Annotated in this window: 60 protein-coding genes and 1 other RNA gene (2 of these 61 running past the window's edge); 21 read left to right on the forward strand and 40 right to left on the reverse strand. The window is 63.6% G+C overall.

The genetic code is table 11. From position 1 onward, the window contains the following. From N5C91_RS17465 to rsmI, 6 genes are all read right to left on the reverse strand, one after another. A protein-coding gene (locus N5C91_RS17465) for a penicillin-binding protein 2 (protein WP_236174438.1) crosses the window boundary here: on the reverse strand, positions 1-352 show its beginning. It extends 1400 nt beyond the left edge of the window; 352 of the gene's 1752 nt are visible here — the first part of the coding sequence; it begins with the start codon at positions 350-352; its stop codon lies beyond the left edge, outside the window. Further along, positions 349-642: a cell division protein FtsL gene (ftsL, locus tag N5C91_RS17470; RefSeq protein WP_236174437.1), complete on the reverse strand. Its 294-nt coding sequence runs from the start codon at positions 640-642 to the stop codon at positions 349-351. Before ftsL ends, N5C91_RS17465 begins: the two co-directional genes overlap by 4 nt. Beyond that, positions 639-1580, reverse strand: a complete 942-nt coding sequence (gene rsmH, locus N5C91_RS17475) for a 16S rRNA (cytosine(1402)-N(4))-methyltransferase RsmH (RefSeq protein ID WP_236200808.1) — start codon at positions 1578-1580, stop codon at positions 639-641. Before rsmH ends, ftsL begins: the two co-directional genes overlap by 4 nt. Positions 1581-1588: 8 nt before the next feature. Continuing rightward, positions 1589-2044 carry a division/cell wall cluster transcriptional repressor MraZ gene (mraZ, locus tag N5C91_RS17480; protein WP_024764056.1) on the reverse strand — a complete coding sequence of 152 codons (456 nt, stop codon included), beginning with the start codon at positions 2042-2044 and terminating at the stop codon, positions 1589-1591. A gap of 307 nt (positions 2045-2351) precedes the next feature. After that, positions 2352-2708: RNase P RNA component class A (gene rnpB, locus N5C91_RS17485), an RNA gene on the reverse strand. 40 nt (positions 2709-2748) lie between these two features. After that, the gene (rsmI, locus tag N5C91_RS17490; RefSeq protein ID WP_279830859.1) at positions 2749-3597 is read right to left on the reverse strand and encodes a 16S rRNA (cytidine(1402)-2'-O)-methyltransferase; all 849 of its coding nucleotides are present in this window, start codon (positions 3595-3597) and stop codon (positions 2749-2751) included. 126 nt (positions 3598-3723) lie between these two features. Here rsmI and N5C91_RS17495 point away from each other — a divergent pair, with 126 nt between their 5' ends. Genes N5C91_RS17495 through N5C91_RS17510 form a run of 4 tightly spaced genes read left to right on the forward strand, consistent with a single transcriptional unit; the run spans position 3724 to position 7109 of the window. Further along, complete coding sequence (locus N5C91_RS17495) at positions 3724-5538, forward strand: penicillin-binding protein activator (RefSeq protein ID WP_236174433.1); 1815 nt, start codon at positions 3724-3726, stop codon at positions 5536-5538. Then, the gene (locus N5C91_RS17500) at positions 5535-5912 is read left to right on the forward strand and encodes a YraN family protein (protein ID WP_236174432.1); all 378 of its coding nucleotides are present in this window, start codon (positions 5535-5537) and stop codon (positions 5910-5912) included. Before N5C91_RS17495 ends, N5C91_RS17500 begins: the two co-directional genes overlap by 4 nt. 28 nt (positions 5913-5940) lie before the next feature. Then, positions 5941-6534 (forward strand): phosphoheptose isomerase, encoded by a 594-nt coding sequence (locus tag N5C91_RS17505; RefSeq protein ID WP_017518113.1) that lies wholly within the window; start codon positions 5941-5943, stop codon positions 6532-6534. Beyond that, entirely contained in the window at positions 6531-7109 is a 579-nt protein-coding gene (locus tag N5C91_RS17510; RefSeq protein WP_024764053.1) for a BON domain-containing protein, read from the forward strand. Before N5C91_RS17505 ends, N5C91_RS17510 begins: the two co-directional genes overlap by 4 nt. 53 nt (positions 7110-7162) lie before the next feature. On the opposite strand, the gene N5C91_RS17515 is transcribed toward N5C91_RS17510, so the two are convergent. From N5C91_RS17515 to rplM, 7 genes are all read right to left on the reverse strand, one after another. Then, entirely contained in the window at positions 7163-7567 is a 405-nt protein-coding gene (locus tag N5C91_RS17515) for a ClpXP protease specificity-enhancing factor (RefSeq protein WP_236174431.1), read from the reverse strand. Positions 7568-7578: 11 nt separating this feature from the next. Then, complete coding sequence (locus tag N5C91_RS17520) at positions 7579-8196, reverse strand: glutathione S-transferase N-terminal domain-containing protein (RefSeq protein ID WP_138212304.1); 618 nt, start codon at positions 8194-8196, stop codon at positions 7579-7581. Positions 8197-8289: 93 nt separating this feature from the next. Beyond that, positions 8290-9072, reverse strand: a complete 783-nt coding sequence (locus tag N5C91_RS17525; RefSeq protein ID WP_236174430.1) for a cytochrome c1 — start codon at positions 9070-9072, stop codon at positions 8290-8292. Next, positions 9072-10283 carry a cytochrome bc complex cytochrome b subunit gene (locus N5C91_RS17530; protein WP_024764050.1) on the reverse strand — a complete coding sequence of 404 codons (1212 nt, stop codon included), beginning with the start codon at positions 10281-10283 and terminating at the stop codon, positions 9072-9074. Before N5C91_RS17530 ends, N5C91_RS17525 begins: the two co-directional genes overlap by 1 nt. Continuing rightward, positions 10283-10873, reverse strand: a complete 591-nt coding sequence (petA, locus tag N5C91_RS17535) for a ubiquinol-cytochrome c reductase iron-sulfur subunit (protein ID WP_236174429.1) — start codon at positions 10871-10873, stop codon at positions 10283-10285. The genes N5C91_RS17530 and petA overlap by 1 nt, the downstream gene beginning before the upstream one ends. 249 nt (positions 10874-11122) lie before the next feature. Then, on the reverse strand, positions 11123-11515 hold the full coding sequence (gene rpsI / locus N5C91_RS17540) for a 30S ribosomal protein S9 (RefSeq protein ID WP_015475858.1): 393 nt from the start codon (positions 11513-11515) through the stop codon (positions 11123-11125). Positions 11516-11529: 14 nt separating this feature from the next. Continuing rightward, entirely contained in the window at positions 11530-11958 is a 429-nt protein-coding gene (gene rplM, locus N5C91_RS17545; protein ID WP_015475857.1) for a 50S ribosomal protein L13, read from the reverse strand. A gap of 246 nt (positions 11959-12204) precedes the next feature. On the opposite strand from rplM, the gene N5C91_RS17550 reads away from it, so the two are divergent. After that, entirely contained in the window at positions 12205-13242 is a 1038-nt protein-coding gene (locus N5C91_RS17550) for an NADP(H)-dependent aldo-keto reductase (RefSeq protein ID WP_279830871.1), read from the forward strand. A gap of 92 nt (positions 13243-13334) precedes the next feature. On the opposite strand, the gene N5C91_RS17555 is transcribed toward N5C91_RS17550, so the two are convergent. Continuing rightward, positions 13335-14480, reverse strand: coding sequence for an acyl-CoA dehydrogenase family protein (locus N5C91_RS17555; RefSeq protein WP_279830872.1), 1146 nt, complete (start codon positions 14478-14480; stop codon positions 13335-13337). 253 nt (positions 14481-14733) lie between these two features. Between N5C91_RS17555 and N5C91_RS17560 the strand changes: the two genes are divergently transcribed. Beyond that, the gene (locus N5C91_RS17560) at positions 14734-15633 is read left to right on the forward strand and encodes a GlxA family transcriptional regulator (RefSeq protein WP_236200846.1); all 900 of its coding nucleotides are present in this window, start codon (positions 14734-14736) and stop codon (positions 15631-15633) included. 91 nt (positions 15634-15724) lie between these two features. Next, a complete protein-coding gene (locus N5C91_RS17565) occupies positions 15725-16690 on the forward strand; it encodes a hypothetical protein (protein ID WP_279830874.1) in 966 nt (321 codons plus the stop codon). Between the two features lie 142 nt (positions 16691-16832). Here the strand turns inward: N5C91_RS17565 and zapE are convergent, their stop codons facing one another. From zapE to N5C91_RS17580, 3 genes are all read right to left on the reverse strand, one after another. After that, complete coding sequence (zapE, locus tag N5C91_RS17570) at positions 16833-17927, reverse strand: cell division protein ZapE (protein ID WP_138212299.1); 1095 nt, start codon at positions 17925-17927, stop codon at positions 16833-16835. A 94-nt stretch (positions 17928-18021) separates the two neighbouring features. After that, the gene (locus N5C91_RS17575; RefSeq protein WP_279830875.1) at positions 18022-19362 is read right to left on the reverse strand and encodes a tryptophan--tRNA ligase; all 1341 of its coding nucleotides are present in this window, start codon (positions 19360-19362) and stop codon (positions 18022-18024) included. A 60-nt stretch (positions 19363-19422) separates the two neighbouring features. Beyond that, entirely contained in the window at positions 19423-20049 is a 627-nt protein-coding gene (locus tag N5C91_RS17580) for an alpha/beta hydrolase (RefSeq protein ID WP_236200811.1), read from the reverse strand. A gap of 139 nt (positions 20050-20188) precedes the next feature. On the opposite strand from N5C91_RS17580, the gene N5C91_RS17585 reads away from it, so the two are divergent. Continuing rightward, positions 20189-20629 (forward strand): DUF1043 family protein, encoded by a 441-nt coding sequence (locus N5C91_RS17585; protein WP_236174423.1) that lies wholly within the window; start codon positions 20189-20191, stop codon positions 20627-20629. Positions 20630-20817: 188 nt separating this feature from the next. Here N5C91_RS17585 and cysN read toward each other — a convergent pair whose 3' ends face one another. The 3 genes from cysN to cysD form a co-directional block, all read right to left on the reverse strand. Then, positions 20818-22719 (reverse strand): sulfate adenylyltransferase subunit CysN, encoded by a 1902-nt coding sequence (gene cysN / locus N5C91_RS17590; RefSeq protein ID WP_236174422.1) that lies wholly within the window; start codon positions 22717-22719, stop codon positions 20818-20820. Between the two features lie 52 nt (positions 22720-22771). After that, on the reverse strand, positions 22772-23113 hold the full coding sequence (locus N5C91_RS17595) for a four helix bundle protein (protein WP_236174421.1): 342 nt from the start codon (positions 23111-23113) through the stop codon (positions 22772-22774). A gap of 61 nt (positions 23114-23174) precedes the next feature. After that, positions 23175-24092 (reverse strand): sulfate adenylyltransferase subunit CysD, encoded by a 918-nt coding sequence (gene cysD / locus N5C91_RS17600; RefSeq protein ID WP_236174420.1) that lies wholly within the window; start codon positions 24090-24092, stop codon positions 23175-23177. A 335-nt stretch (positions 24093-24427) separates the two neighbouring features. Between cysD and mltB the strand changes: the two genes are divergently transcribed. Next, positions 24428-25525 carry a lytic murein transglycosylase B gene (mltB, locus tag N5C91_RS17605; protein WP_236200813.1) on the forward strand — a complete coding sequence of 366 codons (1098 nt, stop codon included), beginning with the start codon at positions 24428-24430 and terminating at the stop codon, positions 25523-25525. Positions 25526-25744: 219 nt separating this feature from the next. On the opposite strand, the gene N5C91_RS17610 is transcribed toward mltB, so the two are convergent. Further along, positions 25745-26503 carry a Nif3-like dinuclear metal center hexameric protein gene (locus N5C91_RS17610; RefSeq protein ID WP_236200814.1) on the reverse strand — a complete coding sequence of 253 codons (759 nt, stop codon included), beginning with the start codon at positions 26501-26503 and terminating at the stop codon, positions 25745-25747. Positions 26504-26616: 113 nt separating this feature from the next. Between N5C91_RS17610 and algW the strand changes: the two genes are divergently transcribed. Continuing rightward, on the forward strand, positions 26617-27765 hold the full coding sequence (algW, locus tag N5C91_RS17615; RefSeq protein WP_138521262.1) for a Do family serine endopeptidase AlgW: 1149 nt from the start codon (positions 26617-26619) through the stop codon (positions 27763-27765). Between the two features lie 59 nt (positions 27766-27824). Here the strand turns inward: algW and hisC are convergent, their stop codons facing one another. The 10 genes from hisC to N5C91_RS17665 form a co-directional block, all read right to left on the reverse strand. Next, positions 27825-28880, reverse strand: a complete 1056-nt coding sequence (gene hisC / locus N5C91_RS17620; protein WP_236200815.1) for a histidinol-phosphate transaminase — start codon at positions 28878-28880, stop codon at positions 27825-27827. A 3-nt stretch (positions 28881-28883) separates the two neighbouring features. After that, on the reverse strand, positions 28884-30203 hold the full coding sequence (hisD, locus tag N5C91_RS17625; RefSeq protein WP_236200816.1) for a histidinol dehydrogenase: 1320 nt from the start codon (positions 30201-30203) through the stop codon (positions 28884-28886). A 124-nt stretch (positions 30204-30327) separates the two neighbouring features. Continuing rightward, entirely contained in the window at positions 30328-30963 is a 636-nt protein-coding gene (gene hisG, locus N5C91_RS17630) for an ATP phosphoribosyltransferase (RefSeq protein ID WP_279830887.1), read from the reverse strand. 14 nt (positions 30964-30977) lie between these two features. Then, positions 30978-32246: a UDP-N-acetylglucosamine 1-carboxyvinyltransferase gene (gene murA / locus N5C91_RS17635; RefSeq protein ID WP_236174415.1), complete on the reverse strand. Its 1269-nt coding sequence runs from the start codon at positions 32244-32246 to the stop codon at positions 30978-30980. A 19-nt stretch (positions 32247-32265) separates the two neighbouring features. Beyond that, on the reverse strand, positions 32266-32505 hold the full coding sequence (locus tag N5C91_RS17640; protein WP_017518139.1) for a BolA family protein: 240 nt from the start codon (positions 32503-32505) through the stop codon (positions 32266-32268). A 110-nt stretch (positions 32506-32615) separates the two neighbouring features. Then, the gene (locus tag N5C91_RS17645; protein ID WP_236200818.1) at positions 32616-32924 is read right to left on the reverse strand and encodes an STAS domain-containing protein; all 309 of its coding nucleotides are present in this window, start codon (positions 32922-32924) and stop codon (positions 32616-32618) included. After that, a complete protein-coding gene (locus N5C91_RS17650; protein WP_236174413.1) occupies positions 32921-33568 on the reverse strand; it encodes an ABC transporter substrate-binding protein in 648 nt (215 codons plus the stop codon). The genes N5C91_RS17645 and N5C91_RS17650 overlap by 4 nt, the downstream gene beginning before the upstream one ends. An 11-nt stretch (positions 33569-33579) precedes the next feature. Continuing rightward, complete coding sequence (mlaD, locus tag N5C91_RS17655; protein ID WP_045209590.1) at positions 33580-34053, reverse strand: outer membrane lipid asymmetry maintenance protein MlaD; 474 nt, start codon at positions 34051-34053, stop codon at positions 33580-33582. Further along, complete coding sequence (gene mlaE / locus N5C91_RS17660) at positions 34053-34850, reverse strand: lipid asymmetry maintenance ABC transporter permease subunit MlaE (RefSeq protein WP_024766539.1); 798 nt, start codon at positions 34848-34850, stop codon at positions 34053-34055. The genes mlaD and mlaE overlap by 1 nt, the downstream gene beginning before the upstream one ends. Next, entirely contained in the window at positions 34850-35659 is an 810-nt protein-coding gene (locus tag N5C91_RS17665; RefSeq protein WP_088421221.1) for an ATP-binding cassette domain-containing protein, read from the reverse strand. The genes mlaE and N5C91_RS17665 overlap by 1 nt, the downstream gene beginning before the upstream one ends. Before the next feature lie 238 nt (positions 35660-35897). On the opposite strand from N5C91_RS17665, the gene N5C91_RS17670 reads away from it, so the two are divergent. From N5C91_RS17670 to N5C91_RS17715, 10 genes are all read left to right on the forward strand, one after another. Continuing rightward, positions 35898-36872: a KpsF/GutQ family sugar-phosphate isomerase gene (locus N5C91_RS17670; RefSeq protein ID WP_236174412.1), complete on the forward strand. Its 975-nt coding sequence runs from the start codon at positions 35898-35900 to the stop codon at positions 36870-36872. After that, positions 36873-37397 carry an HAD family hydrolase gene (locus N5C91_RS17675; RefSeq protein WP_054906618.1) on the forward strand — a complete coding sequence of 175 codons (525 nt, stop codon included), beginning with the start codon at positions 36873-36875 and terminating at the stop codon, positions 37395-37397. A gap of 8 nt (positions 37398-37405) precedes the next feature. Continuing rightward, complete coding sequence (gene lptC, locus N5C91_RS17680; RefSeq protein ID WP_279830893.1) at positions 37406-37978, forward strand: LPS export ABC transporter periplasmic protein LptC; 573 nt, start codon at positions 37406-37408, stop codon at positions 37976-37978. Further along, on the forward strand, positions 37965-38501 hold the full coding sequence (lptA, locus tag N5C91_RS17685) for a lipopolysaccharide transport periplasmic protein LptA (RefSeq protein ID WP_017518148.1): 537 nt from the start codon (positions 37965-37967) through the stop codon (positions 38499-38501). Before lptC ends, lptA begins: the two co-directional genes overlap by 14 nt. After that, positions 38501-39226, forward strand: a complete 726-nt coding sequence (gene lptB, locus N5C91_RS17690) for an LPS export ABC transporter ATP-binding protein (RefSeq protein WP_236174410.1) — start codon at positions 38501-38503, stop codon at positions 39224-39226. The genes lptA and lptB overlap by 1 nt, the downstream gene beginning before the upstream one ends. A 255-nt stretch (positions 39227-39481) precedes the next feature. Next, entirely contained in the window at positions 39482-40984 is a 1503-nt protein-coding gene (locus N5C91_RS17695) for an RNA polymerase factor sigma-54 (RefSeq protein ID WP_236174409.1), read from the forward strand. Between the two features lie 78 nt (positions 40985-41062). Next, positions 41063-41371 (forward strand): ribosome-associated translation inhibitor RaiA, encoded by a 309-nt coding sequence (gene raiA, locus N5C91_RS17700; protein ID WP_017518151.1) that lies wholly within the window; start codon positions 41063-41065, stop codon positions 41369-41371. A gap of 9 nt (positions 41372-41380) precedes the next feature. After that, a complete protein-coding gene (ptsN, locus tag N5C91_RS17705) occupies positions 41381-41848 on the forward strand; it encodes a PTS IIA-like nitrogen regulatory protein PtsN (RefSeq protein ID WP_037009823.1) in 468 nt (155 codons plus the stop codon). A gap of 2 nt (positions 41849-41850) precedes the next feature. Next, complete coding sequence (rapZ, locus tag N5C91_RS17710; protein ID WP_279830899.1) at positions 41851-42708, forward strand: RNase adapter RapZ; 858 nt, start codon at positions 41851-41853, stop codon at positions 42706-42708. A gap of 34 nt (positions 42709-42742) precedes the next feature. Continuing rightward, the gene (locus N5C91_RS17715) at positions 42743-43015 is read left to right on the forward strand and encodes an HPr family phosphocarrier protein (RefSeq protein WP_184588989.1); all 273 of its coding nucleotides are present in this window, start codon (positions 42743-42745) and stop codon (positions 43013-43015) included. 16 nt (positions 43016-43031) lie between these two features. Here N5C91_RS17715 and N5C91_RS17720 read toward each other — a convergent pair whose 3' ends face one another. The 6 genes from N5C91_RS17720 to pmbA all read right to left on the reverse strand — a co-directional run bounded on the left by N5C91_RS17720 (position 43032) and on the right by pmbA (position 48351). Beyond that, positions 43032-43931 (reverse strand): ZIP family metal transporter, encoded by a 900-nt coding sequence (locus N5C91_RS17720; RefSeq protein ID WP_279830900.1) that lies wholly within the window; start codon positions 43929-43931, stop codon positions 43032-43034. Positions 43932-43947: 16 nt separating this feature from the next. Then, the gene (locus N5C91_RS17725; protein WP_279830901.1) at positions 43948-44574 is read right to left on the reverse strand and encodes a superoxide dismutase; all 627 of its coding nucleotides are present in this window, start codon (positions 44572-44574) and stop codon (positions 43948-43950) included. A 32-nt stretch (positions 44575-44606) separates the two neighbouring features. Continuing rightward, complete coding sequence (locus N5C91_RS17730; protein ID WP_236174405.1) at positions 44607-45056, reverse strand: DUF2753 domain-containing protein; 450 nt, start codon at positions 45054-45056, stop codon at positions 44607-44609. Between the two features lie 29 nt (positions 45057-45085). Next, the gene (gene fumC, locus N5C91_RS17735) at positions 45086-46477 is read right to left on the reverse strand and encodes a class II fumarate hydratase FumC (RefSeq protein ID WP_279830904.1); all 1392 of its coding nucleotides are present in this window, start codon (positions 46475-46477) and stop codon (positions 45086-45088) included. Continuing rightward, a complete protein-coding gene (locus N5C91_RS17740) occupies positions 46470-46853 on the reverse strand; it encodes a FagA protein (RefSeq protein WP_236174403.1) in 384 nt (127 codons plus the stop codon). Before N5C91_RS17740 ends, fumC begins: the two co-directional genes overlap by 8 nt. A gap of 148 nt (positions 46854-47001) precedes the next feature. Then, on the reverse strand, positions 47002-48351 hold the full coding sequence (pmbA, locus tag N5C91_RS17745; RefSeq protein WP_054906628.1) for a metalloprotease PmbA: 1350 nt from the start codon (positions 48349-48351) through the stop codon (positions 47002-47004). 116 nt (positions 48352-48467) lie between these two features. On the opposite strand from pmbA, the gene yjgA reads away from it, so the two are divergent. Beyond that, complete coding sequence (gene yjgA, locus N5C91_RS17750) at positions 48468-48992, forward strand: ribosome biogenesis factor YjgA (protein WP_024766553.1); 525 nt, start codon at positions 48468-48470, stop codon at positions 48990-48992. Positions 48993-49032: 40 nt separating this feature from the next. On the opposite strand, the gene tldD is transcribed toward yjgA, so the two are convergent. The 3 genes from tldD to N5C91_RS17765 form a co-directional block, all read right to left on the reverse strand. Further along, positions 49033-50475, reverse strand: a complete 1443-nt coding sequence (gene tldD / locus N5C91_RS17755; protein WP_236174402.1) for a metalloprotease TldD — start codon at positions 50473-50475, stop codon at positions 49033-49035. A gap of 2 nt (positions 50476-50477) precedes the next feature. After that, a complete protein-coding gene (locus N5C91_RS17760; RefSeq protein ID WP_279830906.1) occupies positions 50478-51326 on the reverse strand; it encodes a carbon-nitrogen hydrolase family protein in 849 nt (282 codons plus the stop codon). A 66-nt stretch (positions 51327-51392) separates the two neighbouring features. Then, positions 51393-54966, reverse strand: partial view of a YhdP family protein gene (locus tag N5C91_RS17765; RefSeq protein WP_279830908.1) — the 3' portion only. Its footprint extends 245 nt past the window's final position; only the last 3574 of its 3819 coding nucleotides appear in the window; its start codon lies beyond the right edge, outside the window — the gene reads right to left on this strand; its stop codon occupies positions 51393-51395.

Here is a 54966-nt window from a genome sequence, read left to right on the forward strand (position 1 = left end):
TGTCGGCGTTCGCCTCCAGACGCTCCGATAGTGTCGCCTTCGGCTGACCGAGGGCGTCGGCGAGGAAGCCCCACTTCTCGCGCTCGAGCACCAGTTCCTTGGGGTTGGCCCAGAGGGTGGCGACCGGCGTACTGACCGCCAGCGGCTCGCCGTTGCGGTCGGTGATCAGCCCACGGTGCGCGGGGATGGAGATGTGCCGCACGCTGCGCGCATCACCTTGCCCCTTGAGGAAGTCATGATCGATGACATGCAGGTCGACGATTCGCCAGGCGATCGCCGCCACCATCGCCAGCAGCAGGACGATGACGACGCGGAAGCGCCAGGGGTAGCGAGCGCCGGCCAGGTCTCTCATGGCGCCACCATGATGATTTCAGTCGGATCGGGGACGCGCATTTTCAACTGGTCGGTCGCCAGCCCTTCGATGCGGCTATGGGCCGTCCAGGTGCTTTGCTCGAGGATCAGGCGGCCATACTCGGCCTGCGCCTTGTCGCGCACGCTGAGCTCGGTGTACAGCGAGTTGAGCAACTGGCGGTTCCAGTAGGCGCTGTAGGAGACAGAGATGGCCGAGAGCAACACACCGATGAACAGCAACAGCATGAAGAAGCTGCCGGTGGGCAGGCGCTTGGAGAAGAGACGACTCATCTCAGCTTCTCCGCGATGCGCATGACCGCGCTGCGCGAGCGCGGGTTGGCCTTGAGCTCTGCCTCGGAGGCGTAGACCGGCTTGCCGATCAGCTTCATGCGCGGCTCGAAAGGCTTGACCTGGATCGGCAGGTTGCGCGGCAGGTTGTCCGCCTCGCCCTTCACCTGCTTGCGCATGAACTGCTTGACGATGCGGTCTTCCAGCGAGTGGAAGCTGATCACCACCAGACGACCACCCACGGCCAGGCCTTCCAGCGCAGCTTCAAGGCCGCGCTCCAGATCGCCCAGTTCGTTGTTGATAAAGATGCGCAGGCCCTGGAAGGCACGAGTTGCCGGATTCTTGCCCTTCTCCCAGGCCGGATTGGCCTCGGTGACCACGGCCGCCAGGTCGGCAGTGCGCTCGAACGGTTTTTCCGCACGGCGCTGCACGATGGCACGAGCCATGCGCTTGGCGAAGCGCTCTTCGCCGTAATCCTTGAACACGCGGGCAATCTCGTCTTCCGCAGCCGTCGCAATCCACTGCGCAGCGCTGACGCCCTGATCCGGGTTCATCCGCATATCCAGCGGGCCGTCGTTGAGGAAGCTGAAGCCCCGCTCCGGGTCATCGAGTTGCGGCGAGGAAACTCCCAGGTCCAGCAGAACACCGTTCACGCTGCCTTGCAGGCCGCGCGCAGAGAACTCCTCAGCCATCTCGGCGAAGGACCTTTGCACAATGACGAAGCGGCCGTCTTCGGCCGCCAGTGCTTTTCCCGTCGCGATCGCTTGGGGGTCCTTGTCGAACCCGAGCAGTTGGCCGCCCGGGCCGAGCTTGCCAAGCAAGGCCCGGCTGTGCCCTCCCCTGCCGAAGGTGCCGTCCACATAGCGGCCGCCCTCCAGGGGGGCCAGCGCTTCGACGGCCTCCTCGAGCAGAACGGTGATGTGTTGGAAGGTACTGGTCACAGGCAGGCTCACAGAATAAGGTCGCGCAATTCGTCCGGCAGACCGCCGGGTTCTTTGATGGCTGCGAGGTCGGCCTCGGCAACCGCATTCCACTTGTCTTCGTCCCACAGCTGGAACTTGTTCAGCTGGCCGACCAGCATGGCTTTCTTGTCCAGGCCGGCGTACTCGCGCAGGCGTGGTGGAACGAGGAAACGCCCGGCGCTATCGAGCTCCAGGTCAACGGCATTGCCAATCAGCAAACGCTGCAGGCGCCGCGTCTCTTCACGCAGCGAGGGCAGTTCGCGCAGCTTGGCTTCGATGAGTTCCCATTCAGGGAGGGGGTAGACGGTGAGGCAGGTGTCGACGGCATCGATGGTGACGATGAGCTGGCCATTGCAACGCGAAACGAGCTCGTCACGATACCGACTCGGCATCGCGAGGCGCCCTTTGGCGTCGAGACTGATGGCGTTAGCTCCGCGAAACACGTCAGCGCTTCCCCTGTGGTTGGCTATCCATGCCTGTTGATCCCACTTTTACCCACTTCATACCACTTCCGCACACTATAGAAATCCGCGCTCCCCACCGTCAAGGCAAGTCGGAGGGGAAAAATCCTTACAGGACCGAGATTTAGCGTACTTTTGCGAGGTTCGGGGAGGGAATTTGACGCGCCAGAAAAGAGAAAAGCCCAGTGTTTTCAAAACACTGGGCTTTCATACTTAAAGTGATTTCTTAAGTTTGTAACTTCTTCCAGCCAGCGACAAATGGTCATGTGGGAAGAAGTGGAGAAAAAGAGCTGAGAGTCGATCTGTAAGCCGGGTTCTGTCGAGGACAGCCATTCCTCTGGGACATACATCACTGCATGCCTCAAGCGATCTACCCGAACCCAACGCGGGCCGCGCCAATGGGTTCCTATTTGATCTTGCTCCGAGTGGGGTTTACCTAGCCACGAACTGTTGCCAGCCGTGCGGTGCGCTCTTACCGCACCTTTTCACCCTTACCGGCGCTTGCGCGCTTAGGCGGTTATTTTCTGTGGCACTTTCCGTAGGCTCGCGCCTCCCAGGCGTTACCTGGCACTCTGCCCTGTGGAGCCCGGACTTTCCTCCACCCCGTGGTGGAACACCACGGAACAGCGACTGTCCAATCGACTCTCAGTCCGCAAGGTTAGCGGCTGACGACGCTCAGGACAAGCTCAAGCCTTGCCCTGGCGCTCCAGTGCGAGCTGATAAAGCTGATTCTTGCGCGCTCCGGTGATCTCCGCCGCCAGCGCCGCTGCGCGCTTGACCGGCAGCTCTGCCAGCAGCAGATCGAGCACTCGCAGCGTCTGCGCATCCACTTGCTCATCGCTCTCCGGCGCCGGTTTGCCGGCCACCAGCAGCACGCACTCACCCCGTTGCTGATTGCTGTCGGCCGCCACGAACTCGCGCAGATCGCCCAGCGGCAGCCCCTTCAATGTCTCGAAAGTCTTGGTCAGCTCGCGCGCCAGCAGCGCCGGCCGTTCGTCGCCGAAGATTGCCGCCATGTCCTCGATACACTCCAGCACACGGTGCGGCGCCTCGTAGAAGATCAGAGTGCGCGGCTCATCCGCCAGCGCCTCCAGGCGACCACGGCGACCGACTACCTTGGCCGGCAGGAAACCCTCGAAGACGAAACGATCCGACGGCAAACCGGCAGCAGAGAGCGCGGCAATCAGGGCGCATGCACCCGGCACCGGTACCACCGGAACACCCGCCGCGCGAGCCTGGCGCACCAGGTGGTAGCCGGGGTCGGAGATCAGCGGGGTACCCGCGTCGGAAATCAGCGCAACGTCTTCGCCGGCCTGCAGCTTGGTGAGGAAACGCCCACCCTGCTCCCGCTCGTTGTGTTCATGACAAGCCGTCAGCGGCGTCTCGATGCCGAAATGCTGCAGCAGTCGCACGGAGTGACGGGTGTCCTCGGCCGCAATCAGCGCCACGTCGGCCAGCACCTTGAGCGCACGGGCGCTGATGTCGTCCAGGTTGCCGATAGGGGTGGCCACCACATAAAGAGTGCCAAGTGTCACGTGCTGACCTCGCCGGAAGTATCTGAAAAAGCCGCATTGTATCCCGATTCCGGCAGCCGCCATCGCGTGACCCTCCCCGCTTCGGTACAATCGGCAGCTCTTTGAATGCGTTACGAGAAGCCCGATATGATCGCTCGTCTGCGTCCGCTATCCGCTCTGTTCCTGGCCGGCATGCTCGCCGCCTGTGCGTCCTCCCCGTCGTCCAATCTCGGCGAACTGCCGCGCACCCCGGACGCCAGCATCGAACAGCTGCTGCAGCAGGCCTCCACCGCAAAGCCGGACGAAGCTGCCGTGCTGCGCCTGTCCGCCGCCGACCTGGCCTATAAGCAGAAAGATCTCGGCCGCTCCACGCAGATCCTCGACCAGATCCCGATGGACAGCCTGAAGCCCGCCCAGCAGGTCTTCGCCAGCACCCTGCGCGCGCAGCTAGAACTGGCCCGCAACAAGACCAAGGCGGCCCTGAAGGCCTTTGACAACCCCAGTTTCCAGCGTCTGGGCGAAATGCCCGTGGACCTGCAGGCACGCGCCGGCATGGTGAAGTCGCTGGCCCTGGCGGCCGACGGCCAGGCCCTGAGCGCCGCGCGCGAGCGGGTTTTCATCGACCCGCTACTCAACGCCGAGGCCAGCAAGGCCAACCATGAGGAAATCTGGAAACTGGTTTCCAGCCTGCCGCTCGATCAGATGCAGGCCAGCAGCAACGAAGGCGATCTGAACGGCTGGCTGGAACTGGCGCGCATCACCAAGTCATCCTCGACCCTGAAGGAACAGCAGTCGAACATCGACAACTGGGTCGCGCAGAACCCGGACCATCCGGCCGCCAAACAGCTGCCGGACGCCCTGACCAAGCTGAAGTCCCTGGCAGCCCAGCCGCTGAACAAGATCGGCCTGCTGCTGCCGCAGCAAGGCCAGCTGGCCTCCGTCGCCCGCGCCCTGCAGGACGGCTTCCTTGCCGCCCACTACCAGGCCCAGCAAGGCGGCCAGGCGCAGCCGGCCATCAAGCTCTACGACAGCACCCAGGTGCGCTCGCTGGACGAGTTCTACCGCCAGGCCCAGGCCGACGGCGTGCAACTGGTAGTAGGTCCGCTGGAGAAGAATCTGGTCAAGCAGATGAGCAGCCAGCCGCAACTGCCGATCACCACCCTGGCCCTGAACTACGCCGACGGCAACCAGGAGGGCCCTGCACAACTGTTCCAGTTCGGCCTGTCCGCCGAGGACGAAGCCCGCGAAGTCGCCAACCGCGCCTGGAATGACGGCATGCGCCGCGCCGTGGCCCTGGTCCCGCGGGGCGAATGGGGTGACCGCGTGCTCGCCTCCTTCAGCCGCAACTGGCAAGCCGCCGGTGGCACACTGATCGCTGCCGAGCATGTCGACCAGCCGGTAGAGCTGGCCCGCCAGATCGCCGACCTGCTGCAACTGCGTCAAAGCGAAGGCCGCGCCAAGCGCCTCCAGGGCGTCCTCGACAGCAGCGTCGACACCCAGCCATCGCGCCGCCAGGACATCGACTTCATCTTCCTCGCTGCCACTCCGCAGCAGGCCCGCCAGATCAAGCCGACGCTGGCCTTCCAGTACGCTGGCGACCTGCCGGTCTACGCCACCTCCAACCTGTACACCGGCGTGAACAACCCGGCCCAGGACCAGGACCTGAACGGTATTCGCTTCTGCGAAACGCCATGGCTGCTGAACCCGAATAACGCCCTGCGCCAGCAGGTCGCCACGCAGTGGCCGGCCGCCAATGGCAGCCTCGGCCGCCTGTACGCCATGGGCGCCGATGCCTACCAGCTGGCCCCGCGCCTGCCGGAGCTCAAGGCAGTGCCGAGCATGCAACTGGACGGCCTGACCGGCACCCTGAGCGTCAGCGCCAGCCAACGCGTGGAACGCCGCCTGCCCTGGGCCGAATTCAAGAACGGCCAGGTTCAGCCGCTGGAGAACAGCGGTATTTGATCGGCAACAGCCCCACCCAGAAGGCCGGGCGGCAGGCCGAAGCCGCCGCCCTGGCCCACCTGGAAGAGCATGGATTGCGTCTCCTGGCGCAGAACTGGACATGCCGCCGAGGCGAGCTCGATCTGGTCATGCTGGACGGCGATACAGTAGTATTCGTCGAAGTTCGCTCCCGCCGGCATTCCGCCTGGGGAGGAGCGCTGGAAAGCGTGGACTGGCGCAAGCGTCAACGCCTGACCATTTCCGCCGAACTCTTCCTGCAGCAGAACGCCCGCTGGAGCAGCCATCCCTGCCGATTCGACGTTGTCGCCATCGACAGTCGCGCCCCAGGCTCCGCAGGGCACTTGAACTGGATCCCCAACGCTTTTGACACCTGATCAGACGCCCGACGAAAGGTCACACCTGATGGACATGCAATCCCGTATCCGCCAGCTCTTCCATGCCAGCATCGAGACCAAGCAACAGGCTACCGAGGTGCTCATCCCGCATATCGAGCAGGCCAGCATGGTCATGGTCAATGCCCTGCTGAACGAGGGCAAGATCCTCTCCTGCGGCAACGGCGGCTCGGCCGGCGACGCCCAGCACTTCTCCTCCGAACTGCTGAATCGCTTCGAGCGCGAGCGCCCGAGCCTGCCTGCGGTCGCACTGACCACCGACAGCTCCACGATCACCTCGATCGCCAACGACTACAGCTACAACGAAGTTTTCTCTAAGCAGATCCGCGCCCTGGGCCAACCGGGTGACGTGCTGCTGGCAATTTCCACCAGCGGCAACTCGGCGAACGTCATTCAGGCCATCCAGGCCGCACATGATCGCGAAATGGTTGTCGTAGCCCTGACCGGCCGCGACGGCGGCAACATGGCATCGTTGCTGCTGCCCGAAGACGTGGAAATCCGCGTTCCGGCCAAGGTCACCGCACGCATCCAGGAAGTCCACCTGCTGGTCATCCATTGCCTGTGCGACCTCATCGACCGTCAACTGTTCGGGAGTGAAGAATGACCCGTACCCCTCTGATCGCAGCCGCACTGGCCGTGACCATGGCACTGGGTGGCTGCAGCAGTTTCGTCAGCGCCACCCGCGACAAACCGATCGACGATGACAAGGGCACCCGCACCCTTGGCAGCAAGATCGACGATTCGCTGATCGAAACCAAGGTGGCAGTGAACGTCGCCAAGGCCGATCCGGACCTCGACCGCAATTCCCACGTCGTCGTGATCAGCTACAACGGCGTGGTACTGCTGGCCGGCCAGACCCCGCGCGCCGACCTGAAGAACAAGGCTGAGCAGGCCGCCAAGGAAGTGCAGAAGGTCAAGACCGTGCACAATGAGCTGCAGATTCTGCAGCCCTCCTCCCTGGCTGCCCGCAGCAACGACACCTGGCTGACCACCAAGATCAAGAGCCAGATGCTCGCTGACGCGAACGTTCCCTCCACGCGCATCAAGGTCCTGACCGAGAACGGCATCGTCTACATGCTGGGCCTGGTTACCCGCAAGGAAGGCGATCTGGCCACCCAGGTAGTCCAGGGCGTGGACGGCGTGCAGAAGATTGTCCGCCTGTTCGAGTACATCGACTGACCGGAGCAGTTATTGCAGGCATGAAAAAGGCGACCCCAGGGTCGCCTTTTTTATTACTTCACCACCTTGAGACTCGGGCGGCCACTGGGGCGCGGCGGCTCGTCGGAAGGGCCGTCATCCGGCAGGTCCTCGTCATCGGTGGGCACCGGCGGCTCCAGGTCGAAGACCATGCCCTGGCCATTCTCCCGCGCATAGATGGCCATCACAGCCTGGGAAGGGATGTACAGGCCCTGGGCAACACCCCCGAAGCGACCCTCGAAGCTGACCGCGTCGTTGTCCATCTGCAGGTGGCGAACCGCGGTCGGGGAGACGTTGAGCACGATCTGTCCGTCACTGGCATAACCCGGCGGCACGCGCACGCCGGGATACTCGGAATTCACCAGGATATGCGGCGTGCAGCCGTTGTCGACGATCCACTCATAGAGGGCTCGCACGAGGTAGGGACGACTGGAGTTCATCATCAGGCTCCTTAGCGCATATCACGTTCGATAGAGGACAGGCTCGCACGGAAAGTTTCCCGCGCAAACTGTCGCTCCATATAGTCCAGCAAAGGCTTCGCCGGGCGCGGCAGCTCAATCCCCAGGATTGGCAGGCGCCAGAGGATCGGCAGCAGGCAGCAATCCACCAGGCTCAGCTCGTCACTGAGGAAGAATGCCTTGTCGGCAAACAATGGCGATACCCCCGTAAGGCTCTCACGCAACTCCTTGCGCGCCAAGGCTCGCTCGGCATCCTTGCGGCGGGTATCGAGGATACGATCCACCAGGCTGCACCAGTCGCGCTGGATACGATGGATCAGCAAGCGGCTGTTGGCGCGAGCCACCGGATAGACCGGGAGCAGCGGTGGGTGCGGATAACGCTCATCGAGGTACTCCATGACCACTGTCGACTCGTAGAGCGCGAGATCGCGATCCACCAGGGTCGGCAGGCTGCCGTAGGGGTTCACTTCAGCGAGCTTGGCCGGGATGTTGCCGGCAGGTACGTCGATGATATCGGCGACGACGCTCTTCTCCGCCAGCACCAGGCGCACGCGATGGCTGTAGTGGCAGGAAGGGTCGGAGAAGCAGGTGAGCTTGTTGATAGCGGCCATGCCGCGCGCCTCCTCGCAGGATTTTCTTGTGGGAGGTAGAAAAACGCACGCGCGCCCCGTAGGGCGCGCGCTTGTTACTACGACGGGTGGTGCTTAGTGCACGTCCTTCCAGTATTCGCGTTTGAGCAGGTAGGCGAATACGAAGAAGAAGGCCAGGAACAGCAGGACGTAGGTGCCGATACGGTGAGAGTCCAGCTTGTTCGGGTCCGACGAATAAGCCAGGAAGGTCACCAGGTTCTTCACCTTCTCGTCAAACTGAGCTTCGTTCAGTTGGCCGGACTTCGGCACGATGGTCAGCTGGTCGCAGGCCTCGTGGGTCAGCGGGGTACCAGTCAGAGGATCGTACTGCTTCTTGCCATCCTCGACGACCTGAACCTGTTTGCAACCGATGACCTGGCGGCCCTGCAGGCTGACCAGCACGTTCGGCATGCCGACGTTCGGGAAGACCTTGTTGTTCACGCCCCACGGACGCTTGGGATCTTCGTAGAACGAACGCAGGTAGGTGTACAGCCAGTCGGCGCCGCGTACGCGGGCTACCAGGGTCAGATCCGGCGGAGCAGCACCGAACCATACCTTGGCGTCAGCCGGCTTCATGCCGATGTCCATGTGGTCACCGATCTTCGCACCGGTGAACACCAGGTGGCTCATCATCAGCTCTTCCGGGATACCCAGATCACGACCAACACGCTCATAACGCTGGAACTTGGCGCTGTGGCAGCCCATGCAATAGTTGGCGAAAGTACGCGCGCCATCCTGCATGGCGGCCTTGTCGGTCAGGTCGATATCAACCTTGTCCAGGGCCGGGCCATGGCCTTCGGCAGCGAAGCCGAAGACAGGCAGCAGAGCCAGTACAAATGCAGCGAATTGCTTTTTCATCAGCCAGTCACCCTTTCCGGAACCGGTTTGGTTTTCTCCATCCGGGTGTAGAACGGCATCAGGATGAAGAAGGCGAAATACAGAATGGTGCACAGGCGCGACAGCGTGGTGCCCAGCGGGGACGGCGCTTGCGAACCGTAGTAGCCGAGGACAACGAAGGACACCGCGAAGATCACCAGCCAGATCTTGCTCAGCCAGCCCTTGTAGCGGATCGAGCGAACCGGGCTACGGTCCAGCCACGGCAGCACGAACAGCACGGCGATGGCGGCACCCATGGCGATGACACCCATCAGCTTGTCCGGAACGGCGCGCAGGATGGCGTAGAACGGCGTGAAGTACCACACCGGCGCGATATGGTCGGGGGTCTTGAACTGGTTCGCCATCTCGAAGTTGGGCTTCTCGAGGAAGAATCCGCCCATTTCCGGGAAGAAGAAGATCACGGTGCAGAAGACGAACAGGAAGACCACGACGCCAACGATGTCCTTGACGGTGTAGTACGGGTGGAACGGGATGCCATCCAGCGGAATGCCGTTCTCGTCCTTCTTCTTCTTGATGTCCACGCCGTCGGGGTTGTTCGAGCCGACTTCGTGCAGTGCCAGGATGTGCAGCACGACCAGGCCCAGCAGGACGATCGGCAGGGCGATCACGTGCAGGGCGAAGAAGCGGTTCAGGGTGATGCCGGAGATCAGGAAGTCACCACGGATCCACTGGGACAGATCTTCGCCGACGACCGGGATGGCGCCGAACAGCGAGATGATCACCTGGGCACCCCAATAGGACATCTGACCCCAGGGCAGCAGGTAGCCCATGAAGGCCTCGGCCATCAGGGCAAGGTAGATCAGCATGCCGAAGATCCACACCAGCTCGCGCGGCTTCTGGTACGAACCGTACAGCAGGCCACGGAACATGTGCAGGTAGACGACCACGAAGAACGCCGATGCACCGGTGGAGTGCATGTAGCGGATAATCCAGCCGTAATCTACATCTCGCATGATGTACTCGACGGAAGCGAACGCTTCTTCCGCCGACGGGGTGAAGCTCATGGTCAGCCAGATACCGGTGAGGATCTGGTTAACCAGGACCAGCAGTGCGAGGGAGCCGAAGAAGTACCAGAAGTTGAAGTTCTTCGGGGCGTAGTACTTGCTCAGATGGTCTTCCCACATCTTGGTCGCGGGGAAGCGGGCATCGACCCAAGCCATGAACTTGTTCATCAGGCTTTCTCCTGGTCCACACCGATGGTCAACTCATCACCATCCAGCGTATAGGGCGGAATCGGCAGGTTCAGGGGCGCGGGCTGTCCCTTGTAAACGCGGCCGGCAAGATCGTAATGGGAGCCGTGGCAGGGGCAGAAGTAACCGCCCTTCCAGTCCGGACCGAGATCCGCGGGAGCGACTTCCGGGCGGAAGGTCGGCGAGCAGCCCAGGTGAGTGCAGATGCCGACGATCACTGCCAGTTCAGGCTTGATCGAACGCAGCTTGGGATCGACGTAGGTTGGCTGTTCCGAAGCCTTGGACTCCGGGTCGGCCAGTTGTCCGTCGAGGGTCGGCAGAGCGTCCAGCATTTCCTTGGTGCGATGCACCAGGAATACCGGCTTGCCGCGCCACTCGGCCACGACCTGCTGGCCCGGCTCGATCTTCCCTACGTTGACCTTCACCGGCGCGCCAGCGGCCTTCGCCTTGGCACTGGGGAACCATGACCCCACGAACGGGACCGCAGCTCCGACCGCTCCTGCCGCACCTACCACCGAAGTGGCCGCGACAAGGAAGCGACGCCGGCCTGCATTCACGCCGTCATTACTCATTCAGTCGTCTCCCATCAGCTTCAAGCCTGTTCAAATCAGGCTTTTAAGTAAAAATTCGAGCCGCGCAAAAAATTCGCCAAATGGTAAAGAAAAGCCCTTGTGATGACAAGGTAATAGCCTGTTACGCAACCCCTGGAAGCCTTGCACGACGCGGCCTGCGCGGATGCGGCAAGGTGTCGCACGAACTTATTGAAGACATAAAAAAACGCCCAGTCCAAAGGATCTGGGCGTTTTTTTCGAAGCGTCGTATTAACGCTTGGAGTACTGCGGACGCTTACGCGCTTTACGCAGACCGACTTTCTTACGTTCAACTTCGCGAGCATCGCGAGTGACGTAGCCGGCTTTACGCAGCGAGCTGCGCAGGGTCTCGTCGTACTCGATCAGAGCGCGGGTGATACCGTGACGGATCGCACCGGCCTGGCCGCTTACGCCACCGCCAACGACGGTCACGTAGATATCGAACTTCTCGGTGTTCTCGGTCAGCTCGAGCGGCTGACGGACAACCATGCGAGCGGTCTCACGACCGAAGAACTGCTCGATGGAGCGGTTGTTGATGGAGATTTTGCCAGTACCCGGACGCAGGAAGACGCGAGCGGTAGCGGTCTTACGACGGCCAGTGCCGTAATTTTGAGTCGCCGACATAATGAGCTATCCCGTTAAATCTTCAGTTCTTGAGGCTGCTGAGCGGTGTGCGGGTGGTTGGCACCCTTGTACACTTTCAGCTTGCGGTACATGTCGCGGCCCAGCGGGTTCTTCGGCAGCATGCCTTTGACGGCAGTCTCGATAACACGCTCAGGAGCCTTGGCGATCAGCTTCTCGAAGTTGATCGACTTGATACCGCCCGGGAAGCCCGAGTGATGGTAGTACATCTTGTCGGTAGCTTTGGCGCCAGTGACACGAACCTGCTCGGCGTTGATCACGACGATGTAGTCGCCGGTGTCAACGTGCGGGGTGTATTCCGGCTTGTGCTTGCCGCGCAGGCGGGTAGCAATCTCGGTAGCCAGACGACCCAGGGTCAGGCCAGCAGCGTCGACGACGAACCAGTCGCGCTTAACAGTTTCTGGTTTCGCGGTATAAGTTTTCATTCGTTATAGCCTCAGGGGCCGCCTGAAAATAAGACGGCGAATCTTACTGGACAGTGGTTGCCTTGACAAGTCAAGGACAGCCGAAGACAGACACGAATTGGGGCTCGGGTCGGTGTGCGTCCGTAACGACTAGATGTATCAATCGGCAGGCTTTGGCATCCCCCACCGATGAAAGGCTGCGGAATTATGCAGATTCCGGCAGAATTTTCAACTGTATGACGCACATGTTTTCATGAGGAGACCCGCATGGAGTACCGCCCGCTCGGCCGCACCGAACTGAAAGTCAGCGCCCTCTGTCTGGGGACCATGACCTGGGGCGAGCAGAACACGCAGGACGAAGCTTTCGCCCAGATCGAGCGGGCCAAGGCCGCCGGTCTGAATTTCATCGATACCGCCGAGATGTATCCGGTCCCGCCGCGCGCGGAAACCTACACCCGCACCGAACAGATCATCGGCAACTGGTTCGCCCAGCGTGGCGATCGCGCCGACTGGGTACTGGCCAGCAAGATCGCTGGCCCCGGCAACTCGATCAGCCACATCCGCGACGGCCAGCCGAAACTCGATCGCAAGAATATCGTTGCGGCGCTGGATGGCAGCCTCAAGCGCCTGCAGACCGACTGGATCGACCTCTACCAGTTGCACTGGCCAGAACGCAGCACCAACTTCTTTGGCCAACTGGGCTACCAGCACAAGGAAGAAAGCTTCACGGCGCTGGAGGACACCCTGGAAGCACTCGACGAGCAGGTCCGTGCCGGCAAGATTCGTCATGTGGGCCTGTCCAACGAAACACCGTGGGGCACCATGCGCTTCCTGCAGATCGCTCAGGAGCGTGGCTGGCCCCGCGCCGTGTCGATCCAGAACCCCTACAACCTGCTCAACCGCAGCTTCGAGGTGGGCCTGGCGGAAATCGCCATCCGTGAACAGATCGGCCTTCTTGCCTACTCGCCCCTGGCCTTCGGCATGCTTTCGGGCAAGTACTTCGGCGGCGCACGCCCGGCTAACGCACGGATCACCCTGTTCAGCCGCTTCACGCGCTACACCAATCCGCAGACTGCCAGCGCCTGCGACCGCTATGTCACCCTCGCCCGCGAGCACGGCCTGGACCCTGCGCAAATGGCCCTGGCCTTCGTCACCAACCGCCCGTTCGTGACCAGCAATATCATCGGTGCGACCAGCCTCGAGCAACTGGAAGCCAACCTCGGCAGCTTCGACCTCAAGCTCTCCGACGAGGTGCTGGCCGGCATCGAGGCGATCCACAAGGATCAGCCGAATCCGGCGCCCTGAGGGCGGCTAAAGGCGGCAGGCTACAGGCCGCAAGTGAGAGCAAGGCACTTCGCTCTAACCTGCGGCCTGAAGCGTGAGGCCCGAAGCCGCTCTTATAACGCTCGGGCGATGATCTCCTTCATGATCTCGTTGGTGCCTGCATAGATGCGCTGCACACGCGCATCGGCCCAGGCGCGGGCAATCGGGTACTCCCACATGTAGCCGTAGCCACCGTGCAGTTGCACGCACTCGTCGAGTACCTTGCACTGCAGATCGGTGGTCCAGTACTTGGCCATCGCCGCCGTCGGCACGTCCAGCTTGCCCTCCAGGTGCTGTTCCAGGCAGCGATCGACGAAGACGCGCCCCACCTGCACCTCGGTGGCGATCTCGGCCAGCTTGAAGCGGGTGTTCTGGAAATCCGCCACGGACTTGCCGAAGGCCTTGCGCTCACGGGTGTATTCCAGCGTCCACTTCAGTGCCGCCTCTGCCGAGGCCAGCGCGCCGAGGGCAACCGTCAGGCGTTCTTGGGGGAGCTCCTGCATCAGATAGATGAAGCCCTGCCCGTCCTTGCCCAGCAGGTTTTCCTTGGGGATACGCACGTCCTGGAAGAACAGCTCGGAGGTGTCCTGAGCCTTCATGCCCACCTTTTCCAGGCGCTTGCCCTTGCTGAAGCCCGGCGTGCCGGCTTCCACCAGGAACAGGCTGGTGCCCTTGGCGCCGGCCTTGGGGTCGGTCTTGGCGACCACGATCACCAGGTCGGCCAGCCAGCCATTGGTGATGAAGGTCTTCGAACCGTTTATCACGTATTCGTCGCCATCCAGCACGGCAGTGGTCTTCACACCCTGCAAGTCGGAGCCGGCGCCCGGCTCGGTCATGGCGATGGCCGAGACCATCTCGCCGGAAATCAGCCTGGGCAGGTAGCGCTGCTTCAGCTCTTCGCTGCCGTAGTGAAGGATGTAGGGCGCGACGATATCCGAATGCAGCGAGAAACCGATGCCGGTCAGACCCAGTCGACCGATCTCCTCGATTACCACCGCGCTGTAGAGAAAGTCCGCCGCCATGCCACCGTAGGCCTCGGGCAGATGCGAGCAGAGCATGCCGGCCTCGCCCGCCTTGTTCCAGAGCTTGCGGTCGACATGACCGTCCTTTTCCCACTGGGCGTGGAACGGCACCGCCTCCTGTTCGAGGAATTTGCGGACGCTGTCGCGGAACAGCTCGTGATCGGAACTGAACAGGGTTCTTGGAATCATGCGGCACACCTGCGAATCGATTGTAGGAATTATTGGAAGGCCGACTGTAGGCCAAGCACGAACCGCTCTGCACTGGACACTTTCGCCAAAAAATAAGACGATCCAGCCGCAACATGACCACTTTAGCGTCATGCAAAGACATCCATAAGAAGTACAAGAACCGATGCCCAACCCAGCTTCCCGCGTGCTGCGCCGCGTCAGCATCCTCGCCACCCATGGCGTGTTCGGCTCCACCCTGATGCAGGCCAAGGACTTCTTCCACATGGCCGCCCTGCGCCATGGCCGCCAACAGGGTCTGGGCCTGCAACCCAGCTTCGAGACGCGCATCGTCAGCCCCGACGGCCAGCCGGTGATGAGCTTCAGCGGCGACCTGCTGCCGGTACACGGCGCCCTGGACGAACCAGAACTGATCATCCTCCCAGCCTTCTGGGGCGACTTCGACGAACTGCTCACCCTGTATCCGCAAGTAATGCCCTGGCTGCGCGAGCGCCACGCGGCCGGCTGCGTGCTGTGCGGCGAAGTCTCGGGGGTGTTCTGGCTGGCCGAGGCGGGCCTGCTCGACGGTAAGGAAGCGACCACCTACTGGCGCTTCTTCCGCGAGTTCGCCGAACGCTACCCCAAGGTGCAGCTCAACCAGGACAAGCACATCGCCGACGCCGACCACATCTACAGCGCCAGCGGCCTGACCTCGGTGCGTGACCTGTACATCTACCTGATCGAGTACTTCTGCGGCGCCACCGTCGCCCAGGGCGTGGCCCGCGACATCCTTTACGAGGTGCAACGCACCTACACGCCGGGCCGCCTGGGCTTCGGCGGACAGAAACTGCACCACGACCCGGCGATCCTGCAGATCCAGCACTGGCTGGAAGAACACTTCTGCGACAAGTTCCGCTTCGAGGACGTGGCCCGCGAGCACGGCATGAGCATCCGCAACTTCATGCGGCGCTTCCAGGCGGCCACTGGCGACAAGCCGCTGCACTACCTGCAACGGTTGCGCATCGAGACGGCGCGCAACCTGCTGTCCACCAGCCGCAAGAGCATCAAGACCATCAGCTACGAAGTCGGCTACGACGACGCCAGCTTCTTCGCCCGCCTGTTTCGCCAACATACCGGCCTTTCTCCGAATCATTACCGGCGCCAGTACGAACAGAAGGAAGCCTGAAACAGGCCATCCCTAGGATGGGTTCACGGACTCGGGGGCGGCCCTATGATCAGGGCAGCTTTCGACAACAAGAACCCAACGGGATATTGCCATGCGCCGCTTTCTGCTTGCCCTGCTGGCCGTCTTCAGCCTGAACGCTGTAGCGGACGACACCTGGAAACCCTTCCCCTACGACCAGAGCGCCTTCGACTACAGCGGCGACAAGCTGCGCGAGGCCTGGCCGCGCCTGACTCGCGGATTCGGCGCCAACTACCCCTTCCCGGATGCGGACTGGGTGGTGAGCATGGCCACGAAGCATCCCGAGGCCCTGGAGAAAACCGTGGCCGCCGGCACCGGCTTCAGCGGTAAGCCGGAGGAGGCGCAGGTTTACGCCGAAAAACTGCAGGACGTGTGGCGCAAGGTATTCCGTGGCGACTTCGCCCAGGCCAAGCGGGACGGGCTGGCTCTGGGCGTCGGCGGGCAGGTGCCAGGCATGTTCGCCCAGGTGCTCTACGCCATGTTCCTCGCGCCGAACCAGGACGAGAAACAGCGCCTGCTGGAAGAGGTGATCAGCTACACCGACGAAGCCGGCCCGCTGCTCAACGCCGACCCCATCGCCCAGTTCGGCCGCGCCTACGCCAAGGCCCGCCTGGCGGAGGACCTGCCGGTACCCGTGGTACTCAAGCGCGGCTACACCAGCGAGATCCCCAAGGAACTGGACGCCCTGCTGGCCAAGCAGCCAAACCAGCCGTTCGCCCTGGCACTCTACGGCGGCTACGAAGCCGGCGTGATCCGCAAGGTCGGCAAGCTGGTGGGCAAGATGACCTACGGCGTCAGCGCGGACAAAATGGAGCAGTACTTCGCCCGCTCCTTCCGCGCCGCCGACGACCTGCCGATCGGTCACTACGAGTACGCCAACGCGCTGGGCTATGTGTACGGCGAAGATGAAGAGCAGAAAGCGCTGGAGCAGTTGAAGAAAGCGGTGGCAATCAAGCCGATCAATGCCATGGAGGCGCTGGAAATTGCCCACGCCCAGCAACTGCTGAAGAAAGCGCAGCAGGAGATGGCCCAGCGCTGATTCATGATCTGTAGGAGCGAGCTTGCTCGCGAATCGCCCAGCTTTCGAGCTGCCGGTGAAATGTTCGCGAGCAAGCTCGCTCCTACGAAGAGCCGGAACAAAAAAGGCTGCCCAAGGGCAGCCTTTTTCATTCACCGAACCGTCAGGGACGGTGCGGGCGGCTCAGGTATTCGTGGGACTGCATTTCCAGCAGGCGGCTCAGGGTACGCTGGAACTCGAACTCCAGGCGGCCACCGGTATACAGGTCCTTGAGCTCTACCTCGGCGGAGAGGATCAGCTTGACGTTGCGGTCGTAGAACTCGTCCACCAGGTTGATGAAGCGGCGCGCCATGTCGTCCTTGGCCACACCCATCTGCTCGACGTTGGAAATCAGGATGGCGTGGAAGATCTTCGCCAACTCGATGTAGTCGTTCTGGCTGCGCGGGCCGTCGCACAGCTCGCGGAACTCGAACCAGGCCACGTCATCGCAGGTGATACGCGCACGGATTTCGCGGTTCTCGATCATCAACGCGTCGTCGCGGGTGGCGGCAGCGCACTCCGGGGTCAACGCCTTGAAGTCGCGGGTCATGGCCTGCTCGGCTTGTTCGGACAGCGGCCAGTGATACAGCTCGGCCTGTTCCAGGGCACGCAGGCGGTAGTCCACGCCGCTGTCGACGTTGACCACTTCGGTGTACTTCTTGACCAACGCGATGGCCGGCAGGAAGCGCGCGCGCTGCAGGCCGTCCTTGTACAGGCCGTCCGGCACGATGTTGGAGGTCGCCACCAGGCTGACGCCGTTCTTGAACAGCTCTTCCAGCAGGGTCGCGAGGATCATCGCGTCGGTGATATCGGAGACGAAGAATTCGTCGAAGCAGATCACCCGCGCTTCGTCGGCGAAGCGCTTGCCGATGATGGTCAGCGGGTTCTTCTCACCCTTGAGGGTTTTCATTTCCTCGTGGACGCGCTTCATGAAGCGGTGGAAGTGCGTGCGCATCTTCTGCTTGAAGGGCAGCGCTTCGAAGAAGGTATCCACCAGGTAGGTCTTGCCACGGCCAACGCCACCCCAGAAGTACAGGCCCTTCACTGGCTCCTGGGACTTCTTGCCCAGCAGCTTGCCGAACAGGCCGGTCTTGCCTTTATCGGCGGCGACCAGGTCGTCGTAGAGGCGTTGCAGGTGCTTCACGGCGTTCGCTTGCGCGGCGTCGTGGAAGAAATCGGGGCGTTTGAGGTCTTCCTGGTAGCGCTGAAGAGGCGTCATGATCGGTAGCAAGGCAACGAAAACGGGGGCGCACACTTTAGCGGCGCCCCCGTTTCTTGGCAATTGGCCGGTAGTCGGACCGGCCTGCTGCACCTCACTCCTGGGGAGCGAGAGCCTCGCGCAGACGCTGCATGGCGGTGTCGCGCTCCGCGTCGGTGGCGAACTCCGGGCTGTACGCCACAGCTTCGCCATCCAGGCGCACGCTGAAGGCGTTCAGTTCGGCGTGCAGCTCCAGTTCCTCGGACTGCAGGCGCTTGGTCACCTGGCCGGCGGCCTTGCCGTCGGCGAAGGCGATGGAGAGCAGCAGTTGCTCGCCAGCGGCATCCAGCAGGCGGAAACGGAAGCCATCGTCCTCGCGGAAGCTGACAAAGCGCGCAGCCTTGGCAGCTTTCTTCTTGCCTTCGGTCGCCACTTGCACCTGCTCGCGGAACGAGCGCAGGCCCACGGCCTCGCGCAGCTCGCCGAGGAACGGAGTGGCAATGCGGCGCGCCTTGGCGGCGCCGGCCAGGAGAATGTCTTCCAGGTCGGCCGGACGGGTGATCAGCGCGTGGTAGCGCTCGCGGGCCTCGCCCAGTTCGTTGTCGAGCAGCTCGAAGAGGCGCTGCTTGGCTTCGCCCCAGGCCAGGCCGCCGAGCAGTTCGGCGCGGAAGGCAGCCTGTTGCTCGTGGGTGGAGAAGGCCTGGTACAGGGTGAACAAGTGTGAATTGTCCGGATCCTTCGGCTCGCCCGGGGCGCGGGAGTCGGTGACTATGCGTGCCACGGCGTCCTTGAGCTGCTTGGCGCTGCCGAACAACGGGATGGTGTTGTCGTAGCTCTTGGACATCTTGCGACCGTCCAGGCCCGGCAGGGTCGCCACGTCTTCCTCGATCACCACCTCGGGCAGGGTGAAGAGTTCCTTGCCGTTGCCGAACAGGTGATTGAAGCGCTGGCCGATGTCGCGGGCCATTTCCACGTGCTGGATCTGGTCGCGACCGACCGGCACCTTGTGCGCGTTGAACATCAGGATGTCCGCGGCCATCAGCACCGGGTAGCTGTACAGGCCCATGGTGACGCCAGCGTCCGGGTCTTCGCCGGCCTCGACGTTCTTGTCCACCGAGGCCTTGTAGGCATGGGCGCGGTTGAGCAGGCCCTTGGCGCTGACGCAGGTGAGCAGCCAGGTCAGTTCGGGGATTTCGGGAATATCGGACTGGCGATAGAAGGTCGCCTTGTCAGCATCCAGGCCGCAGGCCAGCCAGGTCGCGGCGATTTCCAGACGCGAACGCTGGATGCGCGTCGGGTCATCGCACTTGATCAGTGCGTGGTAGTCGGCCAGGAAGTAGAAGGAGTCTGCCTGCGGATCGCGGCTGGCGACGATGGCCGGCCGGATGGCGCCGGCGTAGTTGCCCAGGTGCGGAGTACCGGTGGTGGTGATGCCGGTCAGGATACGGGTCGTCATGGGAATCCAGGAATCAACACAAATGAAATGGCGGGCCGGATGGTAACGCGGCTTGGCGGCCTAGGCGAGCCGGGCCTGTATCAGGTCCTTGAGCTCGATCAGCTTGCCGTGGAAGAAATGGCTGCACTCGGGGATACGGATCAGCTCGTGGGCCTTGGCGAGCTCCGCACTCCAGGCGTAGACACGCTCGGGTGTGACCACTTCGTCGGCTTCGGGCTGGATCACCGTTAGCGGGCAGCGCTCGGGCAGGTCGACATCGAAGCGCTCCACCGGCGGCGCCAGCATGAACAGCTGTGCGAGTTCTGCGCCCTGCTCCTCCAGGCGCTCGGCAGCATTGCCGGCCACGCAGGAACCGAAGGAGAAGCCCATCAGCGTCAGCGGCAGGCCCGGATGCTGCCCGGCCAGCCAGTGCGCGGCGGCCAGTACGTCATCGATTTCACCGCGACCTTCGGCATAACTGCCGGCGCTCTGACCCACGCCACGAAAATTGAAACGCAGGGTGGCGTATCCTGCATCCCGTGCGGCGCGTTGCAGGGTGGCGACCACCTTGTTCTGCATGGTGCCGGCGAACAGCGGGTGCGGATGGCAGATCAGCGCAACGCCCTTGGCGTCAGGCGTGGCGAGGTGCAGGGCTTCCAGTTGGCCCTCGGGGCCATCGAGGAACAGGGGGATTTCGCGGGTGGTCAAACAACAGCTCCGTGACCCCGTGGCGGGTCGTCTCGTCTAGCTCAATACCTGCGCAGGCGGCGAAGCATTCGCCACGGTATACAAGCACAGGTGCAAGCCGCTAACGTAAAGCAAAGCCGTCTATAGAGGAAGGATTCGCGTGGAACAGTCCCTCACCACCTGGTTGCTGCCGCTACTCGCCCTGATTGTCGGGGTCGGCATCGGCTTTCTGATCGCCCGCCTGCTGCCCAACGCCGCGCCCAACAAGCTGCAGCGTCAGGTGGACGACATGCAGGATCGTTTCGATAGCTACCAGCGCGAAGTGGTGACCCACTTCAGCACCTCCGCCAGCCTGATGAAGAAGCTCACCCAGAGCTATCAGGATGTGCAGGAACACCTGTCCGAAGGCGCAGAGCGCCTGGCCCTGGATGAACAGACCAAACAGCGCCTGCTGGCCGCCCTGCACGCCGACGAATACCCCGAGCGCCGCGAGCGCCTGACTCCGCCGGCAAACAACGAGGCGCCGCGCGACTATGCGCCCAAGAACGGCGACGGTCCGGGCACCCTCGACGAAACGTACGGGCTGAAGAGCAAGTACTAAAGTCTTCGCTGCATGAAAAAGCCCCGCCTCGGCGGGGCTTTTTCATGCCCCCGCCAATGCACGACCTGCAGGAGCGAACCGCTGGATACTCAATCAACCGGGTATGGCTCGCGAGCAAGCTCGCTCCTACAAAAGTCAAAAGAAAAAGCCCCGCAGATGCGGGGCTTTTTCACTTCAGCGCCGTGCGATCAGATCGCGCCGCGCTGACGCAGCAGGTCGAGGACCGCCTTGACGCCGTCTTCCACCGACTGGCTCTGGGTGTCGATCACCAGGTCGGCATCCAGCGGCACATCGAACGGGAAAGACTCGCCCGGGATGTTGTCCTGGCCGGCGGCGTACAGGCCTTGCGGGTCGCGTTCACGGCAGACCTGCGGGGACGCCTGGACGTAGACGGTGACCAGGCGTTCGGCGCCGATCAGCGACTTGGCGCGCTCCCGTCCCTCGGCACTCGGAGCGACGAAGGCGCACAGGCTGATCAGGCCGGCCTCATTGAACTGCCGTGCCACATGGGCAGTGCGCAGCCAGTTCTCGGTGCGACCTGCACGGTCCTGCGGCAGCCCCTTGTTCAGGTCGTGGCGCAGGTTCTGGCCGTCCAGTACATAGACCGCGCGGCCCATGTCAAACAGCTTGCGCTCCACGGCGTAGGCCAGAGTGCTCTTGCCAGCGCCAGAGAGACCGCTGAACAGCACGGTAGCCGGCTGTTGACCGAAGCGTGCCGCGCGCTCCTCGCGAGCTACATGGGCGTTCGCACCGTGGTGGACGACCGCGCCATGACCGGCTTGCGGCGCGGCGATGATCATGCCCGCGCCGACAGTGCCATTGGTCAGGCGGTCAACGACAATGAAGGCGCCGGTGGTGCGGTTCTGTTCGTAGCCGTCCAGAGCGATGGGCGCGTCCAGGCTGACCTTCACACGGGCGATCTCGTTGAGCTTGAGTTCGCTGGCGACGGTCTCTTCCAGGGTGTTCACGTCCACCTTGTGGGTAATGCTCGGGATCGAACCCGGCACATAGCTGGTGGCGCGCTTGATGTCGTACTTCTTGCCCGGCAGCATCGGCTCTTCGGCCATCCACACCAGCATGGCGTCGAAGCCATCGGTTACCTGCGGACGGTTGTCGGCGTGCACCAGCATGTCGCCGCGAGAGACATCGATCTCGTCTTCCAGGGTCAGGGTAATGGCCTGGCCCGGACCAGCCTGCTCCAGCTCACCTTCGAAGGTGACGATGGACTTGACCTTGCTGCCCTTGCCCGAAGGCAGGGCGATGACTTCGTCGCCCTTGCGCACGATGCCGCTCGCCAGGGTGCCGGCGAAGCCGCGGAAGTTCAGGTTCGGGCGGTTGACGTACTGCACCGGGAAGCGCATGTCGTCGAGGTTGCGGTCACCCGCGACTTCCACGGTCTCGAGGATTTCCATCAGCGACTGGCCGGTGTACCACGGCGAGCGCTCGGACTTGTTGACCACGTTGTCGCCCTTCAGCGCCGACATCGGCACGAAGTGCAGGGAGTTGGTCTTGAGGTTGATCTTCTCGGCGAACTGCAGGTAGTCGGCCTTGATCTGCTCGAACACGCCCTGGTCGAAGCCCTTGAGATCCATCTTGTTGATGGCGACCACGATGTGCTTGATGCCCAGCAGCGAGGCAATGAAGCTGTGCCGGCGGGTCTGGGTCTGCACGCCGTAGCGGGCGTCGATGAGGATGATGGCCAGGTCGCAGGTGGATGCGCCGGTGGCCATGTTGCGGGTGTACTGCTCATGGCCGGGGGTGTCGGCGATGATGAACTTGCGCTTGGAGGTGCTGAAGTAGCGGTAGGCCACGTCGATGGTGATGCCCTGCTCGCGCTCGGCCTGCAGACCATCCACGAGCAGCGCCAGGTCGACGTCGTCACCAGTGGTGCCGACTTTCTTGGAATCCTTGGTGATGGCTTCGAGGTGGTCCTCGTAGATCATCTTGGAGTCGTGCAGCAGGCGCCCGATCAGGGTGCTCTTGCCGTCGTCGACGTTGCCACAGGTGAGGAAGCGCAGGAGTTCCTTGCGCTCATGCTGGGCCAGGTAGGCGAGGATGTCCTCGCTGATCAGATCGGATTGATGCGACATTCTGTGGGCTCCAGGCCGCAAGCTGCAGGCAGCAGGCTTGCGCACCATAAAATTACTCTGACATCCGGCTAATCAAGCCGGTCAGCATCCGCGAGATCCGAGTGGACTCTTCAAGCCAATGGTCAGCGTCTGAGGGGGTGATATAACCAATGTCAGCACCTACCAGAATCTGCGTCCTGAGTTCCGCACAAGAACCCTTCGCAATCCAGAGGAACCGACACTTATCCCTCTCGCTTCCTCTCTCCATTCCCTCGGCGATATTGCTGGGAATAGAGAGGGCCGAACGAGTGATCTGATCCCTGAAACCGTAATCACGGCATCCTGCGAAGCCGCGATATACATCTACAGTAAGCGTCCTGGCCTTTTGCCAGACTTCAAGCCGTTCGAAATCCATTCGTAGTACTCCGCTCTTGCCTGGAGCCTACAGCTTGAAGCCTGCAGCCTGTGGCTGCTTCTCAGAAGTAGCCCTGACGTTTCTTTTCTTCCATCGAACCGGCGGCGTCGTGGTCGATGACCCGCCCCTGGCGTTCGGAAGTCCGCGTCAGCAGCATTTCCTGGATGATTTCCGGCAGCGAAGTCGCGGTGGACTCCACCGCGCCGGTCAGCGGGTAGCAGCCCAGGGTGCGGAAACGCACCATCTTCTTCTGGATGCTGGCCTTCTGCTCGGGGGTGAGGTGCTCGAGGATGCGCTCGTCGTCGATCATGATCAGCGCGCCATTCATCTCGATGACTTCGCGCTCTTCGGCGAAGTACAGCGGCACGATCGGAATCTGTTCCAGGTAGATGTACTGCCAGATGTCCAGCTCGGTCCAGTTCGACAGCGGGAAGACCCGGATCGACTCGCCCTTCTTCACCTTGCCGTTGTAGACGTTCCACAGCTCCGGGCGCTGGTTCTTCGGATCCCAGCGGTGCTTGCTGTCACGGAAGGAGTAGACGCGCTCCTTGGCGCGGGACTTCTCCTCGTCGCGGCGGGCACCACCGAAGGCGGCGTCGAAGCCGTACTTGTCGAGGGCCTGCTTGAGGCCTTCGGTCTTCATGATGTCGGTGTGCTTGGCGCTGCCGTGGGTGAACGGGTTGATGTCCTGCGCCACGCCATCGGGATTGATGTGGGTGATCAGGTCCAGGCCGTATTCGCTGACCATCTTCTCGCGGAAGCGGTACATCTCCTGGAATTTCCAGCGGGTGTCGACATGCATCACCGGGAACGGCAGCTTGCCGGGGAAGAAAGCCTTGCGCGCGAGGTGGAGCATCACCGCGCTGTCCTTGCCGATCGAGTACAGCATCACCGGGTTGTCGAACTCGGCGGCGACCTCGCGGATGATGTGGATGCTCTCGGCCTCCAGCTGTTTCAGATGCGTCAGTTTGTCGACCATGGCTACTCACGGAATTGCTTATGGACGGCCGGCGGGCCGTAGACGAGCGCGCACTCTATCACAGCGCAAGGCTCTAACCGGAGGGCGGGTTATACCGAAAAAATATACTGATATAGCCATACGCGCTCAGTATAAAAACCGCTTTTCACCGACGTCTGAAGGGTGACTACCAAGGTGCTCGAACGAGACGCAGCAAAGGCTCAAATGCCATCTCGGAACTTCCTCGGGACTTTTCCTGCAACAGAGTCAGCCGCTTCTACGATACGCTCCCGGCTTGTGCCGGCGCAGCACTGCGCTAGCATAGCGGCACGTTTTCCTGCCCCAGAAGATTTCCCATGCGCCGCATCGCTTTCGCCCTGCCCCTGCTTGTCTTCATCTCCGCGTGCAGCAGCAATCCGAATCCCCCCCCGCAGCCGGCCCAGAAGCCAAAGGCGCCGACCCTGATCTCGCCCAACGCCCACCCGGCATTCGGCTCGGTACAGCCCATCACTCCGCTACGCGGCGACTTCGCCGGCAATGCCAGCGCCCAACGCTTCATCGACCGCATGGTGAGCCAGCACAACTTCAACCGCCAGGACCTGCAGGACCTGTTCGCCCAGACCCGCGAACTGGACTGGGTAATCCGCCTGATGGACCGCCAGGCACCGACCTATACCGCGCCCAGTGGCCCGAACGGCGCCTGGTTGCGCTACCGGAAGAAGTTCATCACCCCGGACAACGTGCAGAAGGGTGTGCAGTTCTGGAACGAATACGAAGCCGACCTGCAGCGCGCCTCGCGTACCTATGGCGTACCGCCGGAAATCATCGTTGGCATCATCGGCGTGGAAACCCGCTGGGGCCGCGTGATGGGCAAGACGCGGATCATCGACGCACTGGCCACCCTCTCCTTCTCTTACCCGCGCCGTGCCGAGTTCTTCAGCGGCGAACTGGAGCAGTTCCTCCTCCAGGCGCGCAAGGAAGGCGACAACCCGCTGGAGATGCGCGGCTCCTACGCCGGCGCAATGGGCTATGGGCAATTCATGCCCTCTTCCTTCACAAAATACGCAGTCGACTTCGACGGCGATGGCCACCGCGACCTGTGGAACCCACGCGACGCCATCGGCAGTGTGGCCAACTACTTCAAGCAGCACGGCTGGGTTACTGGCGACGCGGTAGCGATCCCTGCCACGGGCCAGGCACGTTCGCTGGAAGACGGCTTCAAGACCCAATATCCGATCAGCGCGCTGTCCGCCGCCGGGCTGCGCCCGCAGGGCTCGCTGGGCAACCACCAGAGCGCCAGCCTGCTGCGCCTGGACATGGGCAATACCTACCAGTACTGGTATGGCCTGCCCAACTTCTACGTGATTACCCGCTACAACCACAGCACGCACTACGCCATGGCCGTGTGGGAGCTGGGCAAGGCGGTCGACCGCCAGCGTCACGGCTACCGCTGAGGCTCGCACAAAAAGGCCGGCTCACTGAGCCGGCTTTTTTCATGCCTGTTATCGGATGCTGGCGGGAGGTTCGGGCAACAGGCTCTTTGTAGGAACGAGGGGGACGCCCAGTTCTTGCTCGCGAACCAGGTTTGCTGCCGGCTCTGTGCCGGGCAGGTTCGCGAGCAAGCTCGCTCCTACAGGTCCCCCTGCACGGCCTGGCGCTTGGCCTGAACGTCATCAGGCGGGATTGGGGCAGTCGATGAACAGGTGCTCGATGGCAAAGCGCTTGGCCAGGTAATCCCCCAGCGCCTGCACGCCGTAGCGCTCGGTCGCGTGGTGACCGGCAGCGATGAAGCTGATGCCGTTTTCCCGCGCGCTGTGCACGGTCTGCTCGGAGACCTCGCCGGTGAGGTAGGCATCGACGCCCGCGGCGATCGCCTGGTCGATGTAGCCCTGGGCGCCACCGGTGCACCAGGCGATGCGACGGATCGGCTGGCCGCCATCCACCAGCAGCGGCTCGCGACCCAGCACGTCGCGCACATGGATGGCCAGATCACTGGGCAGCATCGGCTCGGCCAGCGAACCGACCAGCACGATGGAGCGCGGATTGCCCGGCTCCAGCGGCCCTTCGATCTCGAAGCCGAGCTGGCGACCCAGTTGCACGTTGTTACCCACCTCGGGATGCAGGTCCAGCGGCAGGTGATAGGCCAGCAGACTGATATCGTTGTTCAGCAAGGTTTTCAGGCGGCGCTGTTTCATGCCCACCACGCGAGCGTCCTCGCCCTTCCAGAAATAGCCGTGGTGCACCAGCACCACATCGGCATCCGCTTCCACGGCGGCATCCAGCAGCGCCTGGCTGGCGGTGACACCGGAAACGATGCGGCGTACCTGCGGGCGACCCTCGACCTGCAGGCCGTTGGGGCAGTAATCCTGAATCTTCGCGGCGTCCAGAAAGCGGTCGGCTTCCTCGACCAGGGTACTCAGTGCGATAGCCATCGAAATTCCTCCAACATCGGCTGCGAGCGTCTATTTTCTTGGCTCGCCGCCCGTATAATGGCCGCCACCCTATCGGCCATCCCCCGGCCAAGCAACCCCAAGGATTTTCTTCGATGCTGAAGGCCCTGCGTTTCCTCGGCTGGCCCGTGCTGGTTGGCGTCCTGTTGGCGCTGCTGATCATCCAGCATAACCCGCAATGGGTCGGCCTTCCGCAGCAGGAAGTGCACCTGCAACAAGCTCCGCTGCTCAGCCGCCTGCAGCAGGGCCCGGTCAGCTACGCCGATGCCGTGACCCGCTCTTCGCCCGCGGTGGCCAACCTCTACACCACCAAGATGGTCAGCAAGCCAAACAACTCGATGCTCGACGACCCGCTGTTCCGGCGCTTCTTCGGCGATAACCTGCCGCAGCAGAAGCGCATGGAGTCGAGCCTGGGTTCGGCGGTGATCATGAGCCCCGAAGGCTACCTGCTGACCAACAACCACGTGACCTCCGGCGCCGACCAGATCGTCGTGGCCCTGCGCGATGGCCGCGAGACCATCGCCCGGCTGGTCGGCAGCGACCCCGAGACCGACCTCGCAGTGCTGAAGATCGACCTCAAGGACCTGCCCTCGATCATGCTCGGCCGCTCCGACGGCATCCGCACCGGCGACGTCTGCCTGGCCATCGGCAACCCGTTCGGCGTCGGCCAGACCGTCACCATGGGCATCATCAGCGCCACCGGCCGCAACCAGCTGGGCCTGAACACCTACGAAGACTTCATCCAGACCGACGCAGCGATCAACCCGGGCAACTCCGGCGGCGCGCTGGTGGACGCCAACGGCAACCTGATCGGCATCAACACGGCGATCTTCTCCAAGTCCGGTGGCTCCCAGGGCATCGGCTTCGCCATCCCGACCAAACTGGCCCTGGAAGTCATGCAGTCGATCATCGAGCATGGTCAGGTGATCCGCGGCTGGCTCGGCGTCGAAGTCCAGCCGCTGACTCCGGAACTGGCAGAGTCCTTCGACCTCAAGGACAAGGCCGGCATCGTCGTCGCCGGGGTCTACCGCGATGGTCCCGCCGCCAAGTCGGGCCTGCTGCCGGGCGACATCATCCTGAACATCGATGGCGAAGCCGCCAGTGACGGTCGTCGCTCGATGAACCAGGTGGCGCGCACCAAGCCGGGCGAGAAGATCACCATCGAAGTGCTGCGCAACGGCAAGCCGGTGACGCTCAACGCCGAAGTCGGCCTGCGCCCACCGCCAGCCCCCAACGCCAACTGATCTCGCCATGAAAAACGGCGCCCTTGGGGCGCCGTTTTCGTTTGCCGAATTGACCGGCCTTACAGCTTCAGGCGCAGGGCATCGAGCAGCGCCTGGTTCTGCTCTTCGGTGCCAATGCTGATGCGCAGGAACTGGTTGATCCGCTGCTGTTTGAAGTGGCGCACGATGACGCCCTCTTCCCGCAGTGCAGCGGCCAGTTCGGCGCCGTCGCGCTGCGGGTGGCGGGCAAAGATGAAGTTCGCCGCCGACGGCAGTACCTCGAAGCCCAGGGTCTCGAGCTCTGCCACCAATTTCTCGCGGCTGTGGATAACCGCGTTGCAGGTCTGCTCGAAGTAGGCCTGATCCTCGAAGGACGCCACCGCGCCGGCCAGGGCCAGGCGGTCCAGCGGATAGGAGTTGAAGCTGTTCTTCACCCGCTCCAGCGCCTCGATCAGGTCTTCATGCCCCACCGCGAAGCCCACCCGCAGGCCAGCCAGCGAGCGCGACTTGGACAGAGTCTGCGCCACCAGCAGATTCGGGTAGCGATTGACCAGGGCAATCGCGGTCTCGCCACCGAAGTCGACGTAGGCCTCGTCCACCAGCACCACGCTGTCCGGGTTGGCTTGCAGCAAACGCTCGATGGCTTCGAGCGGCAGCAGGCAACCGGTAGGCGCGTTGGGATTGGGGAAGATGATGCCTCCGTTCGGGCGCGCGTAATCCTCGACACGAATCTGGAACTGCTCGTCCAGCGGCAACGCCTCGAAGTCGATGCCGTAGAGGCCGCAGTAAACCGGGTAGAAGCTGTAGGTCACGTCGGGGAACAGCAGCGGCTTGCCGTGCTGGAACAGCGCGTGGAACGCGTGGGCCAGGACTTCGTCCGAACCGTTGCCGACGAACACCTGAGAGGTCTTCACGCCGTGGTATTCGGCAATCGTCTGCTTCAGGCGGTCGGCATTGGGGTCGGGATACAGACGCAGCGTGTCGTTCAGCTCCGCCTGGATCGCGGCGACCACTTTCGGCGACGGGCCGTAGGGGTTCTCGTTGGTGTTCAGCTTGACCAGCTTGGCCAGCTTCGGCTGCTCGCCCGGAACATAAGGCACCAGCTCCTTGACGAAGGGACTCCAGAACTTGCTCATCGGTTATTCACCCTTGTCCAGAATGCGGAATTCAGCGCTGCGCGCGTGGGCGGTCAGCGACTCGCCGCGGGCCAGGATCGAGGCGGTCTTGCCCAGTTCGGAAGCACCCGGGGCGGAGCAGAAGATGATCGAGGAGCGCTTCTGGAAGTCATACACGCCCAGCGGCGAAGAGAATCGCGCGGTGCCGGAAGTCGGCAGCACGTGGTTCGGGCCGGCGCAATAGTCGCCCAGCGCCTCGGCGGTGTAGCGGCCCATGAAGATAGCGCCGGCGTGGCGAATCTTCGGCAGCCAGCTTTCCGGGTCGGCCACCGACAGCTCCAGGTGTTCCGGGGCGATGCGATTGGCAACCTGGCAGGCCTGCTCCTGGTCGGCGACGAGGATCAGCGCGCCACGGTTGGTCAGCGAAGTGCGGATGATCTCGGCACGCTCCATGGTCGGCAGCAGTTTCTCGATGCTGGCGGCAACCTTGTCGAGGAAGGCGGCGTCCGGGCTGACCAGGATCGACTGGGCGTCTTCGTCGTGCTCGGCCTGGGAGAACAGGTCCATGGCAATCCAGTCCGGATCGGTGCCGCCGTCGCAGACCACGAGGATTTCCGACGGACCGGCGATCATGTCGATGCCGACCTGGCCGAACACATGGCGCTTGGCGGTGGCGACATAGATGTTGCCCGGCCCGACGATCTTGTCCACCTGCGGCACACTCTCGGTGCCGTAGGCCAGCGCGGCCACGGCCTGGGCGCCACCGATGGTGAAGACACGGTCGACGCCGGCGATGCAGGCGGCGGCCAGGACGATTTCATTGATTTCGCCGCGCGGAGTCGGCACTACCATCACCACTTCGGCGACGCCGGCCACCTTGGCCGGAATGGCGTTCATCAGCACCGAAGACGGGTAGGACGCCTTGCCGCCAGGTACGTACAGGCCAGCGCGGTCCAGCGGGGTGACCTGCTGACCGAGGACGGTGCCGTCGGCTTCGGTGTAGCGCCAGGAGTCCTGCTTCTGCTTCTCGTGGTAGCTGCGCACCCGCTCGGCGGCGGTCTCCAGCGCCTCGCGCTGGGCCGGGGTAATGCGGGTCAGGGCCAGTTCCAGGCGCTCGCGCGGCAGGATCAGGTCGGCCATGGTCTTGGCATCGACGCCATCGAAACGCTGGGTGAACTCGACCACGGCGGCATCACCGCGCTTGCGTACGTCGGCGATGATGTCCAGAACTCGCTGGTTCACGGACTCGTCGGACACGCTTTCCCAGGAGAGCAGATGGTCCAGATGACGCGCGAAGTCCGGATCGGCGGCGTTGAGTCGACGGATAGCGAAGGGTGCGGTCATAGCTGGCCTCTTTAATTGGCATGATCTCGGGCGCCGCAAGACTATCAAGCCTTCCGTGCGGGCACCCGAGAAAATTTGGCTATGACACGGATAGGCGGGCGCGGCGGGAGGGCCGCGCTAAGGATTACGCCCGGTGTCGAGACTCCACTGCTTCGCGCAGGGTGTCGATCAGCGCCTGGATGCGCGAATGCTGCATCTTCATCGAGGCCTTGTTCACCACCAGGCGCGAGCTGATGTGCGCGATCAGTTCCTGGGGCTCCAGGCCGTTAGCGCGCAGAGTGTTGCCGGTATCGACCACGTCGATGATCTTGTCGGCAAGGCCGACCAGCGGCGCCAGCTCCATGGAGCCGTACAGCTTGATCACGTCGACCTGACGGCCCTGTTCGGCGTAGTAGCGCTTGGCGACATTGACGAACTTGGTGGCCACGCGCAGGCGCCCCTTGGGCTCCGGCGCGCCGACCGCACCGGCGGTCATCAGCTTGCAGTTGGCGATCTTCAGGTCCAGCGGCTCGTACAGGCCCTGGCCACCGTACTCCATGAGTACGTCCTTGCCCGCGACGCCAAGGTCGGCAGCGCCGTGTTCGACATAGGTCGGCACGTCGGTGGCGCGCACGATCAGCAGGCGCACGTCATCGAGCGTAGTGGGGATGATCAGCTTGCGGCTCTTGTCCGGATTCTCGGTCGGCACGATGCCCGCCGCTGCGAGCAGCGGCAGGGTGTCGTCGAGGATACGGCCCTTCGACAGGGCAATCGTCAGCATTGTCTGATTCTGCCTTAGCCCGGCACGCGGCGAATCTTCGCCCCGAGCAGTTGCAGTTTCTCTTCGATGCACTCGTAACCACGGTCGATGTGGTAGATGCGGTCGATCATGGTGTCGCCTTCAGCCACGAGGGCGGCGATCACCAGGCTGGCGGATGCACGCAGGTCGGTCGCCATGACCGGTGCGCCCTTGAGCTGCGGAACGCCGGTGACGATGGCGGTGTTGCCTTCGACGAGGATCTGCGCGCCCATGCGGTTCATTTCATAGACGTGCATGAAGCGGTTCTCGAACACGGTCTCGATGACCGCGCCGGTACCTTCGGCAATGGCGTTCAGGGAGATGAACTGGGCCTGCATGTCGGTAGGGAATGCCGGGTACGGCGCAGTGCGGATGTTCACCGCCTTCGGCCGGTTGCCCTTCATGTCCAGCTCGATCCAGTTGCTGCCGGTGGTGATATGCGCGCCGGCTTCGACCAGCTTGGCGAGCACCGCTTCGAGGATGGTCGGATCGGTATCCTTGAGCTTGACGCGGCCACCGGTAGCCGCGGCGGCGGCCAGGTAGGTGCCGGTCTCGATGCGGTCGGGCATGACGTTGTACTTGGCACCGCCACCCAGGCTTTTTACACCGTTGATGATGATGGTGTCGGTACCGGCGCCCTGCACGTCACCGCCCATGGCGTTGATGAAATTGGCCAGGTCGACGACCTCGGGCTCGCGTGCGGCATTTTCCAGCACGGAGCGGCCATTGGCCAGTGCAGCGGCCATCATGATGTTCTCGGTACCGGTCACGGACACGGTATCGAAGAAGAAGTGCGCGCCACGCAGACCACCGGCCGGAGCCTTGGCCTTGATGTAGCCGCCTTCGACGGCGATCTGCGCGCCCATGGCTTCGAGGCCGCGGATGTGCAGGTCCACCGGACGCGAACCGATGGCGCAGCCGCCGGGCAGCGCGACTTCGGCTTCACCGAAGCGGGCAACCATCGGGCCGAGCACCAGGATCGACGCGCGCATGGTCTTTACCAGCTCGTAGGGCGCCACCAGGGTCTTGATGGTGCTGGCGTCGACTTCGACGTTGAGTTTCTCGTCGATGATCGGCTGCACGCCCATACGACCGAACAGCTCGATCATGGTGGTGATGTCGTGCAGGTGCGGCAGGTTGCAGACGGTCACCGGGGTGTCCGCCAGCAGGGTTGCCGCGAGAATCGGCAGCGCGGAGTTCTTCGCGCCGGAGATGCGGATCTCGCCATCGAGACGAATTCCGCCGGTAATAATCAGTTTATCCATTGCTATTTTCCCCGTGGGCTCAGGAACGCTCGGCCCAGGCGGCGCGGCTGAAGAATTTCATGGTGACGGCGTGGATGGCGCCCGAGGCGATCCACTCGTTCAGGTGGGCATAGATCTGCTGCTGGCGCTTGACCGGGCTCAGGCCGGCGAGCTCGTCGCTGATCAGGTTCAGCTGGAAATTGCAGCCTTCGCCTTCCACTTCAATCTGGGTACCTGGGAGTTTCGATTCCAGGAAGTTTTTGACTTCTACGGCCTGCATGCTCAACCTCGTTCGGCGCCCTACGCGCGCGGGTCGGCCATGATACAAAAAAGCCCCCCGCCTGCGAACCCCGGCAGGGGAAGTCGCGGACGGAGGGCCTTCTCACTGTTTCAATGCTGTAACGGCAGGATCTCGAGAAGCTCGCCGACCTTGGCGATTTCCTGCATATCCTTGGGCAGGCCGGAGATCTGCAGCGACTTGCCGGCCTTGCGTGCATCACGGGTGTAGGACAGCAACAGCGACAATCCGACGCTACTGGAGCGTTCCACCGCCGAGCAATCCAGACGCAGTGCGCCAGCCTTGCTGGCAGCGATCAGCCGGGCACCCTGCTGACGCAGCGCGGGACCGGTGCTGTAGTCCAGCACGCCAGCGAGGGCCAGTTCGCCCTCGCTACGCTCCGTGATACTGCCCTGGCTCATTCCGCGCCGCCTTCCGGCTGACCCTTGGCAGCGTCCTTGGCCTTGGCGACCACCTGTCCCCAACCGGCGATGGTGGCTTCCAGGTCGTTGCGGTTCTTCTGCATGGAATCGGCGAACTGGTCACGGAACAGCTTGCCGATGTTGATGCCGTTGATGATCACGTTGCGCAGGCGCCAGGTGCCGGCCTGGTTGACCATGGTGTACTGCACTGGATAGACGGCACCGTTGCCGCCCACCACTTCCATGTTCACCGAAGCACGATCCTGGTCCTGCTTGCCGGTGTTCAGCACGCGGATGTCCTGGTTGTCATATTCCAGCAGTGCGTTGCCGTAGAACTGGAACAGGCTGTTCTTGAAGGTTTCCTCGAAGCGCTTGACCTGCTCCGGTGTCGCCTGGCGGGAGTACTTGACGGTCATCACGCCCTTGGCGATGCCCTCGGAGTCCACGACCGGGCCGAGAATGCGGTTCAGGGTGTCGTAGAACGCCTGGGGATTGGCCTTGTAGCTGGCCTTGTTGGTTTTCAGGTCCGTCAGCAGGCTGTCCACGGTCTGCTGCACGACCTGCTGAGCGGTCTGCTCGGCCTGGGCGAACAGCGGCAGGATCGCGAGCAGTACCAGGAAGCCACGGCGCAAGGTTTTCAACATGGAATGAGTCCTCATTTCTTCGAGTCGTCTTTGTTGACCGAATTCAGCAGGAACTTGCCGATCAGGTCTTCCAGCACGAGTGCCGACTGGGTGTCCTTGATGGTATCGCCTTCCTTCAGCAGCTCTTCGTCACCACCGACGCTGATACCGATGTACTTCTCGCCCAGCAGGCCGGCAGTCAGGATGGAGGCGGTAGAGTCGTCCGGGAGGTTGTTGACCTGGCGATTGATCTCCATGGTCACACGACCACGATAGCTGTCATGGTCCAGGTCCACCGCAGTGACCTTGCCGATGGTGACGCCTGCCATGGTGACCTTGCCGCGCACGGTCACGCCGGCGATGTTGTCGAAGTAGGCATACAGCTTGTAGGTATCGCCCGAATTGCCGATGGTCAGTCCGCTGACACGCAGGGCCAGCAGCAGCAGGGCCAGCAGGCCGGCCAGAATGAACAGGCCTACACCGATTTCCAGGGTGCGGGTTTGCATCAGAAGTCTCCAAACATCAAGGCGGTCAGGATGAAGTCCAACCCCAGCACGGCCAGGGAGGCATACACAACGGTACGGGTGGTGGCGCGGCTGATCCCTTCGGAGGTGGGCTCGCAGTCATAGCCCTGGAACACGGCGATCCAGGTCACGACGAAGGCGAACACCACACTCTTGATCACGCCATTGAGGATGTCCTTGGTGAACTGCACGCTGTTCTGCATGTTCGACCAATACGAACCATCGTAGACACCCAGCCAGTCCACAGCGACCAGGGCACCGCCCCAGATGCCGACGACACTGAAGATCGCCGCCAGCAGCGGCATCGAGATGAAGCCGGCCCACAGGCGCGGAGCGATGATGTACTTCAGCGGATCGACGCCGATCATCTCCAGGCTGGACAGTTGCTCGGTGGATTTCATGTTGCCGATCTCGGCAGTCAGCGCGGACCCGGCACGCCCTGCGAACAGCAGCCCGGTCACTACCGGGCCCAGTTCACGCAACAGGGTCAGCGCAACCATCTGCCCAACCGCCTGCTCGGAACCGTAGCTCGCCAGGATGTTGTAGCCCTGCAGGGCCAGCACCATGCCAATGAACAGGCCGGAGACGACGATGATCGCCAGGGACAGCACACCTACCGAATACAGCTGCTTGACCAGCAACTGGAAGGCGCCGCTGTGCACCCGGCGGCCGAAGATAGCATGCACCAGGAACAGGCTCGAACGGCCGAGCGACTCGAGGACATCGAGGCCCGCACGCCCGAGCAGGCGCACTCGCTCGAGCGATGAAGTCTTGCGCATCAACGTTCTCCCAGCAGGTCGGCGCGGTAATCGCGAGCAGGGTAATGGAACGGCACCGGACCATCCGGGATGCCCTTCATGAACTGGCGTACCCGCGGATCATCAAGACCCTGCAGGTCGGCCGGCGTTCCGTGGCCGAGCACCCGGCCGTCCCCGACGATATAGATGTAGTCGGCGATGCTGGCGGTTTCCGCCAGGTCGTGGGACACCACGATGGAGGTGATGCCCAGCGCATCGTTGAGCAGGCGGATCAGGCGCACCAACACGCCCATGGCGATCGGGTCCTGGCCCACGAAGGGCTCGTCGTACATCAGGATCTGCGGGTCCAGCGCGATCGCGCGGGCCAGCGCCACGCGGCGCTTCATGCCGCCGGACAGCTCGTCCGGCATCAGCTCCACCGCTCCGCGCAGGCCCACAGCCTGCAACTTCATCAGGACGATGTCGCGGATCATCTCCTCGGGCAGCTCGGTGTGCACGCGCAGCGGGAAGGCCACGTTCTCGAAGACATCGAGGTCGGTGAACAGCGCGCCGCTCTGGAACAGCACGCCGAACTGCTTGCGCATGTCGAACAGGTCGCTGCGCCCGAGCGTCGGGAGGTTCTGGCCGTTGACCCACACCTCGCCGCTCGCCGGGCGCAGCTGGGCGGCGATCAGTCGCAGCAGAGTGGTCTTGCCACACCCCGACGGCCCCATGATCCCGGTGACCTTGCCGCGTGGAATGCGGATGTCCACGTTATCGAAAATCTTACGCGTGCCACGCTTGAAGCTCAGGCCCTTCAACTCGACCGCGTATTGGTCATTGGTGCTCATAGAACTCCTTTCATCACGGCGCTGTCCGTTGCCCCGTCTGTCACATGGCAGAAACACGGCGCGGCAGGCCGAACGGCCGCGAACTATAACACCGCGCGAAGCCGCGCCCCAAGGGCTGCTAAGCCGCCGTTAAGGCACAGTTCAGCAAAATGCGCTCAACATTGAGATGCCAGTGATGAAGCCTTTGTCGCTTTCCCGTTATAATCTCGCACTTCATTTTGCCCCGCGCCTTTCGAACATGAGCCAGAAACACGATTTCATCCAGTCGGCACAACGTACCATCCGCCTCGAGCGTGACTCGGTCGACGCTTTGCTGCCGCGCATTGGCGACGATTTCTCCCTGGCCTGCGAGCTGCTGCTGAACTGCAAGGGCCGCGTCGTCGTGGTCGGCATGGGCAAGTCCGGGCACATCGCCCGCAAGATCGCTGCCACTCTGGCCAGCACCGGTACGCCGTCCTTTTTCGTGCACCCGGCCGAGGCCAGCCACGGCGACATGGGCATGATCACCAAGGACGACGTCGTCCTGGCCCTGTCCAACTCCGGCTCCACCGCTGAAATCGTCACCCTGCTGCCACTGATCAAGCGCCTGGGCATCACCCTGGTCAGCATGACCGGCAATGCCGAGTCGCCGCTGGCCAAGGCCGCCGCGGTCAACCTGGATGCCAGCGTCGAGCACGAAGCCTGCTCGCTGAACCTGGCCCCCACCTCCTCCACCACGGTTTCCCTGGTGATCGGCGACGCACTTGCCATCGCCCTGCTGGAAGCCCGCGGCTTCACCGCGGAGGACTTCGCTTTCTCGCATCCGGGCGGCGCACTGGGCCGTCGATTGTTGCTGAAAGTGGAAAACATCATGCACGTGGGTGAAGCATTGCCGCAGGTTTCCCCCGGCACTTCGCTCAGCGGCGCCCTGCTGGAAATGACCCGCAAGGGCCTGGGCATGACCGTCATCCTCGGCGAAGACGGCAAGCTCGCCGGCGTGTTCACCGACGGCGACCTGCGCCGCACCCTGGACAAGGGCCTGGACGTGCGCCAGGTGACCATCGACCAGGTGATGACGGTGCACGGCAAGACCGCCCGCCCGGACATGCTCGCCGCCGAAGCCCTGAAGATCATGGACGACCACAAGATCAACGTTCTGGTGGTGGTCGACGACAAGGATCATCCGGTCGGCGTACTGCACGTCCACGACCTGACCCGCGCAGGAGTCATCTGAATGACTGCCGACCTGCTGCAACGCGCGAAAGCGGTCCGCCTGGCGGTGTTCGACGTCGATGGCGTGCTCACCGACGGCAAACTCTACTTCCTGCCCGACGGTGGCGAGTTCAAGACCTTCAATACCCTGGACGGCCAGGGCATCAAGATGCTGATGAATTCCGGCGTGCGCACGGCAATCATTACCGGCCGCTCGAGCCCGGTGGTCGAGCGCCGAGCGAAGAACCTGGGTATCAATCATCTGTTCCAGGGCCGCGAAGACAAGCTGGTCGCCCTCGACGAGTTGCTCGCCGAACTGGGTCTAGGCTATGAAGAAGTCGCGTATCTGGGCGACGATCTGCCCGATCTGCCGGCCATCCGCCGCGCCGGTCTGGGCATGGCTGTCGCCAGCGGCGACGCCTTCGTGCGCCAGCATGCCGACGGCGTAACCCAGGCCCGTGGCGGTGAAGGCGCCGCCCGCGAGTTCTGCGAACTGATCCTGCGCGCCCAGGGCAACCTCGAAGCTGCCCAGAACGCGTACCTCTAGAGCCGAACATGCCCAAGACACTCCAACAGAAGCTGTTGCTCGCCCTGATCGCCATCCTGCTGATCGCCCTCGGCTATTACTGGAACGTGCGCCTGGACTTCAACGAGCGGCAACTCAAGTCGCAGACCAGCGACGCTGTCGACTTCTACGTGGTGAATGCCAAGAGCATTCAATACCGCGCCGACGGTTCCCTCGCCTACGAGATGACCGCCGACAAACTCGAACACCTGAAAGCAACCGACGTGACCCTGGTCACCACGCCCGACCTCTTCTTCCACCGGGAGAACGAGCCTCAGCCGTGGCATGTCCAGAGCGTTCGCGCCGAAGTGGCCCCCGAAGGCAAGCAGGTCGAGCTGATCGACGACGTGCGCGTTTCGCGCACTGACGCGCAGCAACGCACGCTCCTGCTCAACACCTCGCGCATGACGGTGTTCCCAGACAAGGACTATGCGCAGACTGACCAGCCCGTGAAGATCACCGAACCCAACGGTGTGACCACGGCAGTTGGCATGAAAGCGTATCTGAAAGACAGCCGGATGCTCCTGCTGTCCAACGTAAGAGGTCAGCATGAGGCTCGTTAACACCCTCCCCCTTCTCTTCAGCCTCGCCGCCGCCATCGGCAGCTCTGCCGCCTGGGCTCTTCCCACCGACCGGGAACAGCCGATCCGCGTTCAGGCCGACAGCGCCGAACTGGATGACAAGCAGGGCGTGGCCGTGTATCGCGGCGACGTGGTGGTAACCCAGGGCAGCATGAAGCTGACTGGCAATACCGTTACGCTCAAGCAGAACAAGGACGGCGAAATCGAAGTCGTCACCTCGGTCGGCAAGCCCGCCTACTTCGAGCAGAAGCCGGCTCCGGACAAGCAGATCACCCAGGCCTACGGCCTGACGATCCAGTACTTCGTCTCGCAGAACCGGGTCGTGCTGATCGACCAGGCCAAGGTCATCCAGGAAGGCAACACCTTCGAAGGCGAGAAGATCGTCTATGACACCCAGCGCCAGATCGTCAACGCAGGCCGCGCCACCGGCTCCCAGGTGACCACACCGCGCCCGCGTATCGACATGGTCATCCAGCCCAAGAAAAAGCAGGATCAAGCGCAGTAATGGCTACGCTAACCGCCCAGCACCTCGCCAAGAGCTACAAGAGCCGGCAAGTCGTCCGCGATGTCAGCATGAGCATCGAAAGCGGGCAGATCGTCGGCCTGCTCGGCCCCAACGGAGCGGGCAAGACCACCTGCTTCTACATGATCGTCGGCCTGGTCCGCGCCGATCAGGGTGTCGTGCGCATCGACGAGCAGGACGTCACTCACCTGCCCATGCACGGCCGTGCGCGCGCCGGCATCGGCTACCTGCCGCAGGAAGCCTCGATCTTCCGCAAGCTGTCAGTGGCGGACAACATCGGTGCGATCCTCGAGACCCGCGCCGACCTCGACCGCGCCGGCCGCCAGGAAGCCCTGGAAGGCCTGCTTGAGGAGTTCCATATCCACCACATCCGCGACAACCTCGGCATGAGTCTGTCCGGCGGTGAGCGCCGCCGCGTGGAAATCGCCCGCGCACTGGCCAGTTCGCCGAAATTCATCCTGCTGGACGAACCCTTCGCCGGCGTCGACCCGATCTCCGTGGGCGACATCAAGCAGATCATCCATCACCTCAAGGCCAAGGGCATCGGCGTACTGATCACCGACCACAACGTCCGCGAGACCCTGGACATCTGCGAAACGGCATACATCGTCAACGACGGTCAGCTGATCGCCGAAGGCAGCGCCGAGAGCATCCTCGCCAACGATCTGGTGAAGGAAGTCTACCTGGGCCACGAGTTCCGCCTCTAAAGCCCTTCGCCGCGACCAACCGGGGCGCCGCAGCCCCCATATTCTCCCTGCGCGTGGTGCGGCTCGACGGCCGTTCCGCGCCGTATCCGGCTGCCCGGACCAGCCCGGCGCAACCGGGTTGTAACGAAAGGTCGACAGGCCCTAGGCAAAGCGTCCAAACTCAGGCATATAATTTGCTTCCTCGCGGCACCCCGGTGTCCGTAGTCGTGGATATGGCGCGCTTTGCGCCAGCGAACAAGGTGCCTAGTTCCAGCCATGAAACCATCGCTAGTCCTCAAGATGGGCCAGCAGCTGACGATGACTCCGCAGCTGCAACAGGCCATCCGACTGCTCCAGCTCTCCACGCTGGACCTCCAACAGGAAATCCAGGAAGCCCTGGAGTCCAACCCGATGCTGGAGCGCCAGGAAGAAGGCGAGGACTACGATAACAGCGACCCCATGGCGGACGGTGCCGAGTCGGGAGCCAACGGCGCCAGCAGCAACTCTCAGGACAATTTCCAGGAAAGCACCACGCCCAACGTCGACAGCCTCGACGAAGACCAGTGGGCCGAGCGCATCCCCAATGAACTGCCGGTCGACACCGCCTGGGAAGACATCTACCAGACCAGCGCCAGCAGCCTGCCCAGCAACGATGACGACGAGTGGGACTTCACCTCTCGCACCTCCGCCGGCGAGAGCCTGCAGAGCCACCTACTGTGGCAGCTCAACCTGGCCCCCATGTCCGATACCGACCGCCTGATCGCCCTGAGCATCATCGACGGCATCAACGACGACGGTTACCTCGAAGAATCCCTAGATGACATCCTCGCCTCCATCGACCCCGAACTGGGTCTGGAGATGGATGAAGTGGAAGTCGTACTGCGCCGTGTGCAGCAGCTCGAACCCGCCGGTGTCGGCGCGCGCAACCTGCGCGAATGCCTGCTGCTGCAACTGCGCCAGATGCCCACCAAGACCTACCTGCTCAGCGAAGCCATCCGCCTGGTCAGTGACCACCTGGACCTGCTCGGCAGCCGCGATTACAGCCAACTGATGCGCCGCATGAAGCTCAAGGAAGACGAGCTGCGCGAAACCATCGAGCTGATCCAGTCGCTGCACCCGCGCCCGGGCTCGCAGATCGAATCCGGCGAAGCGGAGTACGTGGTCCCGGATGTCATCGTGCGCAAACACAATGACCGCTGGCTGGTCGAACTGAACCAGGAAGCGGTCCCCCGCCTGCGCGTCAACTCGCAGTACGCAGGCCTGGTGCGCCGCGCCGACTCCAGCGCCGACAACACCTTCATGCGCAACCAGCTGCAGGAAGCACGCTGGTTCATCAAGAGCCTGCAGAGCCGCAACGAGACGCTGATGAAGGTCTCGACGCAGATCGTCGAGCACCAGCGCGGCTTCCTCGAATACGGCGAGGAAGCGATGAAACCACTGGTCCTGCACGACATCGCGGAAGCCGTGGGCATGCACGAATCGACCATCTCTCGCGTCACCACGCAGAAATTCATGCACACGCCGCGCGGCATCTTCGAGCTGAAATATTTCTTCTCAAGTCACGTCAGCACCTCCGAAGGCGGCGAATGCTCGTCCACCGCGATCCGCGCCATCATCAAGAAACTGGTCGCGGCGGAAAGTCCGAAAAAGCCATTGAGTGACAGCAAGATCGCTGGTTTACTGGAGGCACAGGGCATTCAAGTGGCACGTCGTACCGTCGCCAAGTACCGGGAGTCCCTAGGGATCTCTCCCTCGAGCGAGCGCAAGCGGCTGGTGTGACGTTGATCCACGCCAAGGTGTTCCGGCGGCAGGCCTCATAACCTGCCACTTACACACGGGCAACAAGGAGAAAGCGGTATGCAAGTCAACATCAGTGGACATCAACTGGATGTGACCGACGCCCTGCGCGACTATGTCGGCGAGAAACTTGGCCGACTGGAGCGCCACTTCGACAAGATCACCAATGTTCAGGTCATCATGGAGGTCGAGAAGCTGAAGCAGAAAATTGAAGCCACCCTCCACATCGCCGGTGGCGAAGTGGTGGCCTGCGCCGAACATGAAGACATGTACGCGGCCATCGACCTGCTCACCGACAAGCTCGACCGCCAACTGATCAAGCACAAGGAAAAATACCTCGAACGCCAGCAAGGTGTTGGTGTTCGTTAACCCCTCTCTATGATCCGACTTGAGCAAATCCTGACCCCCGGCCGTTCCCTCGTGAACGTGCCGGGCGGCAGCAAGAAACGTGTCCTCGAACAAATCGCCAACCTGGTGGCTCGCGAGCTGCCGGGTTTCGATTCCCAAGACATCTTCGACAGCCTGGTGGCCCGGGAACGCCTGGGCTCCACCGGCTTCGGCAATGGCATCGCCATTCCGCATTGCCGCCTCCCCGGCTGCCAGTCGCCCATCAGTGCCATCCTGCACCTTGACCACCCGGTAGATTTTGACGCCCTCGACGGCGCGCCGGTTGACCTGGTGTTCGTGCTGCTGGTGCCTGAAGCAGCCACCGAGGAGCACCTGGAACTGCTTCGGCAGATCGCTTCCATGCTCGACCGCTCCGACGTCCGCGACCGCCTGCGTCACGCCGCCAACGGCGAGGACCTGTACCGGATCGTCGTGGATTTCCAGAACAACGGGCACTGAGCATGCGCCTGATCATCATCAGTGGGAGATCCGGCTCGGGCAAGAGCACCGCGCTCAACGTGCTCGAGGACAACGGCTTCTACTGCATCGACAACCTGCCGGCCAGCCTCCTGCCGGACCTGGCCCAGCGCGCGCTGCTGCATACCGAGCTGCTGCACCCCCAGGTCGCCGTCTCCATCGATGCGCGCAACCTGCCCAGCCAGTTGCAACGCTTCCCCGAGCTGCTGCAGGAGGCGCGTGAAAAGCACATCCAGTGCGATGTGCTGTACCTCGATGCCGATGATGAAACCCTGCTCAAACGTTTCTCCGAGACCCGTCGACGTCACCCGCTGACCACCGACACCCGCTCCCTGGCCGAGGCCATCAGCGACGAGTCGAACCTGCTGGCACCGATTGCCGATCTGGCGGACCTCAAGCTCAACACCACCAACCTGAACCTCTACCAGCTGCGCGACGTGCTCAAGCTGCGCCTGCTGAACAAGCCCGAACTGGGCACCGCCTTCCTGGTCGAATCCTTCGGCTTCAAGCGCGGCATGCCGGTGGACGCGGACCTGGTGTTCGACGTGCGCTGCCTGCCCAACCCGTACTGGAAGCCCGAGTTGCGCGACCACACCGGGCTGGAAACGGAAGTCCAGGAGTACCTGGCGGCGCAACCGGATGTCGAGGAGATGTACCAGGATATTCTCGCCTACCTGAACAAATGGCTGCCGCGCTTTGCCGCGAGCAACCGGGCCTATGTGACCATCGCCATCGGCTGCACTGGCGGCCAGCACCGCTCGACCTATATTGCCGAGCGCATTGGTCAGGCCCTCAAGGAAACCCTCACCAACGTACAGATTCGCCACCGCGACCTGAGCTAAGCAGCGACAGACAACAAAAGGACAGCCCCTCGCGATGCCCGCCCTCGAAGTCACCATCATCAACAAACTTGGCCTGCACGCACGTGCGGCTGCCAAATTCGTCGGCGTTGCAGGGCGATTCCCCTGCCAGGTTCGCGTAGGTCGCAACCCGGAGAGCACAGTGGACGGCAAGAGCATCATGGCGGTAATGATGCTCGCCGCCGGCAAGGGCACCAATCTGCACCTCGCTGCCGAAGGCGAGCAGGAAGACGAAGCGCTCAAGGCGCTGGTCGAGCTGATCAACAACTACTTCGACGAAGGCGAGTGACGCGCCGGGCCTTCGATCAGCCCAGCGACGTATCCAGCACCATCATCAGACAGAAGCCGATGATCAGCCCCTGTGTGGCCTGCGCCGCATGCCCGCGACGCTGGGACTCGGGAATGATCTCGCGCACCACCACATAGAGCATCGCCCCCGCCGCCGCGGCCAGCCCCCAGGGCAGGAACATTCGCGAAATCCCGATCAGCCAGGCGCAGAGCACGGCGAACAGCGGCTCGACCAGCCCGGAAGCAGCCCCCGCCAACGCCGCCTTGCCGCGAGACACACCCGCCCCTGCCAGTACCAGCGCAATGGCCAACCCCTCGGGTACGTCCTGCAGGGCTATGCCCAGCGCCAAGCCGCTGGCGCCCTGCACCTCCCCGCCAGCCGCAACGCCTACGGCCATGCCTTCGGGAATGTTGTGCAGGACAATGGCGGCGACGAACAGCAGGATGCGTGCGGGCACCTTGCCTTCGGCCGCCCCCTGAATGTTCGCTTGCGCGTCTTCGAGCACCCGACCGAACACCGCCAGGCCGAATGCGCCCAGCGCCAGGCCGAGGCTGACCAGCAGTGACGCCAACCAGGTCGGCCGGCCGGAAACTTCGGCGGCTTCCAGTGCAGGCAACAGCAGCGAGAAGGCGGTAGCGGCCAGCATCACCCCGGCGCCAAAGCCGAGCATCGCATCGGCGATACGCGCCGGCATGCTACGTACCAGCAGCACGGGAAGCGCGCCCAGAGCGGTGCCGAGCGCGCAGAGCATGCCGCCGTGCAGGGCCAGGTACATGGGTGCAGACAGCGACAGCCTTGCCAGCAGCATCAGATGCTGCGCCACCAGCACGCCGCCCCCCAGGACGATGCCCAGCCCCAGTAGCCAGCGCAGATTGCGCCCACCGCTTTCACGCAAGCTCTGGACGATCAGGCGCATCGCAGGTCCACCGCTTTCATCCCTGCCCTCGTGCCTGCAACGCCTGCCGGTAGCGGCGCAGTACTTCCGGCCAGGCCACGACGTTGTAGAAAGCTGCAATGTATTCCGGCCGGCGATTCTGGTAGCGCAGGTAGTACGCATGCTCCCAGACATCCAGGCCGAGGATCGGCAGATTGCCCTGCATCAGCGGACTGTCCTGGTTGCCGCTGCTTTCAACGACCAGCCTGCCTTGCGGATCAACGCACAACCATGCCCAGCCACTGCCAAAGCGGGTCAGGGCGGCTTTGGTGAATGCCTGGCAGAAAGCGTCGTAGCCACCCAGTTCGGCATCGATGGCCTGGTGCAGCTCTTCCTGCGGCTGGCCGCCACCATCCGGCGCCATCACGGTCCAGAACAGTGAATGGTTAGCGTGGCCGCCGCCGTTGTTGATCACCGGGCCGCGCAGGGCATCGGGCAGGCGGTCGAGTTGCTGCAGCAGTTCCTCCACCGCAACCTCGGCGAACTCGGTGCCTTCCAGCGCCGCATTGAGGTTGTTGATGTAGGTCTGGTGGTGCTTGCTGTGATGGATTTCCATGGTCTGCGCGTCGATGTGCGGCTCCAGCGCATCGTAGGCGTAGGGCAAGGCGGGCAGGACGTGGGGCATTTTCAAACCTTCTTCAGTGGTAGCGCATCGACTCAGTGATAACGCATCGATTGAACGGCGGTGAACAGCCCCGGGCGCAACTCGACCGCGCCTTGACGGCGCAGCAGGCGCTGGGTGCGCGGATAGGTACCGTGCTCGCCGATGAAGTTGAGCAGTTCGACGTAGGTACGACGGCTGTGCTGCACCGCGGCCGCGCGCAGATCCGAGCATTTGCGCAGGTCCTCGCCCAGCACCAGCAGGCGCTCGTGGCAGGCGCACAGGTACTCGGCGGTTTCCTCTGGTTGGCCCAGTTGCAGGTGCAGGTCGCCGAGGTTGTGGTGCGAGATGACGAAGGCCATCACCGCTTCCTCGGCGTCATGCCAGCGATCCAGCAGCACCTGCGCCAGCGCCAGGGCGTGGAGGTAGTGCTCACGGGCATCGATCAACTCGTTGCGAATGAAGCAGCGGTTGCCCAGTTCGATGGTGCGTTGCCAATGGCGCATGGCAGGTTCCTCCAGTGGGTGGGGCGGACTCAGAGTCCGCCGGCGGTGAGCTTCTCGGGATCGAGCAGTTGCTCAAGGCGGGCACGGTCCAGGTCAGTCCCTTTCAAATCAGAGCTTTCAAGCGCAACGTCGATGATCGGCCGGCCTTCGCGGTAGGCCTGCTTGGCGATCTCCGCGGCCTTCTGGTAGCCGATGATCGGGTTCAGCGCGGTGACCAGGATCGGGTTGCGCGACAGCGCCTCGCGCAGGCTCGCTTCGTTGACCTTGAAGCTGGCAATGGCCTTGTCGGCGAGCAGGCGGCTGACGTTGGCCAGTAGATGGATGCTGTGCAGCAGGTTGTCGGCGATCACCGGCAGCATCACGTTCAACTCGAAATTGCCGGACTGGCCAGCGACGGCGATGGTGGTGTCGTTGCCCATGACCTGGGCGGCAACCATCGCGGTGGCTTCGGGAATGACCGGGTTGACCTTGCCCGGCATGATCGACGAACCCGGCTGCAACGCTTCGAGCTCGATCTCGGCGAGGCCGGCGAGCGGGCCGGAGTTCATCCAGCGCAGGTCGTTGGCGATCTTCATCAGCGCCACGGCCAGGGCCTTGAGCTGGCCGGAGGTGGCCACGGCAATGTCCTGGGCGCCGATCAGCGCGAAGAAGTCATCGCCGGGACGGAACACCAGCCCGGTCAGACCATTGAGTTCCTCGCAGAAGCGCGCGGAGAACTGTGGATGCGCATTCACTCCAGTGCCAACGGCGGTGCCACCCTGAGCAAGCTGCTGCAGCGCCGGCAGTTGCCCCTCGATGCCCTGCGAGGCCTGGCGTACCTGCTGCGCCCAACCGCCAAGCACCTGACTCAGGCGCACCGGCATGGCGTCCATCAGGTGAGTGCGTCCGGTCTTCACATGCTGGTGCACGGCCCTGGCCTTCTTCTCCAGGGTTGCATGCAGGTGGTCCAGCGCCGGCAACAAGTGCTGGTGGATCTCCAGCGCCGCACTGATGTGGATGGTCGAGGGGATGATGTCGTTGCTGCTCTGCCCGCAGTTGACCTGGTCGTTGGCGTTGACCGGCTTGCCCAGGCGGCGGCTGGCAAGCGTCGCGACCACTTCGTTGGCGTTCATGTTCGAACTGGTGCCCGAGCCGGTCTGGAACACATCCACCGGGAAGTGCTGCTGCAGGTCGCCGGCCAGCAATTCCTCGCAGGCGGCAACGATGGCGGCGCCGGTTTCCGCGTCCAGCTGTTCCAGGCTGACATTCGCCCGTGCCGCGGCGGCCTTGGCCAGCAGCAGCGCGCGGATGAACGGACGCGGCATGCGCTGGCCGCTCACCGGGAAGTTGTTCACCGCCCGCTGCGTCTGGGCCCCGTAGAGCGCCGCAGCCGGCACCTCCAGTTCGCCCATGCTGTCGCGTTCGATACGGCTGTCAGTCATTCTCAATTCCTTCTTGCAGCTTCAGGGAAGGCGCCATCTCCTGCTGCGCCATCCGCCGGCCGAGCAGGCACAGGCGTTGGCGCTGAGCGGTAGAGGTCGCCAGGCGTTGCAGTTCGCGTAGAGGGAGATAGGCGTGATCCAGGCAGAGCACCCGCCAGTGCCAGGGCAATGCGATGTCGCGGCTGCTGTCGAGCAGCAACTGGAAGCACTTCTCGAAGAGGCGCCAGGCCGGCACCGGCTCCCAGGCCGCCAGGTAACGCGCCTCGCACAAGTACTGTTCGACCAGACGCGGCTCATCCGGCTCCAGGGCGCAGCGGATGCGGGTCCCCAGGCGGTACCAGCGGTCGGTGATCGAGCTGTCGATCTCGACAAACATGGCAATCCCTCAATCGATAATGAGATTGATTATTGTTTGCGAGAATCAAAAAAACAAGCCGCCCGAACGCAATGCGCTGGGCGGCTAGTCTGGAGAAGGGCTTTGGGAAGGACTGAAAGCCGCGGCCAGCAAGGCCGCGGCGGGTGGATCAGTTACCGGCGACCATCATTTTTTCAATGAGCACGGAGCCGGTGTGCAGGTTGCCGCGGTACTCGACGTCGTTGCCGATGGCGACGATGTTGCGGAACAGGTCACGCAGGTTGGCGGCAATGGTGACTTCCTGTACCGGGAACTGGATTTCACCGTTCTCCACCCAATAGCCACCGGCGCCGCGCGAGTAATCGCCGGTCACCAGGTTGACGCCCTGCCCCATCAGCTCGGTGACCAGCAGGCCACGGCCCATGCGGCGGATCAGGGCGGCCTGGTCCTCGTCGCCATGGCTGACGAACAGGTTGTGCACGCCGCCGGAGTTGGCCGTGCTGGGCATGCCCAGCTTGCGCCCGGAGTAGGTGCCGAGCACATAGGAAACCAGCTCGCCGCCTTCGACGAAGGGTTTGGCATAGGTGGCGAGGCCGTCATTGTCGAACGAGGCACTGCCCAGCGCGCCGCGCAGCAGCGGGCGTTCGTCCAGGGTCAGCCATTCCGGGAACAACCGCTGGCCCAGCGCACCTTCGAGGAAGGATGACTTGCGGTACAGGCTGCCGCCGGAGATGGCACCGAGGAAGTGGCCGAACAGGCCGACCGCGACTTCCGGGGCAAACAGCACCGGCACTTCAGCGGTCGGCACCGGGCGCGCGCCGAGCCGGCTGGCGGCGCGCTCGGCGGCACGGCGACCGATGGATTCGGGAGTCGCCAGCAGCTCACCGCGGCGGTTCACGTCATACCAGTAGTCGCGCTGCATCTGCCCTTCGCCTTCGGCGATCATCACGCAACTCAGGCTGTGGCGGGTACTGGCATAGCCGCCAACGAAGCCATGGCTGTTGCCGTAGACGCGGCAGCCCTGATGGGTGTTCAGCGTGGTGCCGTCGGCCTTGGTGACGCGCTTGTCGGTGGCGAACGCGGCAGCCTCGCAGGCCAGCGCGCGCTCGATGGCCTGGTCGGGAGTGATCGACCAGCCGTGGTAGAGATCCAGGTCCGGCAGGTCCCGTGCCATCAGCGCAGGGTCCGCCAGGCCGGCGCAGTCATCCTCGGAAGCATGCTTGGCAATCGCCAGCGCCGCTGCCACGGTTTCACGAATAGCGTCCGCGCCGGTCGCCGAGGTGCTCGCCGAGCCCTTGCGCTGGCCGACGTAGAGGGTGATACCGAAGCCCTGGTCGCGGTTGAACTCGACGGTCTCGACTTCACCCTGGCGCACCGAGGTCGACAGCCCCTGCTCCACCGACACCGCCACCTCGCAGGCGCTGGCGCCCTGCCGGGAAGCCTCGGCAATGATCCGCTCGACCTGCTCGCGCAGTTCGGGAAGGACCTCCGGGCTCACTGCCGGGTTGTGTTCGCTCATTGCATGCCTCTCCTGTTCATGTTCCGGCCCCGCCATCAGGCGGCGGCAACCGGCGCGGGCCGGACAAGCGGCCCCTGACTCGTTATCATGGCGGCGTTTTCAAAGAGACCCCCGCCATGGCTGAAATTCACGATGACGACTCGTCCTTCGATGAGAAGAGCAAGTCGCAAGTAAAACGCGAAATGCACGCGCTGCAGGAACTCGGCGAGCGCCTGACCACGCTCAAGGCCGACATGCTCGACCGCATGCCGCTCACCGATCCGCTGCGCCGCGCGCTGGAAGAAGCACCCAAGCACAAGGCCAACGCCGCCAAGAAACGCCATCGGCAGTTCATCGGCAAGCTGATGCGCGACCAGGACGTCGAGGCCATCCTCGCCCTGCTGGAACAGGTAGATACCTCGACCCGCCAGTACAACGAACGCTTCCACGCCCTGGAGCGCTGGCGCGACCACCTGATCACCGGCGGTGACGCAGCGCTGTCCGCGTTCTTCGGTGAATACCCGGAAAGCGACCGCCAGCACCTGCTCCAGCTGATCCGCCACGCCCAGCACGAGGCCGCTCACAACAAGCCTCCGGCCGCGGCGCGGAAGATCTTCAAGTACATCCGCGAGCTGGACGAGCTCAAACGCGGTCTGCGCTGAGCAGCCGCGTCCCTCTCTCCAAGCCACACGGGCAACGGCCTCAGGCGCCCGTGCCGCCAACGGTGATCGCGTCGATCTTCAGGGTCGGCTGGCCGACACCGACCGGCACGGACTGGCCGTCCTTGCCGCAGGTGCCCACGCCGCTGTCCAGTGCCAGGTCGTTGCCGACCATGGACACCCGGCTCATCACTTCCGGGCCGTTACCGATCAGGGTCGCGCCCTTCACCGGGCGAGTGATCTTGCCGTTCTCGATCAGGTAGGCCTCGCTGGTGGCGAAGACGAACTTGCCGCTGGTGATATCCACCTGGCCGCCACCGAGGTTCGCGCAGTAGATGCCGCGCTCGACGCTGGCGATGATTTCCTGCGGATCGCTCTGCCCGGCCAGCATGTAGGTGTTGGTCATGCGCGGCATCGGCAGGTGCGCGTAGGACTCGCGGCGGCCGTTGCCGGTGCGCGCCACACCCATCAGGCGGGCATTGAGCTTGTCCTGCATGTAACCCTTGAGGATGCCGTTCTCGATCAGCACGTTGCAGTTGGTCGGCGTGCCTTCGTCGTCCACCGACAGCGAACCGCGGCGACCAGCGATGGTGCCGTCATCGACGATGGTGCACAGGCTGGACGCGACCTTCTCACCGATACGCCCGCTGTAGTTCGAGCTGCCCTTGCGGTTGAAGTCGCCTTCCAGGCCGTGGCCCACGGCTTCGTGCAGCAGCACGCCGGACCAGCCGGCGCCCATCACCACCGGCAGGCTTCCGGCCGGCGCAGGCACCGCTTCCAGGTTGACCAGCGCCTGGCGCAGCGCCTCGCGGGCGTAGCTCATGGCGCGGTCTTCCTGCAGGAAGTACTTGTAATCAGTGCGACCGCCACCGCCATGACCGCCGCGCTCGCGGCGGCCGTTCTGCTCGACGATGACACTGACGTTGAAACGCACCAGCGGGCGGATGTCCGCGGCCAGCGAACCGTCCGCCGCGGCGATCAGCACCTGGTCCCAGACACCGGCGAGGCTGACGGTGACCTGCTGGATGCGCGGATCGAGGGCGCGGGTAGCGGCGTCGATCTTCTGCAGCAGCTCGACCTTCTCCGCGCGGCTCATCACATCCAGCGGGTTTTCGCCGGCATACAGGCGAGTCGGCACCACGGCCTTGAAGGCCTGCACCTTGCCATTCTGCCCGGCTCGGGAGATCGAGCGTGCAGCGCGGGCAGCCTGGATCAGCGCTTCATGGTTGATCGCGTTGCTGTAGGCGAAGCCGGTCTTCTCGCCGGACTGCGCGCGCACGCCCACGCCCTGGTCCATGTGGAAGCTGCCTTCCTTGACGATGCCGTCCTCGAGCATCCAGGACTCGGAAACCTGGCTCTGGAAGTACAGGTCGGCGGCGTCGATGCCGGGACCGCTCAGCTCGTGCAGGATCGGCGACAGTTGGTCGATATCCAGACCACCGGGGGTCAGCAGGTGCTGGCTGACGGATGACAACAGTTCGCTCATATTCACTCCGTACGCGCCGGTCGAGGTTCGACCGGCGGGAAAAATCTTCTGTGCCGGGCAATCGGCATGCGCTGCCGGACCGCCGCCTGTTCCTCGCCATCGAGTTCGGCCAGCAGCACGGCCTCGCCCTTGGCCTGCTCGGCCAGGATACGCCCCCAGGGGTCGACGATGGCCGACTGCCCCCAGGTTTCCCGGCCCTTGGGATGGGTACCGCCCTGCCCGGCCGCCAGCAGATAACACTGGGTTTCGATGGCGCGGGCGCGGATGAGAATTTCCCAGTGCGCTGCGCCAGTCACCGCGGTGAATGCCGAGGGGGCACTGATAAGCTCCGCGCCGGCTTCGCGCAGCGCGGTGTAAAGCTCGGGGAAGCGCAGGTCGTAGCAGACCGTCAGCCCCAGTCGTCCGACCGGCGTATCCGCCACCACCACGCGCTGGCCGAAGGCGTAGTCGTCCGACTCGCGATAGCGACCACGGGCATCAGCAACGTCCACGTCGAACAGGTGCAGCTTGTCGTAGCGCGCCGCCACTTCACCGTGCTCGTCCACCAGCAGCGAGCAGGCATTGGCCTTGGCTCCCGGTTGGTTCTCCGGCGGCAACGGCAGGGTGCCGGCGACTATCCACAACCTGAGGTCGCGGGCGGTGCTTTTCAACCAGGGCAGGATCGGGCCTTCACCAAGGGCTTCGGCGCGACCGATGTCGGCCAGGTCTCGGCGACCCATGGCGGCGAAGTTTTCCGGAAGTACGGCAAGACGCGCGCCGCCGCTGGCAGCTTGCTCCAGCAGGCGACGGGCGGCAGCGAGGTTAGCCAGGACATCGTCCTGGCTGACCATCTGGATGACGGCGATGGACATGCTCAGCTCCGGGATTACCTGGGTTTCATGCTAACCGATGCCCGGGCATTGTGCTTGGCCGCCGGTTCAGTGAGGTTTTTCGAAGGGTTTCTCGAAGCTGATGGTCGGGCTCTGCCATTGTCCCTTCACGCTGTACTGCACGCTGGCAAAGCGCGCGACCTTGTCACCCAGCAGCTTGTCCACCACGAACAGCGCACCGCCGATGGCGGGAGCGCCGACAATCAGCGCGGCGAGTGGCAGGTTGTTGGTCACCGGCAGGGTCACCAGCAGCTTGGCGTCGATCTCGTCGTGGGCCATATCCAGGGTGCCGTTGAGCTCCAGGTTGCTCGACGGTCCATCCAGGCGCAGCGGTTCGCGGGTGAAGTAGACGCCGTCGGTGGCGGTAAGCACGCCCTTGACCCGGTCGTAGCTCAGCCCCTTGCCCAGGAGGTCGGAGAAGTCCAGGCGCAGGCGGCGGTTGATGGCATTGAAGTTGAGCAGGCCGAACACCCGCAGGGCATTGGCGCCGCCCTCCACTTCGACGAACTGGCCCTTGCGCAGGCTGGCGTCCAGGGTACCGCCGAAACGCCGCAGGTTCAGCGCCGCCGGTGACCCCGGCCAGTTGCCGTTGATGTCCACGCTGAAGCGCTCGCTGGTCACGCTGGGTGCGAAGTCCCAGGCCTTGAGCACGTCGCCCAGGTTCTTGCCCTCCAGCTTGCCCTGGAAGGTGCTGCGCGCGCTCGCTTCCAGTCCATCCCAGCGCAGGTTGCCCTTCACCGACAGGCCGCGCAGGTCCAGGTTCACGTTGTTGAAGCCAACACCGGTGGGCGTCGGGCGCAGGTTGAAGCTCCAGGCACCGACCGGCTTGCCGGCCTTGAGGACCTGGCGGATAGACACGTCCATCGGTGGCAGGCTACGCGGATCGACCTTCGCCAGCGGGTCAGGCTGCTCGACCGCCTTCGCGGAATCGATGGCCTCGCCCTTGGGCAGGTCGAGGCGGTCCAGGGCGATCTGGATCGGCTTCACCTTGCTGTCGGGCAAGGTGACCTTGCCGGAGACCAGCGAGCTGACCAGCCCGACCTGCCAGCTGCTGTCGACACGCGCCACATCCAGCGTGAGGTTTTCCAGGGTCTGGCCAAAGCCCTTGAAGCGGCCGATCTGCAGATCAGCGCCGCGCAACAGGCCAGCGGCGCCTTCCACCCCGGTATTGGAGTATTTCTTCGCCACCGCCATCCAGGCGTCGGCGTCGACTTCGTCGATCTTGCCGCGCACCTGTACGCCATTCCAGTTGGGCAGCACGGCCGGGTCGCCACCCAGGCGCAACACGCCACGGCCGGCCAGCGGCTGCTCTGCCGGAGCCGCATAGGCCAGGCTGGCGCGATCGCCGTAGGTTGCCCAGTAGCGGCGCTCGGCGCCCTCGAGGGTCATGCGCCATTCGCTCTCGCGGGTTTCCTGCGCGGCCTTGCCCAGCGGCGCCGGCAGGTCGATGGTAACGCCCTGCAGGTTCGAGGCGACCTGCAACTGGCTGTCCTTGCCGTCGAGCAGCAGGTTGAGCTGGAACGGCACGCGGCCGTCCACCGGCAACTGTTTCTGCACCTTGCCCCAGTCGAGCAGGGTCTTCACCGCCACCTGGCCCCCCACCAGCACCCGCGTGCGCGGAGCGCCATTGCGGCCTTCGGCGCGAATGTTGCCGGTGATACGGCTACCGAGCACCTGAGCGGAGACGTTCTGCCCGCTCAGACCGCTGTCGGTGTCGTAGCGGAACTTGCCCTTCACCTGTTCGAGGTTCAGCTCGGGCTTGGCGATCTTCAGCTGTGCCTTGTCGGTGTCGAAATCGACTATCACCCGCGCCTTGCTCGCCTCGCCTTTGGCCAGGGGAATGTCGAGGTTGAGGTGGCCGTTGAGGTCGCCCTTGCCTTCCCAGCCGGCGAAGGTGTGCGTCGCACCGATCGGCGAGTCCTGGAGAATCTTCAGGCCATCGACGAGGTTGCTGTCGATGTCGCCATTCACGTGCAGATGGGACACTTCGCCCGGATTCGAGTGAGGAATCTCCACCAGCACATCGCGCACCTGGCTGTTGAGGATCTGCCCGCGGGTGGCGTTGATGCTGACCCCGGTGTCCTCGACGCGCACCTCGCCCTCAGCCTTGCTCAGGCCCGGCCAGCCCGGCTGGTAATCGAGCACGCCGTCATGCACCTTGAAGTACAGGGTCATGGCATGGGCTTCCGGCGCCGAGCCCTTCTGCAGCGAACCTTGCCAGAGGAAATAGCCCTGCTCGATGCGCCCGCTCTTGATCGAGCCCTTGAGCCAGGCAGCCAGATCCTTGCTCATCTGCGGGATGACGGTAGGCAGGTATTTACCGGTGTAGCGCGCATCGCCATTGCTCATGCCCACGCGCAGGTCCATGTAGTCTTCCTGCGCCGGATCGCGCATCAGGCGAATCAGGATGTCGCCGGCGATGGTTCCCTCATCGCCCTCCACCTGCATCAGGTGGCTGCCGAGCGTGAAGGCCTCGTCGTTGAGCTGGAAGAACATCCGCGTGCGCGCGGTGCGGTAGTGCCAGGGCTCGGGAAACAGCGTGGCCAGGTGCAGCATGAAGTCCTGGGCGTTGGCGTCCAGCGTGCCGCCGCCGAGGTTGCCGCTGAAGGTGCCGTCGACGTTGGCCACGGCGGGTACGTCGTGGAAGGCGCTGACCCCGACCTTCTCCAGGTTGGTGGCGTAGGCGACGCGCTCGGCGCCCTCGCGCTGCGGCCAGTAATCGAAGTTGACGTTGTGCAGCACGCCGTGTGGTTTCAGGCCATCAAGCCACTCGATGGCCTTGTCCGGCAGGGGGGCCAGCGCGCTGATGGTCGGCCCCAGCGGAGTCAGGTCGAGGCGGTCGGCGCGCAACTGCCAGTGCTCTTCACCCTTCATCCGGCGAGTCAGTTCGAGTTCCACCTCGCCCCAGCGGGTATCACCGAGGTTCGCTGCAAGATCGGCGACGCGCACATCCAGATCGTCGCCATTGCGCTGGAAGAACAGGCTGACGCCCAGGTCGCTCAGGCTCACCGGCTTGCGCTCGCCCAGCGCCGCAGTGATCTGCGGCGCGTTCAGGCGCGCCACGGCGGCGGTCGGTACGCCCTTTTCAATGGTCGCCCACAACTCGCCGCCAGCTTTGGCCTGGGACAGCTTCCAGGCGCCAGTGAGGCGCTCGGGCAGCCACTTGGCCCAGTCGGCCTGCGGCAGGCTCAGGTACAGCTGGGCCGAACTCTTCGCCCAGTCATCACGGTTCAAGCGGGTTTCCAGGCGCGCCGCCACTGGCTCACCACCAGGCAGGCTCAGGCGCGCTTCCAGGCGCTGGCGGCTGCCGCTGCGCAGAGTCATGCCGACATAAGTCAGCGACAGCGGGTTGGCCTGCTGCGGCAGTACCGTCAGTTGGCTATCCATCAGCGACAGGCGCCGGGGAGTCAGCAGCAGATCGATGAGCTTGCGCGGATCGGTATCGCCCCCCCGACTGGGCAGACCGTCGGCATGCCACTTGCCGTCCTCGTCCTCGCGCAGGGTCAGGTGCAGGCCTTCCAGCTCCAGGCTGTCGACGCGCGGCTGGCGCGCCATCACGCTGCCGATGATGTCCGGTGTCAGGCGCACGCGCTCCAGGCGCAGCGAATCATTGCCTTCACCC

Origin of the sequence: Pseudomonas sp. GD03903 (assembly GCF_029840045.1) — a bacterium.
Lineage (GTDB): Bacteria > Pseudomonadota > Gammaproteobacteria > Pseudomonadales > Pseudomonadaceae > Pseudomonas > Pseudomonas pseudonitroreducens.

What these genes read in the sequence shown, in the direction of transcription:
- cysD (WP_236174420.1), bottom strand. Translation starts at nt 24,092, where the DNA reads ATGGTCGACAAACTGACGCATCTGAAACAGCTGGAGGCCGAGAGCATC.
- N5C91_RS17595 (WP_236174421.1), bottom strand. Translation starts at nt 23,113, where the DNA reads ATGGATTTCGAACGGCTTGAAGTCTGGCAAAAGGCCAGGACGCTTACT.
- N5C91_RS17530 (WP_024764050.1), bottom strand. Translation starts at nt 10,283, where the DNA reads ATGAACAAGTTCATGGCTTGGGTCGATGCCCGCTTCCCCGCGACCAAG.
- hisC (WP_236200815.1), bottom strand. Translation starts at nt 28,880, where the DNA reads ATGAGCAAGTTCTGGAGTCCCTTCGTCAAGGAGCTGGTGCCTTATGTT.
- N5C91_RS17650 (WP_236174413.1), bottom strand. Translation starts at nt 33,568, where the DNA reads ATGTTGAAAACCTTGCGCCGTGGCTTCCTGGTACTGCTCGCGATCCTG.
- lptA (WP_017518148.1), top strand. Translation starts at nt 37,965, where the DNA reads ATGAGGCTCGTTAACACCCTCCCCCTTCTCTTCAGCCTCGCCGCCGCC.
- N5C91_RS17515 (WP_236174431.1), bottom strand. Translation starts at nt 7,567, where the DNA reads ATGAACTCCAGTCGTCCCTACCTCGTGCGAGCCCTCTATGAGTGGATC.
- N5C91_RS17520 (WP_138212304.1), bottom strand. Translation starts at nt 8,196, where the DNA reads ATGGCCGCTATCAACAAGCTCACCTGCTTCTCCGACCCTTCCTGCCAC.
- N5C91_RS17740 (WP_236174403.1), bottom strand. Translation starts at nt 46,853, where the DNA reads ATGTTTGTCGAGATCGACAGCTCGATCACCGACCGCTGGTACCGCCTG.
- N5C91_RS17720 (WP_279830900.1), bottom strand. Translation starts at nt 43,931, where the DNA reads ATGCGCCTGATCGTCCAGAGCTTGCGTGAAAGCGGTGGGCGCAATCTG.
- raiA (WP_017518151.1), top strand. Translation starts at nt 41,063, where the DNA reads ATGCAAGTCAACATCAGTGGACATCAACTGGATGTGACCGACGCCCTG.
- N5C91_RS17730 (WP_236174405.1), bottom strand. Translation starts at nt 45,056, where the DNA reads ATGCGCCATTGGCAACGCACCATCGAACTGGGCAACCGCTGCTTCATT.
- N5C91_RS17525 (WP_236174430.1), bottom strand. Translation starts at nt 9,072, where the DNA reads ATGAAAAAGCAATTCGCTGCATTTGTACTGGCTCTGCTGCCTGTCTTC.
- N5C91_RS17715 (WP_184588989.1), top strand. Translation starts at nt 42,743, where the DNA reads ATGCCCGCCCTCGAAGTCACCATCATCAACAAACTTGGCCTGCACGCA.
- N5C91_RS17495 (WP_236174433.1), top strand. Translation starts at nt 3,724, where the DNA reads ATGATCGCTCGTCTGCGTCCGCTATCCGCTCTGTTCCTGGCCGGCATG.
- murA (WP_236174415.1), bottom strand. Translation starts at nt 32,246, where the DNA reads ATGGATAAACTGATTATTACCGGCGGAATTCGTCTCGATGGCGAGATC.
- N5C91_RS17560 (WP_236200846.1), top strand. Translation starts at nt 14,734, where the DNA reads ATGGCCGCCCTGCGCCATGGCCGCCAACAGGGTCTGGGCCTGCAACCC.
- N5C91_RS17670 (WP_236174412.1), top strand. Translation starts at nt 35,898, where the DNA reads ATGAGCCAGAAACACGATTTCATCCAGTCGGCACAACGTACCATCCGC.
- hisD (WP_236200816.1), bottom strand. Translation starts at nt 30,203, where the DNA reads ATGACCGCACCCTTCGCTATCCGTCGACTCAACGCCGCCGATCCGGAC.
- N5C91_RS17550 (WP_279830871.1), top strand. Translation starts at nt 12,205, where the DNA reads ATGGAGTACCGCCCGCTCGGCCGCACCGAACTGAAAGTCAGCGCCCTC.
- fumC (WP_279830904.1), bottom strand. Translation starts at nt 46,477, where the DNA reads ATGACTGACAGCCGTATCGAACGCGACAGCATGGGCGAACTGGAGGTG.
- pmbA (WP_054906628.1), bottom strand. Translation starts at nt 48,351, where the DNA reads ATGAGCGAACACAACCCGGCAGTGAGCCCGGAGGTCCTTCCCGAACTG.
- N5C91_RS17695 (WP_236174409.1), top strand. Translation starts at nt 39,482, where the DNA reads ATGAAACCATCGCTAGTCCTCAAGATGGGCCAGCAGCTGACGATGACT.
- N5C91_RS17665 (WP_088421221.1), bottom strand. Translation starts at nt 35,659, where the DNA reads ATGAGCACCAATGACCAATACGCGGTCGAGTTGAAGGGCCTGAGCTTC.
- mlaE (WP_024766539.1), bottom strand. Translation starts at nt 34,850, where the DNA reads ATGCGCAAGACTTCATCGCTCGAGCGAGTGCGCCTGCTCGGGCGTGCG.
- N5C91_RS17675 (WP_054906618.1), top strand. Translation starts at nt 36,873, where the DNA reads ATGACTGCCGACCTGCTGCAACGCGCGAAAGCGGTCCGCCTGGCGGTG.
- N5C91_RS17725 (WP_279830901.1), bottom strand. Translation starts at nt 44,574, where the DNA reads ATGCCCCACGTCCTGCCCGCCTTGCCCTACGCCTACGATGCGCTGGAG.
- N5C91_RS17645 (WP_236200818.1), bottom strand. Translation starts at nt 32,924, where the DNA reads ATGAGCCAGGGCAGTATCACGGAGCGTAGCGAGGGCGAACTGGCCCTC.
- lptB (WP_236174410.1), top strand. Translation starts at nt 38,501, where the DNA reads ATGGCTACGCTAACCGCCCAGCACCTCGCCAAGAGCTACAAGAGCCGG.
- ftsL (WP_236174437.1), bottom strand. Translation starts at nt 642, where the DNA reads ATGAGTCGTCTCTTCTCCAAGCGCCTGCCCACCGGCAGCTTCTTCATG.
- mltB (WP_236200813.1), top strand. Translation starts at nt 24,428, where the DNA reads ATGCGCCGCATCGCTTTCGCCCTGCCCCTGCTTGTCTTCATCTCCGCG.
- tldD (WP_236174402.1), bottom strand. Translation starts at nt 50,475, where the DNA reads ATGAGCGAACTGTTGTCATCCGTCAGCCAGCACCTGCTGACCCCCGGT.
- rplM (WP_015475857.1), bottom strand. Translation starts at nt 11,958, where the DNA reads ATGAAAACTTATACCGCGAAACCAGAAACTGTTAAGCGCGACTGGTTC.
- algW (WP_138521262.1), top strand. Translation starts at nt 26,617, where the DNA reads ATGCTGAAGGCCCTGCGTTTCCTCGGCTGGCCCGTGCTGGTTGGCGTC.
- cysN (WP_236174422.1), bottom strand. Translation starts at nt 22,719, where the DNA reads ATGTCGCATCAATCCGATCTGATCAGCGAGGACATCCTCGCCTACCTG.
- N5C91_RS17505 (WP_017518113.1), top strand. Translation starts at nt 5,941, where the DNA reads ATGGACATGCAATCCCGTATCCGCCAGCTCTTCCATGCCAGCATCGAG.
- N5C91_RS17565 (WP_279830874.1), top strand. Translation starts at nt 15,725, where the DNA reads ATGCGCCGCTTTCTGCTTGCCCTGCTGGCCGTCTTCAGCCTGAACGCT.
- lptC (WP_279830893.1), top strand. Translation starts at nt 37,406, where the DNA reads ATGCCCAAGACACTCCAACAGAAGCTGTTGCTCGCCCTGATCGCCATC.
- hisG (WP_279830887.1), bottom strand. Translation starts at nt 30,963, where the DNA reads ATGCTGACGATTGCCCTGTCGAAGGGCCGTATCCTCGACGACACCCTG.
- mlaD (WP_045209590.1), bottom strand. Translation starts at nt 34,053, where the DNA reads ATGCAAACCCGCACCCTGGAAATCGGTGTAGGCCTGTTCATTCTGGCC.
- N5C91_RS17640 (WP_017518139.1), bottom strand. Translation starts at nt 32,505, where the DNA reads ATGCAGGCCGTAGAAGTCAAAAACTTCCTGGAATCGAAACTCCCAGGT.
- N5C91_RS17610 (WP_236200814.1), bottom strand. Translation starts at nt 26,503, where the DNA reads ATGGCTATCGCACTGAGTACCCTGGTCGAGGAAGCCGACCGCTTTCTG.
- N5C91_RS17510 (WP_024764053.1), top strand. Translation starts at nt 6,531, where the DNA reads ATGACCCGTACCCCTCTGATCGCAGCCGCACTGGCCGTGACCATGGCA.
- rpsI (WP_015475858.1), bottom strand. Translation starts at nt 11,515, where the DNA reads ATGTCGGCGACTCAAAATTACGGCACTGGCCGTCGTAAGACCGCTACC.
- petA (WP_236174429.1), bottom strand. Translation starts at nt 10,873, where the DNA reads ATGAGTAATGACGGCGTGAATGCAGGCCGGCGTCGCTTCCTTGTCGCG.
- rapZ (WP_279830899.1), top strand. Translation starts at nt 41,851, where the DNA reads ATGCGCCTGATCATCATCAGTGGGAGATCCGGCTCGGGCAAGAGCACC.
- zapE (WP_138212299.1), bottom strand. Translation starts at nt 17,927, where the DNA reads ATGACGCCTCTTCAGCGCTACCAGGAAGACCTCAAACGCCCCGATTTC.
- ptsN (WP_037009823.1), top strand. Translation starts at nt 41,381, where the DNA reads ATGATCCGACTTGAGCAAATCCTGACCCCCGGCCGTTCCCTCGTGAAC.
- N5C91_RS17760 (WP_279830906.1), bottom strand. Translation starts at nt 51,326, where the DNA reads ATGTCCATCGCCGTCATCCAGATGGTCAGCCAGGACGATGTCCTGGCT.
- N5C91_RS17575 (WP_279830875.1), bottom strand. Translation starts at nt 19,362, where the DNA reads ATGACGACCCGTATCCTGACCGGCATCACCACCACCGGTACTCCGCAC.
- yjgA (WP_024766553.1), top strand. Translation starts at nt 48,468, where the DNA reads ATGGCTGAAATTCACGATGACGACTCGTCCTTCGATGAGAAGAGCAAG.